The sequence below is a fragment of the Cytobacillus sp. genome, from assembly GCF_032154635.1.
GTDB lineage: Bacteria > Bacillota > Bacilli > Bacillales > Cytobacillaceae > Cytobacillus.
Map to the genome: position 1 here is coordinate 57,672 of NZ_JALDXW010000008.1, position 57,671 is coordinate 115,342.

General features: G+C 36.4%; 62 protein-coding genes, 1 pseudogene, 1 riboswitch and 2 other annotated features (1 of these 66 only partly in view). Of the genes and pseudogenes, 26 read left to right on the plus strand and 37 right to left on the minus strand.

The window, feature by feature from the left end:
- The 3 genes from RUH74_RS07875 to RUH74_RS07885 all read right to left on the minus strand — a co-directional run.
- Window positions 1-120 carry the 5' end (the start) of an anthranilate synthase component II gene (locus tag RUH74_RS07875; RefSeq protein ID WP_313799734.1) on the minus strand. The gene continues 492 nt to the left of window position 1, outside the view, so 120 of the gene's 612 nt are visible here — the first part of the coding sequence; it begins with the start codon at window positions 118-120; its stop codon lies off the left edge, out of view.
- Complete coding sequence (trpE, locus tag RUH74_RS07880; RefSeq protein WP_313799735.1) at window positions 104-1,504, minus strand: anthranilate synthase component I; 1,401 nt, start codon at window positions 1,502-1,504, stop codon at window positions 104-106. Before trpE ends, RUH74_RS07875 begins: the two co-directional genes overlap by 17 nt.
- A 181-nt stretch (window positions 1,505-1,685) precedes the next feature.
- Window positions 1,686-1,948: a binding site (T-box leader), on the minus strand.
- 38 nt (window positions 1,949-1,986) lie between these two features.
- Window positions 1,987-2,234 (minus strand) — a binding site (T-box leader).
- A gap of 62 nt (window positions 2,235-2,296) precedes the next feature.
- Complete coding sequence (locus RUH74_RS07885; RefSeq protein WP_313799736.1) at window positions 2,297-2,935, minus strand: MOSC domain-containing protein; 639 nt, start codon at window positions 2,933-2,935, stop codon at window positions 2,297-2,299.
- Between the two features lie 158 nt (window positions 2,936-3,093).
- Between RUH74_RS07885 and bcbE the strand changes: the two genes are divergently transcribed.
- Window positions 3,094-4,350, plus strand: coding sequence for a bacillibactin exporter BcbE (gene bcbE / locus RUH74_RS07890; protein WP_313799737.1), 1,257 nt, complete (start codon window positions 3,094-3,096; stop codon window positions 4,348-4,350).
- A 36-nt stretch (window positions 4,351-4,386) separates the two neighbouring features.
- On the opposite strand, the gene RUH74_RS07895 is transcribed toward bcbE, so the two are convergent.
- The 5 genes from RUH74_RS07895 to RUH74_RS07915 all read right to left on the minus strand — a co-directional run bounded on the left by RUH74_RS07895 (window position 4,387) and on the right by RUH74_RS07915 (window position 9,209).
- Window positions 4,387-5,184, minus strand: coding sequence for a DUF2935 domain-containing protein (locus tag RUH74_RS07895; RefSeq protein WP_313799738.1), 798 nt, complete (start codon window positions 5,182-5,184; stop codon window positions 4,387-4,389).
- A gap of 128 nt (window positions 5,185-5,312) precedes the next feature.
- Window positions 5,313-6,332 (minus strand): polysaccharide deacetylase family protein, encoded by a 1,020-nt coding sequence (locus tag RUH74_RS07900; protein WP_313799739.1) that lies wholly within the window; start codon window positions 6,330-6,332, stop codon window positions 5,313-5,315.
- 728 nt (window positions 6,333-7,060) lie between these two features.
- The gene (locus RUH74_RS07905) at window positions 7,061-7,657 is read right to left on the minus strand and encodes an AAA family ATPase (RefSeq protein WP_313799740.1); all 597 of its coding nucleotides are present in this window, start codon (window positions 7,655-7,657) and stop codon (window positions 7,061-7,063) included.
- 69 nt (window positions 7,658-7,726) lie between these two features.
- Window positions 7,727-8,203 carry an NUDIX hydrolase gene (locus RUH74_RS07910; protein ID WP_313799741.1) on the minus strand — a complete coding sequence of 159 codons (477 nt, stop codon included), beginning with the start codon at window positions 8,201-8,203 and terminating at the stop codon, window positions 7,727-7,729.
- 73 nt (window positions 8,204-8,276) lie between these two features.
- The gene (locus RUH74_RS07915; RefSeq protein WP_313799742.1) at window positions 8,277-9,209 is read right to left on the minus strand and encodes an MBL fold metallo-hydrolase; all 933 of its coding nucleotides are present in this window, start codon (window positions 9,207-9,209) and stop codon (window positions 8,277-8,279) included.
- Window positions 9,210-9,304: 95 nt separating this feature from the next.
- On the opposite strand from RUH74_RS07915, the gene RUH74_RS07920 reads away from it, so the two are divergent.
- Window positions 9,305-9,493: a YvdQ family spore coat protein gene (locus RUH74_RS07920; protein WP_313799743.1), complete on the plus strand. Its 189-nt coding sequence runs from the start codon at window positions 9,305-9,307 to the stop codon at window positions 9,491-9,493.
- Between the two features lie 98 nt (window positions 9,494-9,591).
- Window positions 9,592-10,020 (plus strand): YugN family protein, encoded by a 429-nt coding sequence (locus tag RUH74_RS07925; protein ID WP_313799744.1) that lies wholly within the window; start codon window positions 9,592-9,594, stop codon window positions 10,018-10,020.
- A gap of 114 nt (window positions 10,021-10,134) precedes the next feature.
- Here RUH74_RS07925 and RUH74_RS07930 read toward each other — a convergent pair whose 3' ends face one another.
- The 3 genes from RUH74_RS07930 to RUH74_RS07940 form a co-directional block, all read right to left on the minus strand.
- Window positions 10,135-10,467 carry a DUF378 domain-containing protein gene (locus tag RUH74_RS07930; protein ID WP_313799745.1) on the minus strand — a complete coding sequence of 111 codons (333 nt, stop codon included), beginning with the start codon at window positions 10,465-10,467 and terminating at the stop codon, window positions 10,135-10,137.
- A 330-nt stretch (window positions 10,468-10,797) separates the two neighbouring features.
- Window positions 10,798-10,971: an asparagine synthase gene (locus tag RUH74_RS07935; protein WP_313799746.1), complete on the minus strand. Its 174-nt coding sequence runs from the start codon at window positions 10,969-10,971 to the stop codon at window positions 10,798-10,800.
- A gap of 104 nt (window positions 10,972-11,075) precedes the next feature.
- On the minus strand, window positions 11,076-11,828 hold the full coding sequence (locus RUH74_RS07940) for a YqcI/YcgG family protein (protein ID WP_313799816.1): 753 nt from the start codon (window positions 11,826-11,828) through the stop codon (window positions 11,076-11,078).
- Window positions 11,829-11,946: 118 nt separating this feature from the next.
- Here RUH74_RS07940 and RUH74_RS07945 point away from each other — a divergent pair, with 118 nt between their 5' ends.
- Entirely contained in the window at window positions 11,947-12,891 is a 945-nt protein-coding gene (locus RUH74_RS07945; protein ID WP_313799747.1) for an AEC family transporter, read from the plus strand.
- A gap of 131 nt (window positions 12,892-13,022) precedes the next feature.
- Here RUH74_RS07945 and splB read toward each other — a convergent pair whose 3' ends face one another.
- Entirely contained in the window at window positions 13,023-14,051 is a 1,029-nt protein-coding gene (gene splB, locus RUH74_RS07950; RefSeq protein ID WP_313799748.1) for a spore photoproduct lyase, read from the minus strand.
- Complete coding sequence (locus RUH74_RS07955; RefSeq protein ID WP_313799749.1) at window positions 14,048-14,293, minus strand: transcriptional regulator SplA domain-containing protein; 246 nt, start codon at window positions 14,291-14,293, stop codon at window positions 14,048-14,050. Before RUH74_RS07955 ends, splB begins: the two co-directional genes overlap by 4 nt.
- A gap of 206 nt (window positions 14,294-14,499) precedes the next feature.
- Here RUH74_RS07955 and RUH74_RS07960 point away from each other — a divergent pair, with 206 nt between their 5' ends.
- Window positions 14,500-14,865, plus strand: a complete 366-nt coding sequence (locus tag RUH74_RS07960; protein ID WP_313799750.1) for a carboxymuconolactone decarboxylase family protein — start codon at window positions 14,500-14,502, stop codon at window positions 14,863-14,865.
- Window positions 14,866-14,999: 134 nt separating this feature from the next.
- On the opposite strand, the gene uvsE is transcribed toward RUH74_RS07960, so the two are convergent.
- On the minus strand, window positions 15,000-15,953 hold the full coding sequence (gene uvsE, locus RUH74_RS07965) for a UV DNA damage repair endonuclease UvsE (protein WP_313799751.1): 954 nt from the start codon (window positions 15,951-15,953) through the stop codon (window positions 15,000-15,002).
- Between the two features lie 88 nt (window positions 15,954-16,041).
- Here uvsE and RUH74_RS07970 point away from each other — a divergent pair, with 88 nt between their 5' ends.
- A complete protein-coding gene (locus RUH74_RS07970; protein WP_313799753.1) occupies window positions 16,042-17,784 on the plus strand; it encodes a methyl-accepting chemotaxis protein in 1,743 nt (580 codons plus the stop codon).
- Between the two features lie 404 nt (window positions 17,785-18,188).
- A complete protein-coding gene (locus RUH74_RS07975; RefSeq protein WP_313799754.1) occupies window positions 18,189-18,383 on the plus strand; it encodes a hypothetical protein in 195 nt (64 codons plus the stop codon).
- A 72-nt stretch (window positions 18,384-18,455) separates the two neighbouring features.
- Here RUH74_RS07975 and RUH74_RS07980 read toward each other — a convergent pair whose 3' ends face one another.
- The 7 genes and pseudogenes from RUH74_RS07980 to RUH74_RS08010 form a co-directional block, all read right to left on the minus strand.
- The gene (locus RUH74_RS07980) at window positions 18,456-19,688 is read right to left on the minus strand and encodes a hypothetical protein (RefSeq protein WP_313799755.1); all 1,233 of its coding nucleotides are present in this window, start codon (window positions 19,686-19,688) and stop codon (window positions 18,456-18,458) included.
- A gap of 6 nt (window positions 19,689-19,694) precedes the next feature.
- Window positions 19,695-19,976, minus strand: coding sequence for a DUF1450 domain-containing protein (locus tag RUH74_RS07985; RefSeq protein WP_313799756.1), 282 nt, complete (start codon window positions 19,974-19,976; stop codon window positions 19,695-19,697).
- 212 nt (window positions 19,977-20,188) lie between these two features.
- Window positions 20,189-20,929 (minus strand): SLC13 family permease, encoded by a 741-nt coding sequence (locus RUH74_RS07990; RefSeq protein WP_313799757.1) that lies wholly within the window; start codon window positions 20,927-20,929, stop codon window positions 20,189-20,191.
- 233 nt (window positions 20,930-21,162) lie between these two features.
- Window positions 21,163-21,480 carry a YciI family protein gene (locus RUH74_RS07995; RefSeq protein WP_313799758.1) on the minus strand — a complete coding sequence of 106 codons (318 nt, stop codon included), beginning with the start codon at window positions 21,478-21,480 and terminating at the stop codon, window positions 21,163-21,165.
- A gap of 47 nt (window positions 21,481-21,527) precedes the next feature.
- Window positions 21,528-21,656 (minus strand): annotated as a pseudogene (locus tag RUH74_RS08000) (4Fe-4S cluster-binding domain-containing protein); the annotation flags it as partial.
- A 262-nt stretch (window positions 21,657-21,918) separates the two neighbouring features.
- Window positions 21,919-23,397, minus strand: coding sequence for a methyl-accepting chemotaxis protein (locus tag RUH74_RS08005; protein ID WP_313799759.1), 1,479 nt, complete (start codon window positions 23,395-23,397; stop codon window positions 21,919-21,921).
- A 139-nt stretch (window positions 23,398-23,536) separates the two neighbouring features.
- Window positions 23,537-24,514 (minus strand): NAD(P)H-quinone oxidoreductase, encoded by a 978-nt coding sequence (locus RUH74_RS08010; RefSeq protein ID WP_313799760.1) that lies wholly within the window; start codon window positions 24,512-24,514, stop codon window positions 23,537-23,539.
- Window positions 24,515-24,779: 265 nt separating this feature from the next.
- Between RUH74_RS08010 and RUH74_RS08015 the strand changes: the two genes are divergently transcribed.
- The 9 genes from RUH74_RS08015 to RUH74_RS08055 all read left to right on the plus strand — a co-directional run bounded on the left by RUH74_RS08015 (window position 24,780) and on the right by RUH74_RS08055 (window position 34,490).
- On the plus strand, window positions 24,780-25,784 hold the full coding sequence (locus tag RUH74_RS08015; protein WP_313799761.1) for a DUF3231 family protein: 1,005 nt from the start codon (window positions 24,780-24,782) through the stop codon (window positions 25,782-25,784).
- A gap of 83 nt (window positions 25,785-25,867) precedes the next feature.
- Window positions 25,868-26,725: an MBL fold metallo-hydrolase gene (locus RUH74_RS08020; RefSeq protein ID WP_313799762.1), complete on the plus strand. Its 858-nt coding sequence runs from the start codon at window positions 25,868-25,870 to the stop codon at window positions 26,723-26,725.
- Between the two features lie 93 nt (window positions 26,726-26,818).
- Window positions 26,819-26,997: riboswitch (cobalamin riboswitch) on the plus strand.
- A gap of 175 nt (window positions 26,998-27,172) precedes the next feature.
- The gene (locus RUH74_RS08025; protein WP_313799763.1) at window positions 27,173-29,461 is read left to right on the plus strand and encodes a ribonucleoside-diphosphate reductase subunit alpha; all 2,289 of its coding nucleotides are present in this window, start codon (window positions 27,173-27,175) and stop codon (window positions 29,459-29,461) included.
- Window positions 29,462-29,483: 22 nt separating this feature from the next.
- Entirely contained in the window at window positions 29,484-30,530 is a 1,047-nt protein-coding gene (locus tag RUH74_RS08030; protein ID WP_313799764.1) for a ribonucleotide-diphosphate reductase subunit beta, read from the plus strand.
- Entirely contained in the window at window positions 30,527-30,973 is a 447-nt protein-coding gene (locus RUH74_RS08035; RefSeq protein WP_313799765.1) for a flavodoxin domain-containing protein, read from the plus strand. Before RUH74_RS08030 ends, RUH74_RS08035 begins: the two co-directional genes overlap by 4 nt.
- 87 nt (window positions 30,974-31,060) lie before the next feature.
- Window positions 31,061-31,213: a hypothetical protein gene (locus tag RUH74_RS08040; RefSeq protein ID WP_313799766.1), complete on the plus strand. Its 153-nt coding sequence runs from the start codon at window positions 31,061-31,063 to the stop codon at window positions 31,211-31,213.
- A 153-nt stretch (window positions 31,214-31,366) separates the two neighbouring features.
- The gene (locus tag RUH74_RS08045) at window positions 31,367-33,046 is read left to right on the plus strand and encodes a DUF6044 family protein (protein WP_313799817.1); all 1,680 of its coding nucleotides are present in this window, start codon (window positions 31,367-31,369) and stop codon (window positions 33,044-33,046) included.
- 18 nt (window positions 33,047-33,064) lie between these two features.
- On the plus strand, window positions 33,065-34,102 hold the full coding sequence (locus tag RUH74_RS08050; protein WP_313799767.1) for a glycosyltransferase family 2 protein: 1,038 nt from the start codon (window positions 33,065-33,067) through the stop codon (window positions 34,100-34,102).
- Entirely contained in the window at window positions 34,056-34,490 is a 435-nt protein-coding gene (locus tag RUH74_RS08055) for a GtrA family protein (RefSeq protein ID WP_313799768.1), read from the plus strand. The genes RUH74_RS08050 and RUH74_RS08055 overlap by 47 nt, the downstream gene beginning before the upstream one ends.
- Window positions 34,491-34,590: 100 nt before the next feature.
- On the opposite strand, the gene RUH74_RS08060 is transcribed toward RUH74_RS08055, so the two are convergent.
- From RUH74_RS08060 to RUH74_RS08070, 3 genes are all read right to left on the minus strand, one after another.
- Window positions 34,591-35,370 carry a TraR/DksA C4-type zinc finger protein gene (locus RUH74_RS08060; RefSeq protein WP_313799769.1) on the minus strand — a complete coding sequence of 260 codons (780 nt, stop codon included), beginning with the start codon at window positions 35,368-35,370 and terminating at the stop codon, window positions 34,591-34,593.
- Between the two features lie 110 nt (window positions 35,371-35,480).
- Complete coding sequence (locus RUH74_RS08065) at window positions 35,481-35,756, minus strand: YqhV family protein (protein WP_313799770.1); 276 nt, start codon at window positions 35,754-35,756, stop codon at window positions 35,481-35,483.
- A 139-nt stretch (window positions 35,757-35,895) separates the two neighbouring features.
- A complete protein-coding gene (locus tag RUH74_RS08070) occupies window positions 35,896-36,348 on the minus strand; it encodes a YndM family protein (RefSeq protein WP_313799771.1) in 453 nt (150 codons plus the stop codon).
- Between the two features lie 140 nt (window positions 36,349-36,488).
- On the opposite strand from RUH74_RS08070, the gene RUH74_RS08075 reads away from it, so the two are divergent.
- The 3 genes from RUH74_RS08075 (at window position 36,489) to RUH74_RS08085 (ending at window position 37,680) form a co-directional block, all read left to right on the plus strand.
- Window positions 36,489-36,692: a hypothetical protein gene (locus RUH74_RS08075; RefSeq protein WP_313799772.1), complete on the plus strand. Its 204-nt coding sequence runs from the start codon at window positions 36,489-36,491 to the stop codon at window positions 36,690-36,692.
- 18 nt (window positions 36,693-36,710) lie between these two features.
- Complete coding sequence (locus tag RUH74_RS08080; protein ID WP_313799773.1) at window positions 36,711-37,004, plus strand: spore coat protein; 294 nt, start codon at window positions 36,711-36,713, stop codon at window positions 37,002-37,004.
- A 163-nt stretch (window positions 37,005-37,167) separates the two neighbouring features.
- Window positions 37,168-37,680 carry a DUF3231 family protein gene (locus RUH74_RS08085; RefSeq protein ID WP_313799774.1) on the plus strand — a complete coding sequence of 171 codons (513 nt, stop codon included), beginning with the start codon at window positions 37,168-37,170 and terminating at the stop codon, window positions 37,678-37,680.
- A gap of 53 nt (window positions 37,681-37,733) precedes the next feature.
- Here the strand turns inward: RUH74_RS08085 and RUH74_RS08090 are convergent, their stop codons facing one another.
- Complete coding sequence (locus tag RUH74_RS08090; protein ID WP_313799775.1) at window positions 37,734-38,453, minus strand: YebC/PmpR family DNA-binding transcriptional regulator; 720 nt, start codon at window positions 38,451-38,453, stop codon at window positions 37,734-37,736.
- A gap of 188 nt (window positions 38,454-38,641) precedes the next feature.
- Entirely contained in the window at window positions 38,642-38,782 is a 141-nt protein-coding gene (locus RUH74_RS08095) for a hypothetical protein (protein ID WP_313799776.1), read from the minus strand.
- Between the two features lie 134 nt (window positions 38,783-38,916).
- On the opposite strand from RUH74_RS08095, the gene RUH74_RS08100 reads away from it, so the two are divergent.
- Window positions 38,917-39,123 carry a hypothetical protein gene (locus RUH74_RS08100; RefSeq protein ID WP_313799777.1) on the plus strand — a complete coding sequence of 69 codons (207 nt, stop codon included), beginning with the start codon at window positions 38,917-38,919 and terminating at the stop codon, window positions 39,121-39,123.
- Window positions 39,124-39,166: 43 nt separating this feature from the next.
- On the opposite strand, the gene RUH74_RS08105 is transcribed toward RUH74_RS08100, so the two are convergent.
- On the minus strand, window positions 39,167-40,369 hold the full coding sequence (locus tag RUH74_RS08105; RefSeq protein WP_313799778.1) for a nitrate/nitrite transporter: 1,203 nt from the start codon (window positions 40,367-40,369) through the stop codon (window positions 39,167-39,169).
- Between the two features lie 184 nt (window positions 40,370-40,553).
- On the opposite strand from RUH74_RS08105, the gene RUH74_RS08110 reads away from it, so the two are divergent.
- The gene (locus RUH74_RS08110; protein ID WP_313799779.1) at window positions 40,554-41,252 is read left to right on the plus strand and encodes a Crp/Fnr family transcriptional regulator; all 699 of its coding nucleotides are present in this window, start codon (window positions 40,554-40,556) and stop codon (window positions 41,250-41,252) included.
- A gap of 115 nt (window positions 41,253-41,367) precedes the next feature.
- On the opposite strand, the gene RUH74_RS08115 is transcribed toward RUH74_RS08110, so the two are convergent.
- Window positions 41,368-41,676 carry a hypothetical protein gene (locus RUH74_RS08115; protein WP_313799780.1) on the minus strand — a complete coding sequence of 103 codons (309 nt, stop codon included), beginning with the start codon at window positions 41,674-41,676 and terminating at the stop codon, window positions 41,368-41,370.
- 175 nt (window positions 41,677-41,851) lie between these two features.
- Here RUH74_RS08115 and RUH74_RS08120 point away from each other — a divergent pair, with 175 nt between their 5' ends.
- Window positions 41,852-42,676: an aldo/keto reductase gene (locus RUH74_RS08120; protein WP_313799781.1), complete on the plus strand. Its 825-nt coding sequence runs from the start codon at window positions 41,852-41,854 to the stop codon at window positions 42,674-42,676.
- A 213-nt stretch (window positions 42,677-42,889) separates the two neighbouring features.
- Window positions 42,890-43,525, plus strand: coding sequence for a LysE family transporter (locus RUH74_RS08125; RefSeq protein ID WP_313799782.1), 636 nt, complete (start codon window positions 42,890-42,892; stop codon window positions 43,523-43,525).
- Window positions 43,526-43,609: 84 nt separating this feature from the next.
- Here RUH74_RS08125 and RUH74_RS08130 read toward each other — a convergent pair whose 3' ends face one another.
- The 3 genes from RUH74_RS08130 to RUH74_RS08140 form a co-directional block, all read right to left on the minus strand.
- Entirely contained in the window at window positions 43,610-45,088 is a 1,479-nt protein-coding gene (locus RUH74_RS08130) for a glutamate synthase subunit beta (protein ID WP_313799783.1), read from the minus strand.
- A gap of 16 nt (window positions 45,089-45,104) precedes the next feature.
- A complete protein-coding gene (gene gltB / locus RUH74_RS08135) occupies window positions 45,105-49,634 on the minus strand; it encodes a glutamate synthase large subunit (protein WP_313799784.1) in 4,530 nt (1,509 codons plus the stop codon).
- 366 nt (window positions 49,635-50,000) lie between these two features.
- Entirely contained in the window at window positions 50,001-50,222 is a 222-nt protein-coding gene (locus RUH74_RS08140; RefSeq protein ID WP_313799818.1) for a hypothetical protein, read from the minus strand.
- A 270-nt stretch (window positions 50,223-50,492) separates the two neighbouring features.
- Between RUH74_RS08140 and RUH74_RS08145 the strand changes: the two genes are divergently transcribed.
- Window positions 50,493-50,999: a DoxX family membrane protein gene (locus RUH74_RS08145; RefSeq protein ID WP_313799785.1), complete on the plus strand. Its 507-nt coding sequence runs from the start codon at window positions 50,493-50,495 to the stop codon at window positions 50,997-50,999.
- A 56-nt stretch (window positions 51,000-51,055) separates the two neighbouring features.
- Here RUH74_RS08145 and RUH74_RS08150 read toward each other — a convergent pair whose 3' ends face one another.
- From RUH74_RS08150 to RUH74_RS08165, 4 genes are all read right to left on the minus strand, one after another.
- Complete coding sequence (locus RUH74_RS08150; protein WP_313799786.1) at window positions 51,056-52,723, minus strand: peptide ABC transporter substrate-binding protein; 1,668 nt, start codon at window positions 52,721-52,723, stop codon at window positions 51,056-51,058.
- Window positions 52,724-53,047: 324 nt separating this feature from the next.
- Window positions 53,048-53,686: a TVP38/TMEM64 family protein gene (locus tag RUH74_RS08155; RefSeq protein ID WP_313799787.1), complete on the minus strand. Its 639-nt coding sequence runs from the start codon at window positions 53,684-53,686 to the stop codon at window positions 53,048-53,050.
- Window positions 53,687-53,826: 140 nt separating this feature from the next.
- Complete coding sequence (locus RUH74_RS08160) at window positions 53,827-54,213, minus strand: hypothetical protein (protein ID WP_313799788.1); 387 nt, start codon at window positions 54,211-54,213, stop codon at window positions 53,827-53,829.
- 106 nt (window positions 54,214-54,319) lie between these two features.
- A complete protein-coding gene (locus RUH74_RS08165; RefSeq protein WP_313799789.1) occupies window positions 54,320-54,490 on the minus strand; it encodes an ATP-binding protein in 171 nt (56 codons plus the stop codon).
- A gap of 209 nt (window positions 54,491-54,699) precedes the next feature.
- Between RUH74_RS08165 and RUH74_RS08170 the strand changes: the two genes are divergently transcribed.
- Complete coding sequence (locus RUH74_RS08170; protein ID WP_313799790.1) at window positions 54,700-55,329, plus strand: LysE family transporter; 630 nt, start codon at window positions 54,700-54,702, stop codon at window positions 55,327-55,329.
- A gap of 36 nt (window positions 55,330-55,365) precedes the next feature.
- On the opposite strand, the gene RUH74_RS08175 is transcribed toward RUH74_RS08170, so the two are convergent.
- The gene (locus RUH74_RS08175; protein WP_313799791.1) at window positions 55,366-56,712 is read right to left on the minus strand and encodes an amino acid permease; all 1,347 of its coding nucleotides are present in this window, start codon (window positions 56,710-56,712) and stop codon (window positions 55,366-55,368) included.
- Between the two features lie 150 nt (window positions 56,713-56,862).
- Here RUH74_RS08175 and RUH74_RS08180 point away from each other — a divergent pair, with 150 nt between their 5' ends.
- Window positions 56,863-57,042, plus strand: a complete 180-nt coding sequence (locus RUH74_RS08180) for an H-type small acid-soluble spore protein (RefSeq protein WP_313799792.1) — start codon at window positions 56,863-56,865, stop codon at window positions 57,040-57,042.
- 65 nt (window positions 57,043-57,107) lie between these two features.
- Here RUH74_RS08180 and RUH74_RS08185 read toward each other — a convergent pair whose 3' ends face one another.
- Window positions 57,108-57,320 carry a cold-shock protein gene (locus RUH74_RS08185; protein ID WP_313799793.1) on the minus strand — a complete coding sequence of 71 codons (213 nt, stop codon included), beginning with the start codon at window positions 57,318-57,320 and terminating at the stop codon, window positions 57,108-57,110.
- Window positions 57,321-57,671 lie beyond the last annotated feature (351 nt).

Below are 57,671 nucleotides of genomic sequence, written 5' to 3' on the forward strand. Positions count from 1 at the left end.
AATAATGTCGTCTATTGTAATTTTGTCATTTCGAACAACTAGCACATCTTCTCCTAATTCACCTAAATACTGATACAGGTTATAAGTAAACGAGTCGTAATTATCAATTAGTAGTATCATATTGATCCTCCAAAAAAGCCCTTAATTTATAAATTGTCTCCTCATATTCCTTCTCCGGGATAGAATCATAGACAATTCCCGCTCCCGCTTGTATATAGGCATTGTCATCTTTAATGACCATTGTTCTAATGGCTAAAGCAAAATCTAAACTCCCGTTCGCAGAAAAATAACCAATCGCTCCCGCATAAAGTCCTCTTTTCACTTCTTCCAGTTCATTGATAATTTCCATGGCTCTGATTTTCGGTGCTCCAGAAACAGTTCCGGCTGGCAGACAGGAAGTCAATGCATCTATTGCTGAGAAGGATTTTTTTATTTTCCCGCTTATTTCAGATGCAAGGTGCATGACATGCTTGAATCGTTCAACCTTCATGTATGTCTCTATCTCTATCGAACCAAATTCACAAACACGTCCAAGATCATTTCTCCCAAGATCCACGAGCATGCGATGCTCAGCAAGTTCCTTCTCATCCCTAAGTAAATCTATTTCAAAATTTAGATCCTCACTATCCGTTTTCCCCCTTGGTTTCGTCCCTGCAATTGGATTAGCAGACACTTTGCTCTCATTCACTTTTATTAAACTTTCTGGCGACGAACCGGCAATTTGATAGGAGCCATAGTCGAGATAATACATATATGGAGATGGATTTTGCACCCGCAGCTTCCGATAGAAGGAGAAAGGGTCACCTTTTATTGCTGCTTGAAGCCGCTGGGAAAGAACTACTTGAAAAATATCACCTCTTTCAATGTACTCCTTCGCTTTTTTTACCTTCTCAACAAATTCTTCTTTTTTCATAGAGGGTATAAAAACAGATAATTCCGCTTGCTCTGTATCCTCACGTGCCGTTCCACAGATTATTTCATTTCTTCTCTTGGCAAGCTGAAGTTCGAGCTTTGATCTATCTGTCTCATTTGAAAGAGGTGTGGCTACTAAAAATACCTTCTGTTCAAAATGATCAAATACCACCACTTCTTCAAAAAACATAAGATGAACATCTGGAATACTCAATTCATCAATCGGGGATCGTCCAATTTGCTCATATTGTGCAATCGCATCATACCCAACATACCCAACCGCACCGCCAAAAAATGGAAATCTATCATGCTGCACGGTCTTTTTCTCCGGCAACACAGCTTTCAAAACTTCTAGTGGTTTATCTTTTATCGTTTCCTCTCCTTTAGCAGTGATAACTATTGTTCGATTACCGACACCCTTTAACTCCATAACTGGATCAGCACCGATGAAGGAGTATCTCCCGGAATCTTCATGCTTTAAAGAGCTTTCCAATAAAAATTTTTTCTTGCCGCTGATTCGCTGATAAATTAAAATTGGCGTTAACAAATCCCCTTCTAATTCTTTTACTACTATTGGCTTTGTCATTTCCATGAAATTTCCTCCTAACATTTTCAAAATTACGTTCAAAAGAATCAGCATGATGACTAGTAGGCAAATGTCGGACGACATGCCTATCTTGTTCCTTACGCCACAAAGTCCTGCTCCGTACGCTGATCAACCATTTACTTAGTAAACAAAAAAAGTCCTCTATACACACAAACTATTTGTGTGTATAGAGGACGATTTGCTGATTCGCGGTGCCACCTCATATTCGGAGCAAAATTATACTCCCTCAATCAAGTACGGATAAAATGCTAGCTAAAACATTTCCATCGATACCCTATCCCTTTAACGGTGGAATTCCGTGCCCCCCTACTGCCATTCAAGAAGCCTCTCGTAAGTCCATTCCAGTTGCTCTCCTCGTACCGGCTTACACCTCTCCCGGCTCTCTGTAACGATTCGAATCAATGTACTACTCTTACTCAGCGATTTCACTTATTAAGTTTTAAAAACACAAAAAGGGCTCCCCGTCATAAAAGGACGAGAAACCCGTGGTGCCACCTTCATTAGCTAAAAATTAGCTCACTTAACAAGCATCTAAAAAATATTTAAATGCCTGCCTCTTATAACGATGAGACTATTCGCCAAAGCCTACTTACTTTCACAAGGTTTCGGTTTGGGGCTCGGAAGTCCATTCACAAATACATCCACACTGATTTACACCAGCCATCAGCTCTCTTAAGTATCCGTATTTGTTACTCCTCTTCGTCAATGCCTTTAAATATATTGTCATTAATATTATTAAAATTTATACGAAGTGTCAAGAGTAATTTCAGAAATATTTCAACCCTTTAAAATCTTTAAAAATTTATCTCTCCATACTTCAGCGAGTTCCTCAACTTGTAAAAATTCTTTAATCGCATCGAAGTTTCTTCGATCATGAAACATTAATTGATTGCCTCTTAAAACTGAAAATTTCTCCTGTTTACGATCGATTAACGAAAGCTGTGAGCCATGAGTTACGAGTCCTTCTTGCAGTACTCGAAAGAAATAACCAGTATAACCCGTTTCAACCATTCGCCCAAGCAATGAATCTACCCGATTATGCTTTGAAATTGTAGAACAAGGAATCCGGCCTTGGGAAACCTGGATAATCGCGTCTCCTACGGAGAATGTGTCTCCAATATAAATCTCTTCTTCAAGCATATTCTTTACACAAATATTCTCACCAAATGCCGGTCTGCGAAATGTCAGGTTAAATTCCTTTTCCCATTGTAGATAATGTTCATACGGATAGAGACATACCGCTCTTTCGGGTCCGCCATGAAATTCACGATTGGCTACATAATCTCCTTTAAAACCATTTTTCGTCAATTGTACTTCTTCTATTCCTTTTTTTTCAATGGCAGAATTTTCTGTCTTCCCTCTCCAAACATGTAAATTCGGTCTGCCAACATTTAATGATAATAATTTCCTTTCCATTAAGATCACCTCTTTTTCCACACATTTTATCCTTTTCTTCCGTTAAAAGCGAGACATTAATTTCCATTTTAACACTTACCAAAAAATGTGTCTTTTACTTTTATGAAAGTAACCAATATTAATAGTAGGTTGATTATGTTCAAGGGAAGGAATCGCAAATGGAGCATGTTGAAAAGTTGCAGAGAAATGGAAAGAATTCAAAAAATGGGAAGAACGGAGGCGATGTTCCCAATAAAAAGGGAGCAATCCTGGCACTTGCATCAATCCCGCTAGTAATGACACTTGGAAATTCCATGCTTATTCCTGTTTTGCCAGCAATGGAGAAGCAATTACACATATCATCATTTCAAACAAGCTTAATTTTAACTGTTTATTCGATCGTTGCGATCCTTCTAATCCCTGTCGCTGGAATTATTTCTGACCATATTGGCAGAAAAAAGGTGATTGTTCCTAGCCTTCTTGTAGCAGGAATTGGGGGGCTTATTTCTGGCTGGGCAGCTTGGAAAATGAATGATGCTTACTGGCTGATATTAGTTGGGCGAGCAATACAAGGAATTGGGGCTGCAGGTGCCGCTCCTATTGTTATGCCTTTAGTTGGGGATATGTTTAAAAATGAAGATGAAATGAGTACATCCCTTGGAATTATTGAAACAGCGAATACATTTGGAAAGGTATTAAGTCCAATACTTGGATCATTGTTAGCTGGATTTATTTGGTTCTTGCCATTCTTTTCATTCCCAGCTTTTTGTTTGATTTCAATTATACTAATGATCTTCCTAGTAAAAACAGCAAGTATGGAATTCGAACCAGTCCCTTTCAAACAATTTTTTGCTAACATTAAGGAGACATTTAAAAATAATGGAAGATGGCTATATGCTATTTTTATTATTGGTGCCATCTTGATGTTTGTTCTTTTTGGTGTACTGTTTTATTTGTCAGATATATTAGAGAAAACGTACGATATCAAACATGTGAAAAAGGGTTTTTTCCTTGCTATCCCGCTTGGTGCTTTATGCACAGCATCTTTTATAACAGGAAAGTTAATCAAGGAAAATAAAATATTTATGAAATGGCTTATTTTTGGCGGCTCCGTGCTTACTGCCATTTCAATAGCCATTCTTAGTTTTTCAAATAGTTTGTGGTACATGATTATCCTTTTTCTTTTCGGAGGAGTAGGGATCGGAATTTGCCTTCCATGCCTAGATACATTAATTACTGAAGGAATTGATAAACAGGAACGAGGGACGATTACCTCTATTTATAGCTCAATGAGATTTGTGGGGGTAGCGGCTGGCCCTCCTGCAATCGCGGTCTTGATGAAGCATGCAGAAAAATCGCTATTTTATATTTTGAGCATACTAGCACTTGTGGCAGCAATTGCTACATTTAAAGCAATTAAACCAGATAAAGAATAACCGCAGTAGGAAGACTATTGCGGTTATATTTGTTTTTTATTCCTTTAATCTTGGCTTTCCTGGATCACAGCTTGGTGCTTCCAATTGTGTTGATTCTGCCAACTTCATTAAATAATAGCATTCTTCTCTATACATATGATCAGCCATTAATGGAGCAAATGTACCTAATGCTTCTTTGCTTAGCTCCAGCTCTTCAATTTCATTAAGGAAATTCATAAATAATTTAATTTCCGCTGAGACTTTATTATTAAAGCGGTCAAGTGCTGGAAAAGAGGTTATGCCAGTACGAAGGAATCCTGCCATTTCTATAGCTTTAAGATAAAAAGCCTCAAACTCTTTTGTATAGCCATCACTAACCTTTTTTATTTTCTTCTCTACTCTATCTATATTATCGGAGATCGCTCCCGAATGACCAGCCGCATCTAATAACCAGACTAAGTGATGGTGTAATTCATGAAAGACTGGTGGCACCTCTCCTTTTTTCAAATACTTTAATAGTAATACGTATTCTTCTAATTCATTTGCCATATGATTAAGAAAGGTTGGACCAAGGTGGATAGTAACTTTCCCCACAAGATGCCTCTCTATAATATTCAATTTATATTCTCTAAGTTTTAATGCTTCCTCTTCTGCCTTAACACTAAGCTCAATTAAATCATCTACTTCAACCCTGCCTAGTAGCTGATCGAATGTTTGGATAAAATAATTTGCTGTATCAATAAGCGCTGTTTCATGAGGTGCTAAAGAATCATGCAAAAATCGGGCATGATCACCAAGGACTTGAAGCCAAAACCTATGTTCAAATTTAGCAGCTTGTTTATAGCTATCAGCCAACTTTCACTCCCCCTTTTTAAATCTACTCATAACAGCTTATCGTTTTTTTTATTTTTTATGACATGAATCTAAAACGCACTGCAGCAGTACAAAAAACCGGCATCACAATAGATGCCGGAAACTCTTATTTAAAAATTATAGGCTGATAGCTTTTCATTTAGTACGTCCATTTCATAGCCATGAGACTGTAAATACTTTAATAGATCTGGCAAATGCTCGGCTGTTGATTTGCGATCATGGAGCAGAATAACAATCGGGCTGCTCTTATATCGATAATTCTCCATCTGTTGAATGACATCTCCGACAAACTCACCATTTTTATACTTCCAATCGTGGCTGTCTATTGTCCAATCCCATAATTGAAATCCCGCAGCTTGAACAGCTTCTTTATAAGATGGCTTCATATATGGAGCAGATCCGTATGGTGTACGAATTAAATGCGTTAACTCTCCAGTAAGGTTTAACAAAGTTTCCTGTCCTTGATTCATTTCATCAACTACCGTTTGTTCCGAACGGTATATTTTTGAAACGTCATGGGATACTCCATGAAGAGCTGGGACATGCCCTTCATTAATGATTTGATTTAATTCATCTGGATATTTCTTCATATTTGGTTCAAGCATAAAAAATGTGGCCTTCATGCCAAATGAATGGAGGGTTTCTAAAATACTAGTCGTATAGGCTGACGGTCCATCATCAAAGGTGAGATAAACTTTATGAAGGTTTACATCCTGATTAGCATGCTCCTTTGTCTTCCCTTCATTGCTAGCATTCTCTGACTCTACCTGATTATTATTCTCTTCTTTTTCATTGGTAACAACTTCTTCTTTGTCATTTTTGTTCGGAACATTATCTTCCTGAGTTCCTTTGTCTTGTTCACTTACTGTCTCTTTTTGCTTCAATTGAAGCAAGCGGTAATAATGATACATGGAGCCGTTCATTTCATCAACTTGGTTAAAATTCCTCTTAGACATTAAAGAGTACATCATATTAATTGGCTGTTTGAAACTGGATACAGCCAATGCTTCATTGTTGCTTCCTGGTTGAAAAATCATTGCTACTAAAGCTATACATACTAAAGCCGAAATGATTACTTTTTCCTTAGTCTTAATTAATTTTCTACTTCTTCCTGCCCTTGTTCTTCTCACGAAAATTCACCTTTCCATTTCTTGTTAATCTTAGAAGCAATCATACACAATAAAGACATCTTTACTGTCAACCAGGTTGTTTTTTAAAATTCCTTGTTGATTATCACTCCTTCTCATTTTAGATGACTTATTTAATTTTTGTTTTTTGTGTAGTTATAAATTAGACGTTACATTTGTAAAAAAAGTTGTCATATTTCTATGTTATTTTACAAAACTATTAAAATTTCGCTACAAATCTACTCTATTAACTCTACATAATATTTACAGCGTTTTCAATTCCTTATGGCAAATTGGGGTGATTTTTTTCACAGTTTTTTTGATGCTATGAATGGAATAAGATAAGAAGTAGTGGGGATGCTAGAGGATTAATCTAACAAAGTGCAAGAATTATGTAAAAATTATGAAATTAACATAAAGTCGTTGCTAATTAATAGTTTGTATGCTAGAATCACATTTAACGACATATAGTATATATATTACACTTCATATACTATATGTCGTTTTATTTCACGAATTTCACTCGATCTATAGTCTCTTTTTTCTTATCCGCTTCATTAAGAAGCGGACTTTTTTGAATTTATAATTTGCGACCATAAAATCTTTGACTATTCACGAGTTAAAAAATAATGACTCATTGATTATTTGAATTGAAGACATTTTTACACTGTTCAATTCGACAATGTTATCGGATAAAGACAACAGTGAACCAACATGGATCATTCATCTGTTTATTTAAATATACTCAGTTCATTTGCCTTCACACTTAGTCTATCAACCATTTTTCTAAATTTCGTCCGATTGTCTGGCTGCAATGCGATACCGCAGCTTTTAGCAATCGTTTCTACAACTTCTCCAATTGACATTGTATCGGTATGGATGTGTTTTTTGAACAGATCCGCTGATAAACTACTCATCCGCTTTTCCATTTGTTGATAAGCCCATGAATTTTTACCTTCTAGCCTTTTTTTCAGTCGTTTTTGTATTGTAGATTTTGAAGCTGCAAGTGTAAAATGTTTCACTTCTACATTATTCTTTTTGAGCTTTCCCACAATTTCCTGGAAATACGTTTCATTTGTTAGTGTCATTGGTACGATAATAATTCCATTAAATTCATCAGACAATTGCTTGAGTAAAGTATAATTTGCCTCACGCCATAAAGGATAGTCCTGAAAATCATCTTTTGCTATATTTTTCGGTACATTCCTCATAAATACATACCCAAATCTCTCTGGATCATACACAAATGAATTCTCAACTCTCCCATGCAATTCATAAGCAGTTGTTGTTTTTCCTGAACCAAAAGTGCCATTAATCCAAATAATCATAAAAATCATTCCTTTATGTTTCAATATAATTCAATTTTAACAAGTTATGATTAGATCCCCCACAAAGAGTTATAAGGAGTCCTGCCTAAAAATAAGATGTTTTGGTGTTAAAGGAAGCTGTTTAAGAGATGTCCTTAAAAATTCAGGAAATAACGGGAGTTGCTTAAGCTCAGTTATTGGAACCCATCTATAAATCAGCCTGTTCCCTTCTTCACCATGAAAAGTTTCAGTTGTAAAATGAGATGAGGCAGTAGCCGATGAAATACTATAATAAAAACCAAGTTCATGAAAATGCTTGCTATTGTATTCAAAAAAATTCTCTGTCACCCAAAGGAGCCTATTTATCTTCACATCAAAACCAAGTTCCTCTTTCATCTCTCTTATAATACATGACTGAGAATTTTCCAAAATTTCTACTCTGCCGCCTGGTAAAGCCCAATGATTATCACTTACTTGCTTATGTATTAGCACATGTCCAGTCTCTATCATGACTCCTGCAGCTCTAACGTTAAAAACAGCATTGTTTAAATGAAAGGTAGCGTCCATCATTTTATCTCCCAGTTATGAATGTTATAGCCCGTTTTTATCTTTATTTTCTATGTTTAATTTTTATTTGCCCCTATTCAGCATCCATCCATAACGTACCGCCAATATCAAGCACACGAAGCTGTTCCTTGCTCATTTTTAACCGTTCCCACTCTTTATATAATCGTTCTAGCGCCTCTGGTCCCGTATCATCAGCTAAACGAAAGGCTCCATAATGCATGGGAATAAATGTGGAGGCATTTAATTCCCTAAATGCTTTAACTGCATCTTCTGGATTAATATGAGAGTTCTTCATGAACCACTCTGGTTCGTATGCTCCAATTGGCATCAGCACATAATTAATAGAATGAAACCTTCCAGAAATTTCCTTAAAACCACAAAAATAACCTGTATCACCCACAAAATAGATTGATTGTCCAGATGATTCTTCTTCAATTATCCACCCTCCCCAATGAGAAGAGTTTGTATCAAACAAGCTGCGCCGTGTCCAGTGTTGAGCAGGAACAAAGGTTATTTTAAGATTATGATTGGCAAATGAATCCCACCAGTTAGCCTCAATCGTATTGTTATAGCCCCTTTTAGCAAAAAGCCTTTTTAACCCATGTGGGACATAAAAGGCAGGATTTCCTTTTAAGCGCCGAATCGAGCGAAAATCCAAATGATCATAATGTCCATGTGAGATGAAAACAATATCAATTTCCGGCAGTTCTTCCATTGCAATTCCGGGATTTGTCAGGCGCTTATCAGTGCCCTGCCTTTTTGCCCAGACAGGATCAGTTAATATATTTTTCCCATCTAACTGGATGAGAAAAGTAGAATGACCTATCCAAGTTATACTTGCCTTGTCACGATTGAGTTGTAGCGCCTCAATTTCTTTGTTTTCTGCCTGTGGAATCTGAATCGTTAAATTCTTAACTTTAGAGCGGCGTTCTTTTCGCCATTGGGATAATGCCTTAAATGAATGATTATTCTCCACTCGGTCCAAGTTTTCGTAGCGTTTTCTCACGTTCATTTCCTCACTAATTAGAATAGTTCCACACTTTCTATGATAGCAAAAAATTGCCAGCTATCCTATCCACAGCATTTGCTAGCTGAAAATGGATGAATTTTCTTAATGAAATGTACGACACGGTTGCTCCTTATTCCGAGAAATTAATGTTTAATCATATTGTCGCACTGATTTCGGCTGCTATAGGTTATTTGGGTGCTGGAGTGTCTGTTTCGAAAAAGAGAGACTTACTTTTGGAATATACTCGTTTGATGGCCGAGAAAAATAGAAATATGAAGTGAATTTCTACTATTCGGTCTAATAGTTAGCCATGATCGGTATTTTATTCATCATTTAGTACAAAATAGTAAAAACCATTTTAACAGGAGTGAATAAAAAAGTGATTCAATTACAATCGGAAATTGAAGGAAAAAGAGCTTATTTTGGCATTGTAAAAGACTTATTTGACCTAAACGGTTGCAGTTTCTGCAGTAATTTTGATTACCATCAAGGGAAATTTGATGCAGTGTTATGGCGCGAGGGCGGTGAAACGATTTATTTGAGAGTTCCTATAAATGTTCTCGAGGGGGCATTGGATCATTCTAATGCTTATATTGAATTTGGAACCCCCTATGTGATTAAGCATGTTGTTAATATTGGACTAGATTATGATGAACACTCATTGCTTACAGGCACGACGGGGCTCACTCAATTTCAAGAACCAATAGATAAAGATGGGTACATACGAGATAAAAGCAAATGGGAATTGGCGGGAGAACAAAAAATTAACCAAATTTTAAATTCGATTGATACACTGTTAAGCTCATAACAGGCTGTCTTTTTAAGTTATCATGTGACCACTAATGGAAAAATAGATCATACGATTAGGATAATCAATTACAAAAAAAAATCGAGTACTAAATTACTCGATTTTTTCTTGCCTTTATGTTAGCTCTTGTCGATCCTTGTCATTTCTTGCCGATATATCTCTTACATCTGTTATATCTGATTCTTCACCAAACTCAGTCCCGTAATTGACTTTTCCATATCCTTGATTGGTTGGTTCCACTGTCTCTCTCTCTTCCCACACTTTAAAAAGAAGAGTCAGGCAAAGGATACCACTTAGTCCAACAAGGCTATAGATAATTCTTGATAAAGCTGCGTCTTGTCCTCCAAATATAGCGGCAACCAAATCAAAATTAAAAAATCCAATTAAACCCCAATTGAGTGCTCCAATAATTGTTAGGGCTAATGCAAATCGCTGAATGGTTCTCATTAACATTTCATCTCCTATTCATAGCATGTTATGAATTACACTTTGTTATTAAGTGAATCTTACCCACCCATTTAAGATTCATTACTATCGTTTGTATTCATTGCACGTTTCATACAAATAAGTTTTGACATTCCCTCTCACTATAGAAAGTACTACTGAATAGTAAGAGGCTGGGACAAAACTAAGTTATCCATTTCTAAATCCGAATAATATACTTTACTAAACACGTGAAAAATAATAAAAACCGAACTACACTGAAGCTCTAAAAGAGAGTTTCAAATAATAGTTCGGTTTTTCCATTTACTGAAAACCTTTTGTCCCATTCTCTTCTTAACGTCGATGTTCGACTAGATCAATAACCCCTAATACTACATGCGCTAAGCCAAATCCAAAAATTGTATTGGCAATCATTTTATTTGAATTACGCTGTTGCTTTATTGCATATCCCGCTGCAGTAACAGCAGACCCTAATGCAGTCGGAATTATGCCTTCACGAATATTCATGGCTATTTCCCTCCACATTACCGGTAGTGGTGTATCACACCAATCTTATTTTTACCATAGCAAGTGGAAATATACTGACTTACTCATTTTTAAAACTGGGGAAGCTATTCTTTATTATCTGTATAAAAAAATGAATAAGGACATTGGGGTGGAGTTGAAAGATCATCACTAAGGAAATACTGTTTCCATTCAAAATTCTCGTTGCTTCCATATAAATTTAAATCAGGATGGATTCCTACATTATCATAATTTACTATTCGGTTTCGAATATTTTTTCGTATCTTATTGGCATAGTTAATCGTTAAATTAAATTCTTCCAATACCCAACGTGGGGTAATGGCAAATATAAAATATCGAAAATGCCTGCTTTTTCTATTTTTGTGGGAAGGGGTTGCACAATACATAAAGTACTGCTCCCCTCCAAAGCAGTATTCCCAAACATGATGTTCTGGATTTCGCGGGATATGACTCGGCCATTCTATTTCGTCTAATGTACTTATCTCACGTAATAAAGTCCAAAATAACAGGCGATAGTCTTCTATTGTATATTTTCTAATTAAATCTTCTGGTGTATTGAAAATAGCAATTAACGATGTATAGTGACCAAAGCTTTTAGATTTTTGACCATAATTCTTAAGCAATCCGGCTAATTCAGCTGGGGTTTCTTTAAGCCTAGGGTCATCTAAAAAGACATATCTAAAATGATTTAGTTTAAAACCTATAGTAGCTGGGATACATGGAAAGGGATCATTGATATCGGATAGTTTTTCTTTAAAACAATTAAATGCTTCATACTGCCATTTCTTTTCTAATATACAGGGAACACTTTCAATTTGTTTTCCATCCAGAAGTTGCATTAGCACCTCAGCCTCCTCCCCTCCATAATATTAACTAAGATACCTAAGAGTGTTTAATTAAAGTGGAAAATAATTTACGTCCTAGATATTTAGTCATATTATAGCAAGGGGGAATATTATGTCTTCAGCAGGAGCATTTTTGCAAGAAATGCTAGTCCTTTACGGAATCGCCTTTCTTGGGTTTATTGTTAGGAAAAAGAACATCTTAAATGAACATGCAAATGACGTTTTGACACAGTTCATCCTATATATCACCTTACCTGCCCTCATCTTATTTTCTTTAGATATTCCATTTTCCGCCAATATAATAAAAGATTTTCTTTGGCTTATTTCCATGTCCATCTATATCCTTGTCTTATCATGCTTTTTAGCAAAATGGATGAAAAAACGAGCAGTTCTTACACACAAACAAAAAAATGTATATGAGGGCTTAATAATTTTTGGGAATCAAGGGTTTATTGGTTATGCTGTTAGTTCCATTCTTTTAGGAGAGCAAGGAATTATTTATTTAACAATCTTTAATTTATGTTATTTGATACTTATATGGACGTACGGACTATTCCTATTTAGTAAAAGCCAGCATACATTCATCTGGAAACAAGTTTTTTGCAATCCTGGAATCTTTTCTACATTCATTGGAATTATTCTTTTTCTGCTTCCATACCATTTGCCTGTGATAGTATCTAGCGTGCTGGAAAGCATGGGTAACATGACCATTCCTCTATCTATGCTGCTAATTGGCAGCATGATCGCTAAAGTTAATTATAAAGAACTGTTTCTATTGATTAAAAATAGCTACTTATGGAAAATGGCATTCGCTAGACTATTATTTATCCCCTTTTTATTACTCCCATTTACTTTTTTAAGCGTCCCATTTTCATTGCTGATTATTGCTATGCTCGTATCTGGAATGCCTGCTGCACCGACTATCACACTGTTCTCTCAGAAATATAGTGCAGATACTTTATTTGCTTCGTTAGGTGTATTAATTACTACACTTCTATGTATTTTCACCATCCCCTTGTTATATTTAATCCTAAATATTATTTATATTCATTTTTAATGAAGGAGTTGATTGAAAATTCGAACATACTCCTTGTCCTTATTCAATATTTTTATCAGCTAACGAGTTTCAGGACCTAAATCACTTTTTAACAATTTCTTCACGCCATTTATCAAATGGTAGATTATGAATCAAGTGAAGTATTCTAGTTTTGCATTCGGAAAGAATTTTTTCATGTAATCAAATAGATGACTTTTCAAATCCTCTTCGTCTTCTTTTTGATAAATATATTTTCCTATCCCGTATTTCCCCCATTTGTACCGTCGTTTCTCTTCATCTAATTCTAATTTTGTCATTGGATAGTTCTTTTCAATGACTCGCTTTGCCGGTTTTGTAAAACGATGCTGTATGAACTCAAAGGTCAAATCTTCTTTCGCTTCTGGAGGCAGTTCCTTATCTAATCGCTCAAACATATAGAAGTAACCTTCCTCCCAGCCTTCATGCAGGTAAATGGGGGCAACGATAAAGCCAAGAGGATACCCAGCTCTAGCAACTTTACCTGCCGCCTCAATTCTTTTTTCTAAAGGAGAAGTCCCCGGTTCAAAGTTCTTTATTACGTAATCAGCATTTACACTGAACCGAAACCTTGTCCTTCCATTATGTTTGGCATCCAGCAGATGATCTACATGATGAAACTTTGTAACAAATCTTAGCTTTCCAAGGTCAGATTTTCCAAAATGTTCAATCGCCTTTTTTAATGAATGAGTTAAATGGTCTATTCCTACAATATCAGATGTACAGGATGCTTCAAACCTTGTTTGCTCTGGTGCACGCTCTTCCATATATTTATCGGCAGCTTCCAGAATTTCATCCACATTTACGTAAGTACGAATGTATGGTTTACTCCCCATCGTCGTTTGTAAATAGCAATAGTGGCAGTGCCCCATACACCCTGTTGCAAATGGAATGGCATATTCTGCTGAAGGCTTTGACGTATCGAACTTTAACGTTTTTCGAATACCAACGACGAGCGTCGACTTTGCCACCCGGTATCTTTGTAGATCATTCTCTCCCGGGAGATTCCTTACTTGGTTATGAGAGGTAGTATAGCGGATTTCCACATCCGTTTTTTCAAACTTTTTCAATAGTTCTTTACCTAACGGATAATCTAGGCTTTGTGGTTCAAAGTATACAAGCCTAGGGGTAAATGGTTTATTCATTCCAGCACCCCTTCAGAAATATCTCCGTAATAATAATGATAAGCAGCATTTGCCTCTTCTTCTGTAGAATAAACAGCCATTTCATTAGATAAGGGATAATATGTCTCATATAAAAACAATGCCAGTTCATTAGGGTTATCAGGATTATTCACTACAGCTGCTGCTTGAATATTTGCCACATCCTGTGTATGGGGATTTCGGTAGAAAACATAAACAACATCGCCTGCTTGAAAATTATTCATTCTATCACCTCATTGATAGGGACAAAATTCCTGCCCCTTTGTCCTATAATCTCTTTATAAAATTTTGCCTTTTACTCTTGAGTTTATGTTTTCTTTTTTATGGAAAGTGTGAATCAAAACAAGTAGAACTTTTTTGTTTAAAGATCTTTAATCAGCTCATAATAACTTTTGATACACCCAAATTTGTAAACGGAGTTGATTGAAAAATGACATTTGAAGCTAGGAGCTCGACTGAAGCTGCACTAATTAAATACAAAGAAGGACTAAGTATGTTTACAGAAAAAATGCCTGAATTTGCAAGTCATTTTCATTCATTTACTGAAGCGTGCTTTCAAGAAGGAGCACTAACTCAAAGGGAAAAGCAATTAATCGCACTTGGGATTAGTCTCCATGCTCAGGATGAGTATTGTATTATTTATCATACGAAAGGCTGCCTTGACCACGGATGTTCCGAACAAGAAATTCTCGAAGCAGTTGGAGTAACAGCTGCATTTGGCGGTGGAGCATCCATGAGTCAAGGAGTAACTCTTGTACAGGAATGTATGGGGGAAATGAACCAAAAAATGCAATGAAGGATCAAAAGTATGTGTGACTTCAATTACTGCTAGAAGTGATTCGGTGCTTAAACAATCATGGAAGCACAACAAAAGAACGGAAATGGTAATGGGATGGGACATCTTTCCTGTCCCTCTGTCCCATTCTTCATTTACCACTCTAAAGTGAATCCTTTTATTCGTTTAACTCCCCGAATTGATGCAATTTCTTCTACAAGCCTTTGCATGGCTAAGTTTTTCATCTTTGCCTCTATCATAATATCTATATCCATATTAATCTCTTTAACCATTTTCAAAAAAGGGAGAACGAACTCTTTCGAAACATAATCTGCATGGGATCGAAATGCACCTTCTGATTTCGGGGATGAAAGATGAACTTTCGGTAAAAGGTTTGTTTGTTCCCAAGTATTAAAAATCCGCTGCAGATAGATTGAAAGATCCACTCCTCCCTTATTTGCTAAATGATGATGGTAGTCCAGGATCATTGGCATATTTTCTTTTTCACAAGTACGAAGGGTTTCTTCTACATTAAACGTTTTATCATCATTTTCGAGTGTCGTTATCTTTTTTATCTCAGTAGGCAGGCTTGTTATATTATCGTGAAATCGTTTTAATGCCATTTCTTTCTCTCCATACGCTCCGCCAATGTGAATATTAATGATCCCCTGCTCTAATATCCCCATTGCTTGAAGCATTTTATAATGATATTCCATATCTTTAATCGAATTCGTTGTAACTTCTTCTTTGTGACTAGTAAACAGTGTGAATTGATTAGGATGAAAACTAGGGCGCAGTTTTATCTGTTTTACGATTTGTCCAAGTTCTTCCCACTCCGTTTTAAAGGGTGTAACGAAATCCCACATTACCTCTGGATGCGTAGCTAATGGAACAAGCGCACTCGAAAATCGGTAAAGTTCTATTTCATTTGCCAGATTATAATACAAAATCCTTTTGGTATGATAAATATTCTGGGCAGTCACTGCCTTAAGCTTTTCTAACCGTTCTTCTTTTGGAAGTGCGGAATACCGAGTAAATGTAAGTGTTTTAGAGGGACTCGCATCCCATAACCCTAAGGCATTCGCGACATACCCAAATCGAATCTTCATTTACATTCCCCTTTTTATAAATAACTTCTTTATTTTGTCGCATTTTGTCGATATAATTAGACAACGATTCAGACAGGAGGAATAAAAATTGCAAAGAAAAAAATCGCTCAAACGCACACTATCATTCATATTATTATTAATCATCATTGGATTATTCATTGTGAACTCGGGATTTCTATACCTTAATTCCAAATCATCAATTAAACAAACATTAAAGGAGACTTCCATTCTTCACGCGGAAAGAATCTCCGCTGCCATTGACCCTGCTATGTATAAAGAGTTCTTAGAGAATCCTGTTCAAAATAGCACCTACAATAAACTTCGATTACAGCTGAATGATTATCGAGAAAAAACAGGTGCACTTTATGTATATACACTCCTGATTGATAAGAATAATGGGACCCATATTATGATCGATGGATACCCAACTGCAGAAGAAGCTGCTGATATCGGTGAAATGACTACATCAACATCAATTGAGGATTTAACCCCAATATTGGATGGAGGAACAAGCAGTACGGATATTGTCGTTGATCCTGAATATGGAGAATACATGTCAGCATTTGCACCAATTAAGGATGAAAAAGGAACTGTCATTGGAATCGTTGGGGTGGATATGGAGGCAAATTTAGTCCATTCAATAACAAAAAAAGTATTAATGGAAACTACCCCCATTTTCTTAGGAATATCAATGCTGCTTTTATGCATCATCATTACTGTTACATATAAACTTTTTGGCAAAAAGCTATCGCCTTTAACCCAGATAAGTAAGGCTGCATCAACGATTGCAACTGGTGATCTTGTAAAGGCAAATAGCCAATTATTGAAAATTAAGAATCAAGCCAATGATGAAATTGGCTTACTGCATAAAGCGATGAGCAGCATGACCAGCACGCTTGAAGAAATTGTAAACCAAATGCAAACATTATCGGTCAATGTAAATAATCAGAGTATTAGTTTATTAAACGGGGCAACTGAACTAAATGATGGTACGATTCAAATAGCTAAGACAATGGATGAAATGGCATCTGGAGCTGAATCTCAAGCCTCACTTGCCATGAACCTTGCTGAAAATATGAGAGAATTTTCATATTCAATTAATCAAACAAACAAAAATGGAAAAAAGCTGCAAGAGGCGCATGAGGAGACTACACAATCCGCATCAACTGGCATTAGCCTTATGAATCATACTATTGAGTCAATGGATGATATCTACAAGAAGATTTCTCTGTCAACCTCTGATGTACAAAAACTAGATTCACATACAAAGGAAGTGTCTAAACTTGTTTCTTTCATAAGAAATATTGCAGAACAAACAAACCTGCTTGCATTAAATGCAGCCATTGAAGCCGCAAGAGCTGGAGAGCATGGAAAGGGATTTGCAGTCGTTGCAGCTGAGGTGAAAAAGTTGGCCGAACAAGTATCCAACTCTGTTGATGGAATTCAATCTATCGTCAAAAAGGTGGAGAGTAACACGAATGATATGGTCATGCACATGAAAGACGGATTAGATGCAGTTGTTGCAGGTCAGAATCGTTTAAGTGAAACAAGTAAGGCATTCAATGAAATCTCAGCCATCATTTTAAATATGAATCACTTAGTTACTGATATGTACAATGAATTACAGTTTATCACAAATAAACAGCAGATGATGGCGAACTCAATTGATGAAATCGCGGCCATTTCAGAAGAAAATGCGGCGGGAATTGAACAAGTGGCAGCATCTTCTCAGCAAATGAACCGCTCAACGACGGAAATTAAATCCTTAGCCAACAGCCTTAGCCACATGTCAACCGATTTAAAAACAATAAATGAGAGATTTAAGGTATAATTTCTAGTCTTTCCATTAGCTATTGCGACCGAGGGCAGTACGCTACCCTCGGTCTTTCTATTATCCAATCAAAATTTTGCGTCTAAATAACACAACATCTACTTTTCCTCTGATATGCGTCCAAACTGCAGCTGCTAAGACGGCAAGAGTTGTTACTTTGATCCATATTCAATAATTTTCTTCAGTTAATACAACGAAAGCTTCACCTAGCTTACTATTCCTATGTTTTTCGAAAAATTAATCAAAATAATTTTACCTTGACAAGAACGAAGTAAGGACATTATGATAAATTCCATGAAATCCAGATGACGAATGGAGTCATTATGCTAAATTCAAAAAAGAAAATAGATTATTAACTTAACAGAATAGGCAAAATTTCAAATCATTATAAAAGGCGGGAAAGCATGAGGAAATCCTCTTGTAGATTTATTGTAAATGCTGTAGGAAAAGGTGGACAAACTTATTTAACCCATTGTCAGGATAAACATGAACTGAAGAAATGGGTAGCCGATCATCAGGATGATTTATTAATGAATGAGTTAAAAATTATTGATAGGAAAATGCATCCATTACTAAAGCTATTTTCTAAAAAAATATAAACATTGCTTACTGTTCATATCATGCCTGTCAAAACGCTATGTTTTGACAGGTTTATTCGTGTTCTTTTTTATTCATCTACAAGAAGATTCGTTATTACTGTTCTGAAAATATGAAAGCCAAAGAATGAGAATCCCCAATAACAGTAAGCTACTTGCTAATAAAAGGCCACCTGTATCAAAGGTCAATCTCGGAAAATCAAGCCATTTAAGAAGTCCTTGACCGAATAACAGCATTTCATTCAGTATGAATCCTGCAATAAATATTGCAAAGCCGAGAACAGATAGGCATTTAGATGTGATTATATTCATCATCTGATATTGGGCTACTATAAAAATACTAACAAAACCTAATAATGTAAAATGTAAATATCCAACAACAATACTTCTCGTATCATATATTACATTTGCTAATGTAGGCGATAGTAATCCTAGCTCCATTGTACTTTTAAAAAACAACAACAAAAAGGTTATGTAAAGACAAGTTATTGTAAATTTTGATACATGACTAGCAAGTTCTTTCCAAATGGCTTTAAAGGCAAGCAGGGTAAAAACAACTCCAATCCATTGTCCTATAACGCCAAAAGCTGCCAGACTCATACTCAATACGCCTAAATCCACCCACAAAATACTTGAAAAATAGCTGGGGAATAGAGAAATAATATAGATCCAAAATCCATAGCTAATGAAAGTGCTTCGGATTAAAATTCCTTTCGAATGGACAAGAATAATAAACATACCGACTAAAAATAAATAAAGCCATCCATTATATTGAAAATGCAAATAAAAATAAATCGCAACATCAAAGAATATCGAATCTTTCATTCCGTTTGCCGAGATATACCCAAGTGAAAAGGGCCCAAAAGATGAGATAACTAAGCTTACTAATGAGGCTTTGATAAATAATAGCCCAGACTTTGGCACTTCATTCTGAATTTTTAATTGCCTTATAATAAATACCGCTGCCCAATACTCTACAAAAATATGGATACTAGACATAACGATAGAAATGATGCCATACCCTTGGTATAAGAATGCGGCAAACATCAATAGGGATGTCAAAAATAACATCATGGTCAGTGCGATTGCCTGATTCCTCTGCCTAATCGTACGCCAATATACAGACAAGAAAATAATATAAGCACCCAAAAATGCCCATCCTAGAATAGCTAAATGGGAATGCCCGTGAAGCACATTTATATACGGAATCGAAGTAGTCGGATTAAATGGAGAAAAACGCATCCATACACCTGACAAAGCTGTTAGCGTAAAAAAGATGAAGGTAAAATGAACGAATAATCTTGGCACTGCTCTCTACTCCTTAATATTGTTACTTGCGATATGTTTAAGCCTTACTAAGAGTTCATCCGAATTTTCCGCTGCAATGAATTCACCGTCTACAATCGCATAGGGGGATTTCTTGCATTGCTCACATTTGCTTTGACAGCTGTATTCCTTATATTGAATATGATTCTGATTCAGGAAACGCTCATAATCAGAGCTATTTTCTTCGGTTAAAAACCGATCTAGATTTTTTTCACAAAAATCAATTTGTACCTTTTTTTGTTTTGAAAATAATTTACTCAATCTTTTCATAGCAGTCACATTCCTTATTAAGTTGGAATCTTTTTATAAACCATATAATTATTAACTTCATTAAATATATCTCTAAAATAATTAAGCAATCAAATATTTCGTTTTTCTAAGACACTTAAATTTACAATAAAGTTCAATAATTTCACATAAAGTTCAGAATTTCAACTTTCCTGTGCAAAAAATGGCGCTTATCCGTTACGGATAGCGCCTGATTAAAATGGAAAAAATAATGGTATAATAAACATCATTACAATGAACATGACTATTTGTAAGGGAATTCCTATCTTTAAAAAGTCACTGAATTTATATCCTCCCGCAGTCATGACCATTGCATTTGTTGGTGAGGCAACAGGAGTTGCAAACGCCATGCTCGCTGCAGCCGCAACCGTTATTAAGAATGGATAGGGGCTAACCCCGATATTCATCGCAATTGGAGCAAATAACACCGCAGTTGCCGTATTACTAATAAATTGGCCGAAAACCATTGTAATTAAATATATACCAGCTAACACACCTAATGGTCCATACCCGCCAGCTACATCTATGATTCCTTCTGAAAGAACCACCATTCCCCCTGTTTTTTCTAATGCCGTTGCTACAGGCAGCATAATGGCTACCGTCCCCGTGTTGCTCATAAAGGCGCCCACTCCAGCAACAATAACTAGCAAGAGAAAAAATAACTTTTTCTCACTATTACCTGTCCAGCGCAATAGCAAATTGCTTGCCTTACGTGCAAGTCCTGTACGAAGAATGCCCGCTCCTACAACAAATAATGCAGCAATCATAATCACAACTGAATTCGAAAAGCCTGCCAGTGCTTCTGCCGGATCTAAGATACCTGTCATAACAAATGCAAGCAATGCAATAAGGCTAACTAAATCTGCACGTACACGATTACTCATAAAAAGAAAGATTGTAAGACCTAAAATGACAAATGTTAATATAAGCTGCATTTAATAAGCAAACCCTTTCTGTTGAAATCATCTGATGATTAGGCTGCTGTACTTCCATTCTCCAATCTATTTCATTATAAATATTGTTCTCAAGAAAATCATTTTGCTACTGTAAAGTTCATAAATTGTATACAAACGTCTTCTAACTATGTATATGGGCAAAGAAAACCATCATTGTAAAGAATGGCCGTTAGTAATGTTACATCAACGGCCATTCTTTTGAAATTCTTTAATTATCCCATACCAAGATGGTTGTTTTCTTCAGAAGAAACTTCCATTGTACGTATTTCATAGCTTTCCAATCCTGATGTGATAAATGGATCGGATTCAGCTATTGCTTTTGCTTCTTCCATTGATTCTGCTCGAATAACAACCATTCCACCTTTATAGTCAAGAAAAGGGCCGCACAGCACTAACTGATTCTTTTCCTCCAGTTTCCTTAAGAATGAAATATGTTTATGGATGACTGGTTCAGTTAGCTTTTTCCCATGATTAATAGTTAATAATATAACATAAAGAACATCACTTTTTTTATAAGTGCTGCTTTCCATACGATTACCTCCTTCTAATTTAAGTTTTATTACATGGGTAAACTACTCTAGTTCAATTTAATAATTCTTTGATCTGAGCTTCCACGGAACGGCAGTGTAATATCTCTTTTCTCTATTATAAAGGGTCCGCACACTAATGCATCACAATATTCCAACAATTCCTCGACATGTTTTGAGTTATCAGCATTTGCAGTTACGGGTACAGCTCTGGCTTCTCACCAGATTCCCTTACCAGCACTTGAAAGAGCACATTATTTACCAGGTTGGCACTATATGTAGTATTTTATCTATAACAAAATACAATTTATCGTATTTTCATCTTAATTATTAAATTGAACTGTCTTTATTTTGACAATAGTTATCTTAAACGTAAGAAAAAAAAGAAGAGTAAGATCAGTACCATACCAATTTTCCTCTTCTCGTTCATCACTTATTCTCTTAATTAAATGATTTCTTAATATTTTCTGCACTCTCTGCTGTTTGTTGGATATATTCTGCAATTAAACGATTATCTGCAGTTATTGTTTCAATTGAGGCATTTACTTGCTGCAAACTTGCTGTTGCTTCCTCGATAATTGCTGCGAAATCATTAGTAGATGATTCAACATTTTCACTGTTTCTTCCTACGTCTTTAGATAGAGCATCAAATTCTTGGAACTTTTTGTTTACTTTTTTCAGCATCATATTTAGTTCAGAAAATTTCTCTTCCACTTCTCTAGTTGATTCCACACTTTGGTTTAAATTCACACTGCTTGCTTTCATATTTCCTTGGGCTAACTCATTAGTCTTGTTAACATCAATAAGGTTTTCAGTAATTTTAATAGTGATTCCTTTCGTTGTATCAGCTAACTTTCTTATTTCTTCTGCTACAACGGAGAATCCTTTCCCAGCTTCACCTGCTCGCGCAGCCTCAATGGAAGCGTTTAATGCTAATAAATTCGTTTGCTCTGTAATTTGCTGAATTTGAAGGGCAAATTGATTTGTTTCTTCAATTTTTTGAGTTAGTGTTATAAAGTTATCATTAAGCTCCCTAATAACAGTTTGCAAATTATCCATCTCATTCATAAGTTGCTTCGCTTTCGTTTGACCTTCTTCAGCCGCATTACTAGATTGAACAGATTCTTCAATAAGTTCCTTTGTTGATCTGTTCATTTCATTTAAAACCATTAAATTATTATGTGCATTGCTAGCAATGCCTGAAATTTGTTCACTTTGTATCTGGCTTCCTGATGAAACTTCACTTATGGCAATCCTTATTTCATCTTGTGAAGCAACACTAAATTGAATTTTTTCATTCACTTTACTTAAACTTTCCGCAATAGTCAGCAGCTCTTTTTCGAGCTTTACTTTTTGTTCTTCCTTGGATTTTGAATTTGCTTCTTCTTGATCCATATATTCTTGAAGCTTTTTGTACTGCTGATCATTTAGATGAATTAATACACTTAAAAGGACCGTTGATAGCAAATATATTAATAGAAATGATGCAAATTCGTCTTTCAAATAAGCGTATGTGTCTTCTGGAAAAAAGCTATTATAGGAAAGGATAATTACCCCGAAAACAAAACCGATTCCAAAGATTTTTTTATTAAATGGAACAGCAGCAAAGATAGTAAAGAAAAATACACTTATAACACCCGCAAGATTGCCATCTGCAAAAAAGGTCGTAATCAACATACATGCGTTCATTCCTATGACTATTACATAGGGAAATAAATACTCTTTCTTACTTTTATTCGTCCAAACATATACTATTGGATAGATAATTACTTGAAGTAGATTAAGTATACTCATTATAGATTTTGGATCTAATGCGAGCATACTGACTAACCCAATACCTGTTGATATCAAGTATATGATTAGCATTAGTTTGTTTTTATTTTTCAAATCCAATAATTTTAATTGTTCGATTGCATTCATATTGTTCCCCCGATAGAAAATTATAACTTTTTTATATTATCGGCTTTTTTAAGAGTTTTTCGACATTAATTTTTAAAATAGATTATTTTATTTAACTAGCTCACCAATACTAAAAACATGGGCTGGGGTAAATCTTAACTTAATTTACATGTATAACTATTTTTCCTATATTCCTATTTGCCTCCATATGTTTATGCGCATGTTGGATGTCTGCAAATGGGAAAATTCGATCTACTATTGGTTTAATTTTATTTTGATTAAATAAAGGGATTGCCCTATTTACAAATTCCTCTGTTAACTTTTTTTTATACTCATCACTTCTAGGTGTTAGTAATGTAGCTTTTAATTGAGCTCTTTTTACAAGCAGCTCCATTAAATTTACTTTTTCTACGACAGTCCCTCCTAATATCCCAATTAATACCCAGCGGCCATCTGTTCTTAAACTTTGTAAATTTTTCTCCCAATAGGAAGCCCCAATGAAATCCAAAATCACATCTACACCCTGGTTGTTTGTTGTTTTTAATACCTCGTCAGCAAATGAATGTTCCTTATAATTGATGCAAATATCTGCCCCAAGAGAACGACAGAAATCTACCTTTTCTTGTGAACCAGCTGTTGTAATAATTTTTGCATTAGTCATTTGTTTAGCAAGCTGAATGGCTGCCGTTCCTACCCCGCTTGCCCCAGCATGAATGAGTACTGTATCTTGGTCAGTTAATTCTCCTAACCAAAATAGTGTTTGATACGCAGTTAAGAAAACTTCTGGAATAGCTGCAGCTTCTTCAAATGAGAGGTGATCAGGAATTCTCATAGCTCTGTCTGCTGGCATAACAACGTATTCCGCATATCCGCCTCCATTAACAAGCCCCATCACACGTGCTCCTATCTCGATTTCTGTGCCGCTTGCAGCATCCACAACTTCTCCAGCCACTTCAATTCCTAAAATCGGATTGCTTAAGTAGCCAGACTTCCCTTCTCTTGAAATAATATCTGTACGATTAATTGCTGATCCCTTAACCTTTATTAAAAGTTCTCCTGATTTTACTCTTGGCATTGTAGTATCCTGAAATTGTAATTGCTCTGCTCCTCCAGGTTGGTTGACAATGACAGCTTTCATTTTTCTATCCCCTTTTTTCATATAATAATTGCTGTATGTTCTAAAACATACTATAAACGTTATTTACATTACATGCAGAATAATAGTTTTAGTACCTGTCTTTATCCATCCTCCACGAAGAATTTTAAGGATGCATAAAAAAGAACACTATATGGCAGCACAGTGTTCTATCTCCATTTTATAAGCTTGAGTTTGGGTAATTATTTATATTTTTTCCTATTAGGGAGATATTATTCCTAGAAGTATGGTATAGGAGGTTGTTGAAATGGAGGATAAATTAAAGATTCGATTAACAGCTGCGGAAATGTCTAGCTTATGGACCCAATTTATAAATGATACACTAGCAGTTTGTGTAAGCACTTTCTTCCTAGAGAAGGTTGAGGATCAGGAAGTACGCCCAATAATTGAAGAGACATTGAATTCAGCCAAAAACAATCTTTCAATAATGAGTGACATTTTTATTAAAGAAAAATTCCCTATACCGATAGGGTTTACGGATCAAGATGTACATCCTCAAGCCCCAAGACTCTTTTCCGATACTTTTGTACTCATGTATTTACGACAAATGTCTATTCTTGCAATGGCCGCAAGCAGTGGGGCACTCGGACTGGCAACTCGCCCCGATGTAGTTAGTTTTCATAAAATGGTATTAAATGAAGGAATTAACTTGCAGGATAAAACACGAGAGTTAATGTTAAAACAAGGTACCTATGTACGACCTCCTTATATTTCAACTCCTGACAAAGTTGATTTTGTAGAAAAGCAACAGTTTTTGACTGGTTTTTTTGGAAAGAAGAGAGCGATTACTTCGGTCGAAGCCACTCATTTATTTTTAAATGTTCAAACGAATGCCGTTGGAAAAGCACTTATAACGGGATTTGCTCAGACTGCAAAGACTGAAGATGTTAAACAATATTTATTAAGAGGGAAAAAGCTCTCGCAAAAATATATAGATACCTTCACAAATTTGTTAATAAAAGAGGACTTGCCTGCCCCAATGAGTTGGGATTCGGCAGTAACAGATAGTACAATAAGTGTTTTTTCGGATAAGTTAATCATGTTTCATATAACAGCGATGATTGCAGCAGGAATCGGGAATTTTGGAATGGCATTGGCAGCAAGTCCAAGAAGAGATATCGGATTGAAATATGCGTCATTAATCCCGGAAATTTCATTGTACGCTGAAGATGGAGCAAATATTATGATTAGACATGGATGGTTGGAGGAACCTCCACAGGCAGATGATCGAGATTATTTGGCAAAGGGTTAAGAGATGAGATGCCGTGCCTTTCGGTTTAAGTCACTAATACTAAGGGAAGCTATCTATGTAGTAAATAAAGGAGGGTACTGTTAATGGATAAAGAAATGAATTATGGAAGTGATTATAAATTTATTCCCGCTACTTCCATCGGAAGCGGGATTAGTATTCAAGTATTGCCTGATTTATTTTGTCATACAGTTCAAATTGTTAATATTTATTTGGTAGGAAACCCAGAAACAAACGATTTTGTGTTAGTAGATGCTGGAATGCCTCATTCAGCAAATGAAATCATTGATGTAACTGAAAAATATTTTGGAGTAAATAGTCGCCCTAAGGCCATTATCTTAACACACGGTCATTTTGACCATGTTGGTGCTATTGTAGAATTGATTGAGCATTGGGAGATGCCTGTTTATGCACATGAATTAGAAATTCCGTTTTTAACCGGACAAAAGAGTTATCCCGAACCAGATCCAACTGTTGAAGGTGGAATGGTTGCAAAAATGTCTCCTATTTTCCCAAATGAACCCATTAATATTGGAAGACATGTAGAAAAACTGCCTTCTAATGGTTCTGTTCCGTCAATGCCAGGTTTTCGTTGGATCCATACGCCTGGACATACTCCTGGACATATTTCATTATTCAGAGAAAAAGACGGAGCCTTGATTGCAGGGGACGCATTTGTAACAGTTAAACAAGATTCACTTTATAAAGTATTAACACAAGAGCAAGAAATAAACGGACCGCCAAGATATCTTACAACTGACTGGAAGGCTTCTAAAGAATCAGTTGAGAAATTAGCTTCTTTAAAACCTGAAGTTGCAGTTACTGGACATGGTTTGCCAATGAGTGGTGAATTATTATCAGAAAGCCTAGCAAAGTTAGTTCGTGACTTTGATAAAATAGCTGTTCCTGACTTTGGGAAATATATTGATAAAAATATCCATTAGTAAGGAAAAATGTTGTCAAAATTTATAGATTGGCTTATAATCATAAAAGTACAAAATGTAGTATTAGATTTCCAACAATACTACAATATACAGTGATAAACCTGTAAATATGGTGTCTGTAAAGACTTAATAGGGAATCTGGTGTAAATCCAGAACTGTTCCCGCAACTGTAAGTGCTGACGAAATAAGAAAGCCACTGTCCATTGGGATGGGAAGGACTTAAAGTAGGGCAAAGCACGAGTCAGGAGACCTGCCATATTTATTACGTGTTATCTTCTTCGGGAGCTGGGAAGATAGAACGAGGGTATTTTGATAGACCTTTTATCTTGTCTATGATCATATCAACGTTTGTTAAACCCATCCTCTTTTTTAGAGCGATGGGTTTTTATTTTCCCCCCTTTTTTACAAAAGTTGAAAACAAATAAACTGAAAGGGGAATAATTTTTTATGAAAACGATGATTTTTACAGAAGTAGATTCTATTTTGGAGGCTTTAGAGAAATCCTCAAAAAAATATACTATCGATATTAAGGAGCTTAAAAATAGATTAGTTGAAAAGGATATGCCTGCATCCGAAGCGAACGAACTGGCACTTCACTATTCGTTGAACAAAATATCAATGGAGCAGCCAAATTGGACCTATCTCGCTGCCCGATTTTATTTAAATCAACTTTATGCACAGGCAGCAGTAAATAGAGGATATAAAAAAGAACAAAAGTATGGAGATTTCTATGAATTGATTATAAAGCTGACAAATATAGGTATATACTCAAGTGATTTACTGGATTTATATACACGAAATGAAATAATCGAAATTGGGAAGGTAATCAATCCAGAAAAAGACTATTTATTTAATTATGTTGGCTTGTTTCTGCTTGCCGATCGGTATTTAGCCAAGGACTATGAGAAAAATATTTACGAATTGCCTCAGGAACGATTCATGATCATCGCAATGACTTTAATGAAGCATGAGTGTCCATCCAAGCGACTTTCGCTTGTAAAGGAAGCTTACTGGGCTCTAAGCAATCTTTATATGACGGTGGCCACCCCTACTCTAGCAAATGCAGGCAAAAGCTATGGTCAACTCTCCTCTTGCTTTATAGACACAGTCGAAGATTCATTGGATAGCATCTATTTAAATAATTGGGATATCGCTAGATTAAGCAAAGACGGCGGTGGAATTGGCGTTTATTATGGGAAGGTTCGTGCCTTAGGTTCTGATATTAAGAGATTTAAAGGGAATTCTTCAGGTGTCATTCCGTGGATTCGACTAATTAACGACACTGCTGTCAGTGTTGATCAATTGGGACAGAGACAGGGTGCTGTTGCTATTTACCTTGATATTTTCCATAAAGATATTATGAACGGATTCTTAGACTTAAAGACAAATAACGGGGATGAACGCCGTAAAGCGCATGATATTTTTACAGGTGTATCCATTCCTGATTTATTTATGAAGAAACTAGAAGAAGTTGATGAAACTGGTCGAAGCATTGGTGAATGGCATACCTTCTGTCCTCATCAAGTGAAACAAGTGATGGGCTGGAAGGATGAAGATGGAACTCCGTTGGGACTTGAAGATTATTACGATGAGACAGACCACAAATATTTTACCCAAAAGTATGAAGAAGCAGTTAATCATCCCCTTCTCCCAAGAAGAACATACCGGGCAATGGATATCATGGCTCGAATAATGGTTTCACAATTAGAATCAGGAACTCCTTATATGTTTTATAGAGATGAGGTAAACCGCCAAAATCCAAATAAACATGTGAAAGGAAGAGGACGCACCTCTATTTATTGCAGTAATCTCTGTACTGAAATTATGCAAAATATGTCTGCAACTGTGATTCAAAAGGAATATCAAGATGAAGAAGGCAATATTGTGATTGTTAGAAAACCTGGAGATTTTGTCGTATGTAATTTATCCTCTATCCACCTTCCTAACACAGTTAGATCAAATGTGTTAGGACGTCTTATCCGAATTCAAATGCGCATGCTTGATAATACAATTGATATTAATCATATTTCAGTTGGACAAGCCAAAAGGACAAACGAGAAGTATCGTGCGGTTGGTTTAGGATCCTTTGGTTGGCATCACCTACTCGCCCACAAGGAAATTCATTGGGAATCAGAAGATGCTGTTGATTATGCAAATAAATTATATGAAGAAATAAGTTACTATACCATTCAATCTTCAATGGAACTAGCGAAAGAAAAAGGTGCATATCAAATGTTTCCTGGTTCCGAATGGCAAACAGGAGAATATTTTACACGAAAAGGCTATACGTCAGAGCGCTGGATTAAGCTTCAAGAGGAAATTCAGGCGCATGGGGTTCGCAATGGATGGATGCTTGCAGTTGCTCCAAATTCTTCAACCGCCAAGATCGGTGGTTCTACAGATGGCATTGATCCTTTATATGCGATTGAGTATGCGGAGGAAAAGAAAAACTTTAAATTTAAAGTGATTGCTCCTGATTTAGATCACCATACGTACAATTATTACCGACGTGTCCGCCATGAACTAAGCCAATTATGGAGTATTAAGCAGAATGCTGCTCGTCAACGACATATTGACCAATCAATTAGCTTTAATATTTATGTTCGCCACGATATTAAAGCACGTGAATTGCTGCAGCTTCATCTGGAAGCATGGAAACACGGTTTAAAAACGACGTATTATGTACGCAGTACATCGCAAACAGAAATTGATGAATGTGAAGCATGCCACAGCTAACATTAAACGAGGAGGAATACTAATGAGCATCAATCAAACCCTTTCTAAAATTAAGCTGCTTAACCCGGAATATCCTAATAAATCAACACGTATCATTAACGGTCAGTCCTCTGGTATATTAAACTGGAACGATATAAAATACCCGCAAATGTACCGAATGTACCAAACCCTATTATCCAACTTTTGGAAGGCTCAAGAAATTAACATGCAGGATGATGTTAAACAATGGGAATTACTAAGCACGACTGAACAAGATATATTTTTACGGATCAATACACAGCTGGCTTCTCTTGATAGTTTGCAGACACCCACGATGACTCAAGTAATGGATTATGTAACTGATCCAAGCTTTAAAGCCATTTTTGCTGTCATATCCCAGCAGGAGGCCGTTCATAATGAATCCTATTCTTATATATTGAGTTCGCTTGTTCCTTTAAGCGAACAAAACGCCCGCTTTAATCAAGCGAAGGATGATCCTATTGTTCGAAAACGCAACCAGCTTATTTTAGATGCATACGAAAATTTCCGAAACGAGCCTACCCCTCAACATTTATTTGAACTATGCATTAATTCAATCAATCTAGAAGGAATTTACTTTTATGCGGGATTTGCCTTTTTCTATCATTTAGCACGTCAGCAAAAAATGCTAAAAACGAGCACAATGATCAGCTATATCCAACGAGATGAGATGCAGCATGCATACTTTATTGCTCAATTTGTTCGGATGCTTCTAACAGAAAATCCTGAGCTACACACCGAAAGAAATGCTCAATTTATTTATGATACCATTCACCAAGCTGTACAGCTTGAAAAAGAATGGGCACATTATATTTTGAAAGATATTAAGGGAATTGATATAGATGAATTTGAAGACTATGTAGAGTATTTAGCAAACAAACGTTTCCGCCAATTAGGATTAGAAAATTATTATGAGGATCGAGATAATCCAATGCCTTGGATTCATGTTTTTAGTGATGAAATGATGAATGAAACAAAGTCTGACTTCTTTGAACAAAAGTCACGTACTTATACGAAGGTCTCACAGGACAATGGCTTTGATGAGTTATGAGAATCGGTATTGTTTACACATCTGTTTCAGGCAATACAGAAGAATTGGCACGATTACTACATGAACTGTTAATGGAACAGAAATTTAGATCTCAACTCATAAACATAACTGACTTCCCAGTTCATGAGTTAGCTGAATACGATGCGTTGGCCATTGGCACTTATACATGGGGAGATGGAGAAATCCCCCTAGAAATGGAAACGATTTATAATAAGTTTAAAGATTTAAGAAGTAAAGAAATGGTTACAGCTATTTTTGGTACGGGTGACCGGTTTTACCCTCATTACTGTGGAGCTGTTGATACGTTTAAAAACGTTTTAAAAATAAATACGAATTTAGCTGTAACCTTAAAGGTAGAATTATTGCCGCAAAAACGAGACCTATCTAAATGTAAAAAGTTTGTTGAACTGTTTACTAAACGGATTCAAACGAGTTTGCAATAACCCAAAATGAAAGCTCATTGGGCTATAAAAAGGAAGTATGAGAGTACACCCCTTGGACAATATACAAAAGAAAGGGGTGTATGAGTGTTGAAGAAGGAAAAAGAAACGAAAGAACCAATTCTTGCTGAAGGAATGAATACCGAGGATGAATTAGATAGAAGTGCAACATCAACCGAGATTTCCAGAGGAGAATTTACGAAAGTAGTTACCTTGTCACTCGATGAAAACGATCCTAGTTAACATTTAGACACCGTTTAACGACGGTGTTTTTCTGATTCTTTCATTTTTCAAATTTAGATTTGCTAAAACAAAAGGAATATTATTCATATGATAGAGCAACCTTAAAACAAGTTCACTTAAAAGAGAAATGTATTTTGAGGTGCGTAAAGATTGCTGTTAAAAAGAAATAATAAAAAAGAGCAAATACTAATTATCTTGTCTTTACTTGCAATTACTTTCTTCGTTTCTCCCCTATTCATATTAGGAGACAATGCTCACATACGCGTCCATGATAACTTGGATTCCAATCTTGCATGGTATAAAGTTCTTGCTGAAAGCGGACAAATTACTGGATCAGTAAATGCTGCTATACCTCAAATAATTAACGGAAATTTGTCACGAAATGCTTTTGGTACTGAATTCAGCCTAATTGTCTGGCTTTATGCAATCTTCCCAACTATGGTTGCCTATGCAATAAGCCAAACAATCACAAGATTTACGGCTTTTTTTGGCATGTATTTACTTTTGAAAACTCATTTTCTTAAAGATAAGGAATGGATAGCCATCAATATCGGTACTGCATTGGCTTTTGCATTTACCCCTTTTTGGCCATCAGGGATGCTAAGCACGCTTGGAATGCCACTCGCATTATGGGCTTTTTTAAATATACGGACTGGGGACAGATCGTGGAAAAACTATTTTGTTTTAACCATTCTCCCTTTCTATTCAAGTATTGTACTTGGTTTCTTCTTTTTTCTTAGTGCAATGGGATTATTCTGGCTTTCTGACTTGATTAGAGGAAAAGGCTGGAATTTTCGCTTTCTTTTATCAATCGCTTATATGACAATCATGTTTTTACTAGTTGAATATCGGCTTATATATTCCCTTTTATTTGATGATGATCCAAACAGTCGGGATGAGTATTTTCATGCTAGATTATCAGTTGCTCGCTCAATCCGGCTTACTTATAAAAACTTTGTTTATGGTCACCATCATGCTGCGACCATACATACTTTTATCATTCTACCAGTCATGCTAATTGCTTTATTTATCATTCTTATGAGAAAACGATGGAAACAGGAAAAGGCGTTTATGTTTTTATTTTTACTAAACTTTTTATTATCTGCTTGGTATGCATTCTGGTTTTACAAAGGATGGCTTCCACTGACAGAACGTTTTCACTTCCTTGATACCTTTAATTTTGCAAGGTATCACTTTTTAAGACCCCTTATTATTTACTTGTTGTTTGCGATGTCATTGAAAATCATCAGTTCTTATTTGAAAAATTGGCGACGTGTCGGGCTTATCCTTGTCATTGCCCAGATTCTGATTGTTTCATTTTGTAATGAAGAAATTTTATTTCGTAATAAGCCTACGGTTAAGGAATTTTATGCTGTAGAACAGTTCAATAATATTAAAGAATACATTGGCATTCCTCAGGATGAGTATAGGGTGGCCAGTATCGGAATACATCCTGCAATCGCCCAGTATAATGGATTCTATACTCTAGATACATATAATAATTTTTATCCTTTAAGCTATAAATATCAGTTTAGAGAAATAATTGAGAAGGAACTGGCGAAAAACAAAACCATCAGGACCTATTTTGATGAATGGGGCGGGCGCTGCTATATCTTCACAGCGGAACTCGGGAAGCATTATATGTTTAAGAAAAATTCAAAAAAAAGGCTGAAAAAGCTTGAACTCAATATTGAGCCCTTTAAAGAAATGGGTGGGAAATATTTATTTTCAGCAGTTCCAATTGATAATGCATCGGAAAATAACCTACGGTTAGAAAAAACCTTTGAATCAAAAAACTCTGCTTGGAAAATCTACCTCTATAAAGCAATATAGCGAATAGGAGGATACAAAATGGAAAATCCGGTACTCACCATCGTCGTACCCTGTTATAACGAGGAGGATGTTCTCCCAGAAACCATTTTGCAGCTAAGCAGCTTTTTAAATGAACAAAAAGAAGAAGGAGTCGTTTCTGATAAAAGTAAAATCCTATTTGTAGATGATGGCAGCAAAGATCAAACTTGGCAGATCATTTACAAAAAAAGTTTACATGACGAGAACATCCGTGGGTTGAAGCTATCAAGAAATGTCGGGCATCAAAATGCTCTTCTTGCTGGTTTATCAGCTGCCAGGAAAGCTTCTGATTGTGTAATTTCCATTGATGCAGATCTGCAGGACGATATAACTGTCATTCGGGAATTTATCCATAAATTTCAAGAGGGTTATGAAATTGTTTATGGTGTAAGGAGAAAACGGGATAGCGATACTTTTTTCAAAAGAAACACTGCTCAGTGCTTTTATACGCTAATGAAAAAAATGGGCGTGAATCTTGTCTATAACCACGCAGATTTCCGTTTAATGAGTAAACGTGCGTTAAATGAACTCCAACATTTTGAAGAGGTGAATCTGTTTCTTCGCGGCATTATCCCCCTTATCGGCTTTAAATCAACGAATGTATATTATGACCGAAAGGAACGGCTTGCCGGTGAGACAAAATATCCATTAAAGAAAATGCTTGCCTTTTCATTTGAAGGGATTACCTCTTTCTCTGTTACACCTATTCGTTTCGTTTTGCTGGCTGGTGTTTTGTCATTCTTTATTAGTCTTTTATTCGGTGCTTATTTTCTCGGTTTAAAGTTTTTTGGGAAGACAGAAGTAGGATGGACATCCTTAATCATTTCCATATGGCTTATTGGCGGGCTTCAGCTTATTGCCATTGGCCTTGTAGGAGAATATATTGGAAAAATATATAAAGAATCCAAGAGAAGACCGAAATATATTATCGACATTGATGCATTTAATATGCCAATGCCCCGCCATCTTTTAAATGATGGAGGAAATGAAAATGAATTCTATCACACTGATCTTGGAAAGCTGTCTGAAACGAACTAATTCCTTTATCCGTTTTTTAATCGTGGGGGCTATTAATACATTGACAGGCCTTAGCACGATGTTTCTCCTTTTTAATACTGTAGAATTTTCCTTTTGGTTTTCTACTTTTTTAGGAAATAGTGTTGGTGCGATTGTCAGTTATAGTTTAAATCGGAACTTTACTTTTCATAGTAAAGTTCCTATCAAAAAAAGTGTCCCCCGCTTTATCGCAGTCATTCTTTTTTGTTACTTTTTTTCATATACAGTTAGTAGTATGGCGGCAGGTATGATTAAAGAACAATTTTCCCTTAATATGCTAAGAGCCGAAAATTTAGCTATGTTCATCGGTACTGCAGTTTATATGATCACGAATTATTTCGGGCAGAAGCTTTTTGTGTTTAAAAAATGAACATTTAGTACCATTATAATCGTTATATTCAAAGAAAAGGGCGATTTCCTATAGAAATCGCCCTTTAAAATAAAACTGAGACTTTTTATAAATTATCTTTTTAATCCCTATTCCTTTCCCTTTCAAGATATTCAGCAGTATATGGATCTTTTTCATAGGCTGGTAAATCTCCATATGAAGTCATAATATCCTCCTCATCTAACTGATCCTCTAGCTCCTCATGCTGAGCATTCGGGTAAATGGTAATATTTCTTCCTTCAATATCGACCCCAACAAAATTTTCAAAATCCTCAACATACCCCACATTTTCTCCTGAATCGGTATATATTTCATTATAATCATCTGGAGGATCGGACATATCAGAAGGAGATTCGCTTGTCCCCCATTTGGCTACCTCTTGCCAGGAATCCTCTGCATCAAATACAACATTTTCATCCCCATCCTCATCTTTAAAGAACTTTTTAAAAGGCGGTCCGATAATTTCTTCTTCAACAGGGCGTTTGTGAGATGTATGCTGATCCTGTGAATGTTCTATACAGAAAGTGGTTGTAGGCAAAGCATCTAATCGTTCAGTTGGGATATCCTTAGAGCAAACCTCACATTTTCCATAGGTTCCATTTTCTATAGCCACTAAAGCTTTATCGATATTTTTCAATTCATCTTCTAAATGTTCATTTAAGGCAATATCTTTCTCTCTTTCAAATAGCTCTGTTCCTGCATCTCCCGGATGGTTATCATAATTTGAAAGCTCGCCCATTGATTCCTTCCAAAATGATTCATTTAAACCAAAATGATCATTTTGCTCGAATCTATTTTGAATGTCCTGCTTTAAATGGTTTAGTCTCTTCTTAAACTGGGATAATTCCTGATTTGAAAGCATACTTAAACAGTCCCTTCATTTACTCTTAAGCATTAAGTATAAGCTTCCCTTGTTTTGACACTCTTATAACAAGATAATCTTCAATGTTTCTTGCCAATCCCATCTATAAATTAATTACTTTTAATCCCATAAAGGATACATGCAACTCCTCCAAATATCCAAATGAGTTTGGTGAGAGAAACCTTCTCAGACATTCCAACAAGACCGATCGTTGTTGTAATGATTAATATAATGGGACCAACTAAAGCGAGAGAACTATTAACTACAAGTGCTTTTTCAATATCATTAAATTTCAATATCAATAAGGCAACAACAATTTCGATGCCACCCGAAAAAATTCTCAATAATGCCATGCCCCAAATTGCCTTTTCAAAAATATGAAACATTCGTATCCTCCCAAACGATTTCTCCCACTAATATATGCATGATCTATATAGAGAAGGACAGGTTATTTTTTATGGGTTACCATAAGTGAAACAAAAAAAACTCGAAGATTGTCCTTCTTCGAGTGTTTTACATAAATACTTATTTATCTTCTTTCTCATTTTTAATTTCTTCTCTATTTGGTGTCAGCTCCTCTGAAGCCTCTGTTTGGTACCGCAGATTTCCAGAATACTTTTTTTCTGTTTGAGAATTATCAATCACATTAGTTGAAATATATTTATGGTAAAAGTATTCAAAAAGTGCGACCCCTAATGATGCAATGAAAGACATTGATAAAATATTCCCTTCATTTGTTAAAACACTGTTCATTAGCCAAATAACCATTAATGCGAGTCCAAAGTCAGCAATTGATGCGACTAAGTTATTTGTTCTCGGCAATATGAGCAAATCACCAATTATATAAGCAACAAGTCCCAAAACTAAAGTGATAAATAATACATTGCCAAAACTCATCCCATAAATTAGCCCAAGTATTACATATAAAAGCGCAAGGCTTGCTACACCTTTAACTGCTAGTGCTATCACATGTTTCATCTTGTCATCTCCTTTTAACAATATTTTGGATCATAAGCTTAATCTTATTCACTAATCAACCCATAATGTCATATGGATAAAAAGGTGATTTTCAATGAATACTAGCAAAGAAAAGGATTATTGTTCCTGGAGGTGAAAAAATGAATGAGCTAACGACAAAAGAACTTTCATACATAGAGGATGAGATCCGGGCAGAGGAAATTACTGCAAAAACGATGAATTGGTGTGCTTCACTATGCGAGGACCAAGAGCTAAGAAAATTTCTTGAACAGCTAGCAGAAAGTCACCAATTAAGAATCGCCGATCTTTCACAATATTTCAACCGTTCAAAAATGATTCAATAAAATAAAGGGGGCAAACAAATGCCAAATAATATGGAGGGGCGCGGGTTAACGGATCGAGAAATGCTGCAGCTTTGCCTAGAATTGGAGAAAGGCAGATGCCGTAGCATTAGTAATACCATGCTAGAAACAAGTCATAAGGATTTGCGGGATATTTATCATCAGTGTTTTAATAATGCCAATACCAATCAATATAAGCTCTATGAAAGAATGGACGAAAAAGGCTGGTATAAAACAGAGATAGCATCAGCAGAAGATGTACACAAGATACAAGAATTCATGCAAAATAATCTACACCCTGACAATCAGTTTTAATGAAAAACCCCTTGCAAAATGGATTTCCCTCCTTTTCAATGGGTTTTTCATGCATTTAATACCAGCCCCAAATGATGTAATGTATCTCCTGTTCTTTTAGCGGCAAGCTAAAATTGTGCATGTTAGAAAGGAGCACAATATGAACATACTCAGGAGGATAAAAATGGGGATATTAAGTGGAAATCCGAAAGAAGAACCAATGCATTACGGTGAGGTTTTTGGTACATGGTCTTTTCTAATGGCGGCAAAAGGACTAATTGTTTGCCACCAAACCCACTTAAATCATGCGGGTGATGAAGACTTACAAAAATTGCTTGAAGAAGCCATTCAGCTTGGGCAACAAGAGGTTAAACAAATTGAAACATTATTAAAAGAAAATGGTGTTGGTTTGCCTCCAACTCCTCCCGAACGTCCAAATGCATGTATAGAGGATATCCCAACTGGAGCACGCTTTCTTGACCAGGAAATAGCTGCTGCCCTTGCATTAGATAATGCAGCAGGATTAGTTTCATGCAGTAAAATCATTGGGGAGTCCATTCGAGAAGACATTGCAGCAATGTTTGGACAAATTCATGTTCAAAAGGCAGTGCTTGGTGCAAAAGTTCTTCGACTTAATAAGGAAAAAGGCTGGTTAATACCGCCTCCTCTTCACCTAAATAAAACTGGCGATTGCTAACAATCATCAAGTTAAAAAAGCAGACCTTTTAGATCAAGGTCTGCTTAACTTTTCTATTCTCCTAAATCTACATTATGATACACTTGTTGAACATCCTCTAAATCTTCTAGTGCATCAATCATTTTTTCGAATTTTGCCTGGGCATCCTCTGAAAGAGTTACATCATTTTGAGCTAGCATTGTTTGTTCTGCTACTGTAAATTCAGTAATTCCTACATTTTTAAACGCTTCTTGTACCGCATGGAATTGATCAGGATCTGCATAAACAATCACTGATTCGTCCTCTTCAACAATATCACGAACGTCTACGTCTGCTTCCATTAAAATTTCAAGCACTTCATCTGCTGTTTTGCCCTCTAGTCCAATAACAGCAGTCGCATCAAACATATAGGCAACAGACCCACTCACGCCCATGTTTCCGCCATTTTTTCCGAATGCTGCGCGTACATCTGCAGCAGTACGGTTGACGTTATTTGTTAATGCATCAACAATGACCATTGATCCATTTGGTCCAAAGCCTTCATAGCGAAGTTCGTCATAGTTTTCCTCTGATCCGCCCTTTGCTTTTTCTATTGCACGGTCGATAATATGTTTAGGCACATTATATGTTTTTGCGCGTTCTAAGGTAAACTTTAAGGCCTGATTGGCTTCAGGATCCGGCTCTCCTTGTCTGGCAACTACATAAATCTCCCGACCAAATTTTGCGTAAATTCGACTTGTATTTGCGTCTTTTGCTGCCTTTTTCTCTTTAATATTATTCCATTTACGACCCATAATGAACACTCACTTTCGAGATTGAATCAAAATTTAATATGAACTGGGTGCTTCGTCAAACCATTCATATTGATTAATAAATTACACCTTGGCATCTACCACTAAATTATTTTATACCTATTTGATTCATTTGTTAAGTTATATATTCAAAAAAAAAGAGCTGCATATGCAACTCCTTTTTTCTTCCCTTATTGCCCTTGTGCACCATTAGAAGTAACTCTTCGAACATGGCCATCTTCAAAGTTGTTTTTTCGAAGAGCATCGACCTTGTCATTTAATAATTTCTTTTGATCAACTTCTGCAGATGGTGTTTGTTTGTTTTTTGACATTATATCTCCCCCTTATTACTTTTGCATGCATTATTATTTTGCTTATTCCTTATAAAATTAATCATCTGTCTGTTAAAAAACGATCTACATAAAATTTAGCGAAATAAGCAACCTAATTGAAAGGAGGTGTCCAAATGTCAGAACCAAGACAACCAGGCAATAAGGATCTTCCCGATTTTAATGAGCTAAATGATCGAATAATAGCCGAACGAAGAACGTCCGGACCAATAGTAGAAATAAAAACTAATTTAGATCCTAAAGATTCAACGATTGATAATCCATACATTCAAAACAAATATAATACCGATTTAAAAGCTTTTAGAGACTTCTTTGAAGAATAAATAAGAAAAAAATCCTCAAAACAATTGAGGATTTTCCTATTTATTACTGAGTTAATTGACCTCTGCCATTAAATGCTTGCCCTTTTTGAACAGCAGAACCCAATTTTTCTTGGTAATACATCCACACCACGATAATTAAACTTGCAAGTGCGACTTGGGATAACGCCATAAAGCCGATAGCATAATGACCAGTTAAGTTAAATAAGAATGACAGCATGAGCGGTGGAAAAAATCCGCCTAAGCCTCCCATTGCAGAAACAATCCCATTGACAATGCCGCCTTGCTTTGAGAAATACATCGGTACCAGTTTAAAAATCGTTCCATTCCCAATGCCAGCACAGAAGGCGATCGTTAAACACCCGATCGAATAAAAAGTCAATGTTGGATTAAAAGCTAATAAGATTCCTGATAAGGTTAATCCCGCAAAAACAACCATTAATATTTTAAATGAATTAAATTTATCTCCTAGCCATCCGCCTAATGGCCGAACAAACGTTGCAATGGCAATAAATCCAGCTGTTCTTAAACCAGCATCTACTTTTTCCAGCTCAAAATGTGCGACGAGGAAGTTTGGCAGGTAAATTGTAAATGCAACAAACGCCCCAAATGTCAAAAAATAGAACAAACTTAAACACCATAGCTTTTCATTTTTATAAACGCTTTTGATTTGATCCTTAAGAGGAGTAACAACTTTTGGCTCCTTTTTATCCCCTAAGAAAAAGTTAACTGCTGCCACAACTAATACGATGATTAGGAAGAGCTGAACAGTTGTTTGCCATCCAAATCGAATGGCTAGTACTGGTGCTGAGAATGTAGTGATCGCAGTTCCAACATTCCCTACTCCGTAAATGCCGTTAACAAATCCATGCCGTTCCTTTGGATAATACTTCGGCAATGAGGTAACCCCCACCGAAAATACTGCACCACTTATTCCTAAGAATAGCCCCCCTACAAGTAAGTCGGTGAACGAGTTTGAAATACTAATGTAATAAATAGGAAACAGCAACAGAATAAAGCTAATAGAAAATAATTTTCTTGCACCAAAACGATTTGTCCAATACCCTATCGGGATCCTTAATACAGAACCAAGGACTACTGGAATTGCTGTTACTAGAGCTAATTGATTGGCTGATAAATGGATATCTTCTTTAATGAAAGGCATTAGGGCAGATAAAATGACCCATACCATAAACCCAGCAACTAAACTAAATGTTTGAAGAGGTAATTGTATCGCTTTCGATTTCATTTGAAAGTTCCCCTTTCGGTTATTTGATTACATCGTAAAAAAATTAGTTGCTATAAGATGTGAAGAACTTCACATCTCTTATGAAGTTCATAAATAATTCACAGCTTAAAACAGACCGTTACCTAACCCATAGTGTTAGAATGTAGTTAACAACATGGATGTTAAAATAAAGGGTGATGAGCATATGGTTCAAACAATGAAACCAACACATTCAATTGAAATAAAAGAATTGCTCCAGCTAGCAGACCGCACGATAAAAACGGTCAAAGGGCAATATTTATTTCAAGAAGGGGAACATGCAGAAGAACTTTACTTAATTATTTCTGGTAAAGTGCAAATCAGCAAAATATCAAAGGACGGACGAGAACTTGCCTTACGGATTTGTGGTGACAATGATATTTGCGGGGAGTTAACCTTATTTACCCATGCACCAAAATACTTACTTAGCGCACTCATACTTGAAGAAGGAGAAGTAGCAGCGATCAAAAAAGAGGTTATTGAAAGGGAAATTTTTCAAAACAGTGCACTCGCCTTCGAATTTATGAAATGGATGAGTGACCATTTCCGTAAAACACAAACCAAATTTCGTGACCTTGTATTAAACGGGAAAAAGGGAGCATTATTCTCCACTCTTATTCGTATGACAAATAGCTATGGAATAAAAAAAAATGATGGCATTCTAATCGATCTTCCATTAACAAATCAAGAGCTTGGTAATTTTTGCGGAACTTCAAGAGAAAGCACGAACCGAATGCTTAATGATTTAAAGCGAGAAGGAATTATTTCTATTAAGAAAAGTAAAATTACCGTTCATAATCTCAAATTCCTCAAAGAAGAAATTGGCTGTGAAAATTGCCCCGCTACTTATTGCAGCATTGAATAGGACATAGTGAAAAAGACTGGCATATAATTGTCAGTCTTCTTGTGTTGGACGTATTCTCTACCTTAAAATCATAATAAAGCAGCACAAAAATTGCGCTGCCTCTTCTTCATACCGTTTATTGCCCTCTCATTGTTCCGCCTGTTCCAGGAATTTGATCATCTCTATTTTCATCATATAATCGGTCATTTTGCTGCACATCCTCTAACAGCCCACGGTTTTCCCTATTATTACCATCATTTCTTGCCGGATTCATATTAGAGTCTCCCGTGTCATATCCATTATTATAGTTCTGAGGATCATAGCGGACCGGCCGATAGTTAACATCCTCCGTATCGTTCATTCTGTCGTTATTAACACCGCAAGCTGACAATAATCCGAATGAAAATACTGCAATTAGCACGGTTAGCAGAAGATTTTTCTTCATATCCATTGCCCTCCTAGTCATTTTTTCACCGAGACAATATTAATTTGCACTTTTTTCTTAATCCTAAACGTAAAATATTTAATCATCTTATCGTTTTAATTATTTGATATTTCTATTTCAAATTGCTATCCTAAAACTACAATTGAAGAGAAATGATAAGTAAAGGAGAATGTTGATGAATTTTGTAACTTTAAATAATGGTTTAAAAATGCCGCAGCTCGGGTTCGGTGTTTGGCAAGTAGAAAACGACCAAGCAGAAGTTGCCGTTAAAAAAGCAATTGAAGTTGGCTATACGTCTATTGATACTGCAATGATTTATCAGAATGAAATTGGCGTCGGGAGAGCGATCCAAGCTTCTTCTGTTCCACGCGAAGAGCTTTTTATAACTACAAAAGTTTGGAATAGCGATCAAGGCTATGAAAATACATTACGTGCATTCGAAGAAAGCTTAGAAAGACTTGGTCTTAACTATGTTGATCTTTATTTGATTCATTGGCCGACACCAGAGTTCGATCAGTATGTCGATACATATAAGGCTTTAGAAAAACTTTACCATGATGGACGTGTGAAAGCGATTGGGGTTTGTAACTTTGACATCGAGCATTTAGAGCGTATTTTGAAAGAATGTGATGTCAAGCCTGTCCTAAACCAAATTGAATGTCATCCATACCTTGATCAAAAAGAGTTGAAAGACTTTTGTGCAAAGCATGAGATTTTTGTCGAAGCATGGAGTCCTTTGCAGCAAGGAGGCGAAGTGCTAAACGAAGAAATCATTCAAAAAATAGCGAAGGACCATGAGAAATCACCAGCACAAGTCGTCTTGCGCTGGCATTTGCAAAATAACACCATCGTCATTCCAAAATCTGTAACACCAGCTAGAATTCAAGAAAACTTCAATGTATTCGATTTTGAACTTTCATCTAATGAAATGGAAGAAATCAATAAGCTAAATCGCAACGAACGCAAAGGGCCAAAACCGAGCGAAATGAATGTGAGATAAGCGTTCCCTGTAATGAGGGACATACCGCCACCAATCTCCAATAAAAAATAAAGTCAGTCCCCAGCTTACTATTAAGAGCCAGGACTGACTTATTTTTTTATCAATCTTCGAAAAGCTTTTTTCGCTGGATTCGGACTAGTAGTCATAACATTCGATTTTCTACATAAAATGTACAAGTTACATAACTTAATTTTAATGTGGAGTGGTGGATGTTTGAATACCAGTATTTTATTAAGCTACATTTTATTAGGTTTTACTTTAGCAGCCCCGATCGGCCCAGTTAATTCTGCCCGTCTGGATAAAGGGATAAAGAATGGATTTTGGCATGCATGGATGGTAGGTGCTGGCTCAATGATAGCGGATGGACTCTTCATGATGATCGTTTATTTAGGAATGGTTCACTTTCTTGAGATTCCTATCATCCAAATTTTTCTGTGGCTATTTGGCGGGTTTATCCTCATCTACACTGGCATTGAAAGTATCATCAAAGCAAGCTCTTTAATTTTAGCGGATAGCAGAGGGAAGGAATCAATCATTAAATGTTTCTTCACTGGATTTATAATGTCCATTACAAGCCCGATGTCTATACTCTTTTGGCTAGGAATTTATGGCTCCGTTTTAGCCAAAACTGCACAAACAAGCGGAACTGCGTCCCTATTAATTTATAGCAGTATGATATTTATTGGTTTAACGCTTTGGGATATTCTTGTGGCTGGTTTGACTACAGGCTTTAGAAGATTCTTAAATAATAGAAGTCTAAAAATGATTTCCTTCATTTCTGGTTATTCCTTAATTGGTTTTGGCTTATATTTCGGATATCAAGGAATAGTCAGTCTAGTAACTGGATAAATTTCATTCTTCTAGAGCTTGCATTTAGTCATAGGATGTTTAATAAATATTTCAGCCTTCCTCACGCCTCTTTTTTATTCTTTTCTATTTAAACTTTCGCATCATATATTTATCACATTCAATCGCCGCTTCCCTTCCTTCCTTGATCGCCCAGACAACTAAACTTTGACCTCTTCTTACATCTCCTGCAATATATAATCCATCTATATTTGTCGCATATTTTCCACTTGTTTCCTCCGTTCCAAACTGTTTTTCTTGATTGAGTGCAAATGTACGAAGCAGCTCTTCTTCAGGACCACTAAATCCAATGGAGATTAGTACAAGATCAGCGGGCCAAATTTTTTCACTGCCAGGAATTTCTTGAATAAAAGTATTTCCATTCAGATCTGAAATTTTCTCTATTTGCACTGTGTGCAGCTCTTTCACATGTCCATTGCCATCGCTAACAAATCGCTTCGTTAAAATTGAATATTCCCTTGGGTCCTGACCTATTTGTACACTTGCTTCTTCATATGCATAATCCATTGAGAAGGTATATGGATATTCAGGCCACGGATTAGATAATGAACGCTTCTTTGGCAACTGTGGGTGCTTACCAAACTGAACAATACTTTTACACTTATGCCGTAATGCAGTTGCGACACAATCTGCTCCTGTATCTCCCCCGCCAATGACGATGACATCCTTTCCTTCTGCTGAAATATAAGAACGGTCAGTCAAATTAGAGTCCAGCAAACTTTTCGTATTTGCGGTTAAAAAATCCATCGCAAAATGAATTCCCTTTAGCTCTCTTCCTTCTATTAATAATTCTCTTGGTTTTTGTGCACCCGTACAAAGAATAACTGCATCAAAATTTACAAGTAATTGATTTGCTTGAATGTCCTTTCCAATTTCCATATTTGTATGGAAATGAATGCCCTCAGCTTCTAATAATTGTACTCTACGTTGAACAATGTCTTTTTCAAGCTTCATATTTGGGATGCCATACATGAGCAATCCCCCGATCCGATCAGAACGTTCATATACAGTCACTGAATGTCCCATTTGGTTCAATTGATCAGCACAGGCAAGCCCCGCTGGACCTGAGCCAACAATTGCTACCCTTTTACCTGTACGATTCGCCGGAGGGTTTGGAGTAATCCACCCTTCGGCGAACCCTTTATCAATAATGGCACGTTCAATGCTTTTTATAGAAACAGCAGAATCATTAATAGCTACAGTGCAGGAACCTTCACACGGTGCTGGGCATACACGACCAGTAAACTCGGGAAAATTATTTGTTTTGACTAACCTTTCAAGTGCTTCTTTCCATCTGCCACGGTAAATGAGATCATTCCATTCCGGAATTAAATTATTTGTTGGGCAGCCTATCATTGATTTTCCTAATTGGATTCCTGTATGACAAAACGGGGTTGCACAATCCATACATCGTGCCCCTTGCTTTTCTAAACGATCTTTCGAAAGGGGCTCCTGATATTCACCCCAGTCATTTAAGCGATCACTTGGTTTTCTTTCCAGCGGAACCTCCCTGTCATATTCAATAAAACCAGTGTGCTTTCCCATTGAGCCACCCCTTTCATTATTTCATTACGGTAACTATCTTTTTTTGGTTCTGTTCAACTTTCTGAACAGCGCGTTTATATTCCTTTGGGATGACCTTCACCCATATCGGCAACAGCTCGTTCCAGCGTTGAAGAATATACTTTGCTCGTGAACTGTTTGTATAATTAAGATATTTTTGAATGAGCTGCTTTAAGTCATTTACTTCTTTCCCCTTATCAAGTGGCTCCAAAAATACTAGATCCCGATTGCAGTTTTTATAAAAGCTTTCATAATCCTCAGCAAAGACATAGGCGATTCCTCCAGACATTCCAGCTGCAAAATTTTTTCCAACTGCTCCAAGGACTGCAACACGCCCCCCTGTCATATACTCACAGCCATGATCGCCAATTCCTTCTACAACAGCATGAACACCACTATTTCTAACACAAAAGCGTTCCCCTGCTAACCCGAGAATATAAGCTTCACCTGATGTCCCTCCATAGAAGGCAACGTTTCCAATAAGCGTATTCTCTTCGGGAACAAATCCTGATTTAGCTGATGGCTTTACAATGATTTTTCCGCCCGATAGCCCTTTGCCTACATAATCGTTTGCTTCCCCTTCAAGAGTCAAAGTAACTCCTCTCGGTAAAAATGACCCAAAACTTTGACCAGCCGCTCCCAAAAAATGCAAGTCAATTGTATCTTCAGGAAGACCAGCTTGCCCATAGTGCTTCGTTATCTCACTTCCTACAATAGTGCCTACCGTCCGGTGAATATTTTGAATTGGAAAACATGCCTTTACTTTCCTGTTTTTTGTCAATGCTGGCTGACAAACTTCCAATAGCATCCTTTGATCGATTGAACGTTCAAGCTTGTGATTTTGTGGCCGTTGATAATAAACTCCTCCGTTATATAAAGCATTTGGCTTATATAAAATTGCTGAAAGATCCAAGTATTTTGTTTTCCAATGTGTTTTGGATTGATCTATTTGCTTTAGTCTGTTTGTCTGGCCAACCATCTCGTTGATCGTTCTAAATCCGAGTTTTGCCATTATTTCACGAACATCCTGGGCAATAAATCGCATAAAATTAACTAAATATTCCACTTCCCCATAGAATTTCTTGCGTAATTCTGGATCTTGGGTTGCAATCCCAACTGGACAAGTATTTAAATGGCATGCACGTACAAGAACACAGCCTAGGACAACGAGGGGAGCTGTGCCGAAACCGAATTCCTCTGCTCCTAAAAGGGTTGCAATGACCACATCTCGGCCAGTCATCATTTTCCCATCCGCTTCTATTGCAATTCGGTCTCTTAATCCATTTAGAATCAAAGTCTGATGCGTTTCTGCAAGTCCTATCTCCCAAGGCATGCCTGTATGTTTAATGCTTGTTTTCGGTGCTGCTCCAGTTCCTCCTTCTGATCCGCTGATTAAAATGACATCCGCCAAACCTTTTGCAACACCTGCAGCAATCGTGCCGACTCCTGCTTTTGCGACTAGCTTCACACTAATTCTTGCTTTTGGATTGACATTTTTCAAATCATGAATCAGCTGTGCGAGGTCTTCAATGGAGTAAATATCATGGTGCGGCGGTGGGGAAATGAGGCCAACTCCCGGAGTTGAGCCTCTCACTTCTGCGATCCATGGATAAACTTTGCTTCCCGGTAAATGCCCACCTTCTCCAGGCTTTGCACCTTGTGCCATCTTAATTTGGATTTCCTCCGCATGAACTAAATAATGGCTTGATACACCAAACCTTCCTGAAGCGACTTGTTTTATCGCACTCCCTCTTCTATCACCATTTTCATCTGGGCTACTTCGCTTTGGATGTTCTCCCCCTTCCCCGCTATTGCTTTTTCCTCCAATCCGATTCATCGCAATTGCGATTGTTTCATGCGCTTCCTGGCTTAGTGAACCATATGACATCGCCCCTGTTTTAAATCGTCTGCAAATCGATTCAATACTTTCAACTTCGTCTATATGAACTGGTGAGGACTTTTTAAATTCAAACATTCCACGCAAAAAAATCAGTTGTTCTTCATTGACCTGTTTCGCATATTTTTTATATAATTGATAATCATTCGTGCGACATGCATGCTGCAGAAGATGGATGGTTTCAGGACGAAATGCATGGGCTTCCCCGCCTTGACGCCATTGAAAGTCACTGCCACTCTCTAATGATTCTTCTTTATCATTGGAAAGGAATGCTTCCGCATGACGAAGCAGTGTTTCTTTCGCAATATCTTCTAGTTTCAATCCGCCTAACCTTGCAGATGTCCCAGTAAAATACTTATCAATAACGAGAGGATCAATTCCAACAGACTCAAAAATCTGTGCTCCTCGATAGCTTTGAATAGTAGATATCCCCATCTTAGAAATGACTTTTACCATTCCGTGAGTGACTGCTTGAATGTAGTTCTCCATTGCTTGTGCATAATCTTTTGTTTGAATTTGCTTGCTATCTATCAAGTCTTTAATCGTTAAAAATACTAGATATGGATTGATGGCATCTGCCCCATACCCGATCAGCATACAAATTTGATGAACATCACGAGCCTCACCTGTTTCTGCGATGATACTTACCTTTGTCCTAGTTCCTTGTCGAACTAAATGATGATGGAGCCCACTAACCGCAAGCAATGCTGGAATACCTGCAGCATTTTCGTTCATATTTCGATCGGACAAAATTATGATGGCTGCCCCTTTTTTTATCGCTTGATCCACCGAAAAAAATAAATGATTTAATACACCTTCTAGATCCTGTCCTTCATTTTTGATATCAAATAATATAGGGAATGTTGCTGTTTTAAATGAAGCAAAAGGATTATGGCGAAGCAGGTTAAGCTGTTCATCCGTACAAATTGGCGTCTCCATTCGAATGCGTCGGCAGCTTTCTGCCGTTGGTTTTAGTAAATTTCCTTCAGCACCAATCAATGTAGCTGTTGATGTAACAAATGCCTCACGTATGGCATCAATCGGGGGATTTGTTACTTGGGCAAACAACTGTCTAAAATAGTTATATAATAGCTGTGAACGTTTAGAGAGAATGGCTAAAGGGGTATCATTTCCCATGGAACCAACAGGCTCTTTTCCTTCCATTGCCATTGGCATAATATGCTTTGTCAGCTCTTCATACGTGTATCCGAATGCACGTTGGAATCGTAATAGATTTATAAATTTATCGTGATGGAACGACTTTTCGGCAGGCAGTTCATTCAAATGGATTTGCTTTTCATTTAACCATTTTCGATAGGGGAAATCTTTTGCTATGTTCTGTTTTATTTCCTTATTCGAGAGGATCTGACCCTTTTGTAAATCTACTAGCAGCATTTCTCCAGGACGCAATCTGCCTTTTTGAATAATTTGATCAGGATTAATATCAATGACGCCTGCCTCAGATGAATATATGATGGTATTATCTGCTGTTATATAGTAACGTGCTGGCCGGAGACCATTGCGATCAAGCATTGCACCGATTTGCCTGCCATCCGTGAATGCTAAAGCAGCAGGTCCATCCCACGGCTCCATCAAATGGCTATTAAATTCATAAAATGCTTTTAATGAATCATCCATTTCTTCGTCTTTTTCCCACGGCTCCGGAACCATCATCATTGCTGCGTGAGATAAAGAGCGGCCAGATAACGTCAAAAACTCTAGACAATTATCAAAAGAGGATGAGTCACTGCCATCTAAATCTATAATGGGTACTATTTCATTTATATCGACTCCAAAAACTGAAGATTCAATGATTTTTTCCCGAGCTTTCATCCAATGAACGTTTCCTTTTAGCGTATTTATTTCGCCATTATGAATTAAATATCGGTTTGGATGCGCTCTTTCCCAACTTGGAAATGTATTCGTGCTAAATCTTGAATGGACAAGCGAAAATGATGATTCAAAAATTTCTTCCTGGAGATCAACAAAATAAGCATCTAGCTGTTCAGGTTTTAGCATTCCTTTGTAAACGATTGTCCTGGAGGAGAGACTGGAAAAATAGAACATTTCATTTCCATTCAAATGTTTTTCGCGAATGGCTTTTTCCGATCTCTTTCGGATAACATAAAGTTTTCGTTCAAATGAATCTTCATCCATTTCTTTTTCTGCTTTCCCAATAAACACTTGGCGAATATACGGCTGACTTTTTTTAGCGGGGGTCCCAAGTGTTGAATCATCAGTAGGAACTGTTCTCCACCCTAGTACTTGTTGTCCCTCTTCCTTGATGATATTTTTTACTACATTTTCACATAGTCGACGCCATTTTGGATTTTGCGGCAAGAATATCATTCCAACTCCATAACTCCCCATTTCCGGTATGTTCATCTTCACACACTTAGCTAAGAAAAAATCATGGGGAATCTGGATCATGATTCCGGCCCCATCCCCAGTGAGTGAGTCAATTCCTTGGCCCCCTCGATGCTCTAATCGATTAAGCATGGATAACCCTTGCTTAATTATCTGATTCGACATGGAACCTTTTACATTGGCAATAAAGCCAATTCCGCATGCATCATGTTCAAAAGCTGGATCATATAGCCCTTGTTTCATTGGAGTTAGTTTCTTTCCCATCATTTCACCCTTTCTTGTAAATGATATAGAACCAATGATTATTTCTCTGTTTAACCTTATTAAATATTTAAAATTTTCTTATTTTTATATTGTATATCCCTGTATTAATCTAATCAATATGTATTTTATATGAAATTAATCTATATTTTAGATTGATTAATGATTTCAAGAGAGAATATTTATTCCTTAGTGCCTTTCATATAAGTCATCTGCATTTATGTGCTCTCCAAAACAACTTTGATTTTAGTTATTAACACATTGATATCTCCCTATATTTATTCATTAGAAAAACTCCTTATTTTTTGCAACTAAAAAAAGACACTAACAATAGTTAGTGCCCTAAAACTAATGATGCTTAAAACAAAATTATTTCGTTATTTTCCGCAACAACATCTTTTCTTGCTCACGTTCCTCGTACCATAACTTCAAATGAGTGAAGATTGTAAATAGAAGAAAAAAGTTCATCGCCCAAATAGAGATAAAAGGCCCAATCCCGCCAAAATCAATTGTTTGGTAGTTTTTTAATAACAACACGATATAAGCTTCAACAAAAACGAGGATAAATCCCCCAACCCCAGCAATAGTCATCCGTACCAAACTTTTCACTCCCGATTTCCTTTTTGTAATTATTGTAATCTATTTCCAACATATTTTATATGATTATGCTCACTAAATTGTCATATTTTTATATAAATTGCTATTGATTTTTGATTCTCATCATTAAACTAAATTGTTGCTAATTTGTTCACAATAATTTTACCAACTTGTGAATTTTATCACAACTCTTCGTTTTTAAATGGTATTTATGATATTTTTTAGATGTAATCATTAAATATTTATTGGAAGGAGCCATTAATTATGTTTATAAAATGGATTAGAGAAAGTCAAATTGCAGCCGGAATTTTAACAATTATTCGATTATATGTCGGCTATTCATGGATAACTGCTGGCTACCATAAAGTAGCAGACGGCTTCGATGCTTCTGGATTCTTACAAGGGGCGGTTGCAAATGCTACTGGTGATCACCCTGCAGTTCAAGCTTGGTGGGCTGCCTTTTTAGAGGGAATTGCCATACCTAATGCTAGTTTATTCAGTTTCCTAGTTGCATGGGGAGAGTTATTAGTTGGACTCGGACTTATACTCGGCTGCTTAACTACTGCTGCTGCCTTCTTTGGGATCGTTATGAACTTTGCTTTCCTTTTCTCTGGAACAGTCAGTACGAATGCTCAAATGGTTTTATTAACGATATTTATCTTAGTTGCAGGTTTCAATGCTGGAAAAATTGGCCTCGATCGATATGTTATCCCTTTTATTCGAAAACAAACGAAAGGGAAGTTCTATCAGGGTGGATCCATTACTTCATAATAAAAAGGCTGTCGAGACAACTCGACAGCCTTTTTTATTTTATTATTTTCCTATGTTTATTCGAAATATGCCCATTTATACTGAACATCACCAAGACCGGAAACAGCAACATCTTTTAAGTTTTCAGCCTGTACCCAGTTATTTGTGTAGAAGTAGATAGGTGCAACTGGCATATCTTCCATAAACACCTTTTCAGCATCTTTTAATAGCTGTTGACGTTTATCATGGTCGCCTTCAGTAGCGGATTTAGCTAATAAATCTTGGAACTCTTTGCTTTCCCAGCCTGTATCGTTGTTACCGCCTTCAGCATCACGGTACATTTCAAGGAAATTGATTGCATCGTTAAAGTCGCCTAACCAGCCCATACGAGCAACTTGGTAATCTAATGCATGTACTTTATCTAAGTATACAGCCCACTCTTGGTTATCTAGTGTTACTTCAATGCCAAGATTGTTCTTCCACATATCTTGGATTGCCTGAGCAATTTTTTGATGTGTTTCACTTGTGTTGTATGAAAGCACGATCGCTGGAAGCTCAGAAGGATCTTTATATCCAAGCTCTTCTAAACCTTTTTGTAAAAATTCTTTCGCACCTTCCACATCATTATCAGGGAAATGTCCTTTTTCGTTTTCAGGGAACATGGATGGTGGCACAATACCCATTGCAGGTAATTGTTCACCTTGAGTAATGTTCTCAATTAATTCCTGACGATTAATGGCATGTGCAAGAGCTTTTCGAATATTTACGTTGGCAGTTGGTCCTTCAGTTGTGTTGAACTTATAGTTGTACACACCAGCAATTGGTTGGGTAATTAAACGCCCATCATCTTTTAGAGCTTGCATCGCATCCGTTGGAAGAGCACCTGTTGGAGCACCTGCCCAATCAAGCTCTCCGTTATCAAACATTGATAATTCAGTATTTGGATCATTAATCATAATCATTTCAATCGTTTCTAATTTTACCGTGTCGGCATCCCAATATGTTTCATTCTTTTCAAGAAGAATCTTATCGCTGTGAGACCATTCAGTCATAACGAAAGGTCCATTAGACGTATAGTTTTCACCAGCATCATTTGCCCAATCAGGGTTTGCTTCGGCAATTTTGCTGTTAATTGGCAGATAAGTATAGAATGCTGTTAACTCTAAAAAGTATGGAGTCGGGTTAGCTAATGTAACTTCAAGTGTTTTGTCATCTTTTGCTACAACGCCTACATCATCAAGCGAACCGCCATTTAAGTTAGCATCTTCCCCGCCTTTAAGATAATAAAGCTGGTATGCATACTCAGATTGGTTATTCGGATCTAATGCCCACTTCCATGCATATTCAAAGTCTTTTGCAATGACAGGGTCTCCATTTGACCATGTAGCATCACGTAAAGTGAAGGTATAAACCGTTTGATCATCAGAAACTTCAATTTTTTCTGCTGCAGCTTCTTCCGGCTTACCATCTTTATTAATTCTAGTTAAGCCCTCGAATGTTTGACGAAGCACTGTACCAGAAGTAGCATCTTTTGCTAATCCAGGGTGTAGTGAAGGTGGTTCTGTATTAATATTTACACGTAAATTTTGCGGTACATCTGGATTTGCTTCAGCAGTTTCTTTGCCGCCTGACTTTTCACCGTCGTTCGAAGCTGGTTCATTGCTTTTCCCGCCACCGTTACAAGCAGCTAGGAACATACTGAGAACGAGCAGCATACTAAAAAAGAAAGATAATCTCTTATTCACAATTTTCCCCCCAATATTTTATCTCAAACGGTGTTTTCGTTTTGTTACACACCTAATATACGACTTTGTACCTTATGTACTTGAATTTTCTCTAGCAATTAAGTCATGTAAATTACTAGCTATAGGCACAAATGCGAATAAATAGTCGGATAGAATTAAGCTTTGTAACATTTTTGTAAAACTCCGTCTGTTAAGATTATTATAAATAGTCGGAAAACTTTATGCAAGTAGTTTTCAAATTTTTGCACCAGCCAGCAATTATCCTTAGTTTTACAGGATAAAAAACCAACACTATGACCTTTGGAATATATGAAACGCTTGAGCCTATTTTTGCTTTTCTCTTACAGCATTCCTATTATGTTTGTGATAGTATTTTTTAATTAAATAAAAGAGTAATATTAAAAAAAATGCAAGAACTCCTAATACGTATTCGTTTATTTCCCCTGAAAATAATCCCGCTGGTATAAGAGACAAAATGAAAAAATAAATAAAATTACCGAGCGAAGTAGCTATAATAAATTTATTTAATCGAATCGCACTTAATCCAGCCGTTATATTAATAAAACTCGTTGGAATAAAGGGAATCACCCTTGCTTGGAGCACATATAAAAAACCATGTTTTTCCCCAATATTTATTATTTCCGGCTTTATTTTCCTCAATAACCAATCTTGAAACCCAACCCTAATTCCAAGAAACACGATTATGCTTGAGATTATGCTCGTTACCCAGCTCCATAAAAAGCCATAATAAAATCCATATAATGCAATATTTAAAGAAATGACTAAGATAAGTGGAATAATAGTAAATGAATTTTGGATAATCATAATAATAAAGGTGATACCGAGAGTATAATATATATTTTCACCGAGTAAGGATGTAATGGTATCGATATCCCCTGATTTTAACACGGGATATAAGCTTGATTTAAAAAAGAAATAAATGGCTACAGTAAGTAATGCCAAAAATATGATTAACCTATGTAAGGTTCTTATAACTCCACCCCCAAATGAATCACAAATGTCTTACCATCATCATATCAAATTTGTATGAAACCATTGTAAAAAAAATAAAGCACTTGGTCATCCAAGTACTTCTCTCTGCACTATTTTTCTTTAGTAAAGGTTAATAAGAAAAAGAATAAAAAGCTAAGTAATAATACGGATCCTCCTGCGATATATAGGATTGTATTTATTGCTGGAGAAAGGAACTCAGGTTTAAAAATAAATAAAGTCATTCCTCCAGTTAATCCTATTGAACCTATAATAGCAGTATATACATGAAGCTTTGCTAGCAGTCCTATTTTTGGTTGAAATATTTTATAATAAACAGCCCATGCAAATATTGTTAACCAGCCAACAACTAATAAATGAGCATGAATGGGTCTAAAAGCATAGCTCCCTGCCCCTGCCATATGTGATCCTAAAAACGCGCCAATTAGTGCAAAAAATGCTGATAATCTTAATAATAGCGTACTGTAATTATGTTTCATCGAACCATTCTCCCTTAATATAAATTTCCCCTATTTTCATAGTGTTAATTTATATTATGAATATGAACGGATGATGAATGGAATATTACAATTCTCTTTGTTTATTCTAACCTTTTCGTAAACTGATCGCACACGTAGTGACCTTGTCTTTTTTATTCTCAACATTTATTTCACCGTGGCGCATTTCAACGATTGAATAAACGATTGATAAGCCGAGACGAGTTCCTTCAACCTTACGGGTTCTTGATGAATCAACCCTATAAAATCGATCGTACATTCGTTAGATTTCTCCTTCATTCATTCCAATAGCAGTATTCTAAAACTCTCTTATTTTAAAGAACTTATTTATTTTACATCAATGGAAATCGCACATTTCGAAATAAGCTGTTTCTTAGTTAATTTCCAAGAAAGAAATAGTTGTCGTACAAGCATCCCATTATGAATAAAATGGGTAAAAATGAGACAGCAATGTAAGGAGATGTACTTATGAGTGTTTTTATTGGATATGTATTTCTTGGCCTCTCACTCGCTGCACCAATTGGACCAGTAAATGCAGCACAATTGGATAAGGGGATTAAAAGCGGATTTCTTCATGCCTGGCTAGTGGGTCTTGGCGCTATGATAGCAGATATTATTTATATGCTAGCTGTTTTTCTTGGCATTGTTCACTTTCTAGAAATTCCTTTTATGAAATCCTTCTTATGGTCTTTTGGATTCTTTATTCTCGTTTATACAGGAATTGAAAGCTTAATCAGTGCTGGAAAAATCTCATCTAATTCAAGGAATATCGAAGAAGCAGCAATGAAATCTTTTTTCTCAGGATTTTTCATGTCCATTTCAAACCCGCTGACCATTCTGTTCTGGCTAGGAATCTACGGTTCTGTTCTTGCAGAAACAGCCGCTAAATACGATCAAACTCAGATTGCCATCTACAGTCTCGCTATCATTTTCGGATTATTGCTATGGGATATCATAATGGCAGGTGTCGCAAGCAGTTTCAGAAGATTTTTATCAATGAAGGTTCTAACTGCTATTTCCATTTTGTCTGGACTGTCCCTAATTGGATTTGGGCTTTACTTTGGATACCAAGCTTTAATCCTATTGTTTTTCAGCTAAAGAAGCACTCCACTTTTTTGAAAGTGGAGTGCTTCTTTAGCTTGCTTTCTTTCTCTTAATGAAATGCATAATAATAAGGACAATTAATACAAGACCGACAAATAATATACTAACAAAAAATCCTGGTCTGCTTGACTTGTGTAATAATGTCCCACTTACTGCTGTTAAGATAAGTGCCATGCCGGCGAATCTTTTAAAGTGATCGAATCCAGCTGAATTAATTAGCCGTGGAAATGAAACAAGAATAAAGAACCAATTATATAAGAGCATTAATCCAGCGGCAGTCGTAATATACTCATAAATACTATCCGGCATAACAAGAGATAGAACAATCGATGTAATAAGCCCGACAATTGTTAAACCCAGAGCAAGAGGGGGGACCTTGAGCTTTCCTTTTTTTGAAAAGATTTTTGGGGCATCCCCATCCTCTGACAATGTGACAACCATGCTCGTTACAGCAAATAAAGATGCTGCCATTGTTGAAAACCCAGCAATTATTATCCCGCCATTAAAAACATGTGGAAAAAAGGCTAAATGATATTTATCTAACGCAATGACAAATGGACTTTCTTTCGCATTAAATTGATCCACCGCTACTAGGCCTGTTGCTAATGCCAACGAAATTAAGTAGATAGTCACTAAGATTATTAACATAATCGTTCCAGATTTCCGTGCATCCTTTTTATTTTTTAACCTTGGTGCCATTATGCCCATTATCTCTATTCCACCAAATGCATAAAACCCATAAATGAGTGAAGACCATAATCCCTTTATACCTTTTGGCAAAAATTCATTCATATCGTTTGGAATCGAAAAGTCTTTGCTGCTTCCGCCAAACAAGCCGAATAAAACGGCTATAGCCAGGATAATAAACATAAAGATGGCAGCAACCTTAATTACAGCAAACACATTTTGAGCACGCTCAAAACCTTTCGTACCAATAACGACTACGATTATACCAAGAACGGCATAGCCTGAGGCAAATATCCATAAGGGAACATTTGAAAACCAAAATCGTGAAAGAATGGAAAGAGCTGTTAACTGACTTCCAGTGATTAGCATTTCCGAAAACCAATAGACCCACCCACTACTGAAACCAGCCCAGGGACCGTATGCTTTTTTTGCATAGGAGCGAAATGACCCCTCTTGAGGATCTTGCGCAGACATTTTCCCTAACGCATCAGCAACAATATAAGTACCAATACCAGCAAGAATAAAGGAGATTAGAATGGAAGGACCAGTCATCTTAACTCCGATGCCTGATCCTAAAAAATAACCCGTTCCAATAATACAGCCCACCCCTATAAGGGAAAGCTGCCACCATGCTAATTTTTTATCTTTTTTGTTATCCTCTTGTCCGCTTGGCCGCACTGGTATCTCCATCGTTTTCCCTCCCATTCAATCCAAATTATTATTGAACGAAGGGCATAAGTTTATGTACCTTATTGTTAAATCGTGCAGATATCTTTTTAACGTATAAAAAATAAGATCTAAATAAAAAATATAATGGATTATTAATGAGGAGTGATATATGTGGATATAAAACGGGTCAAACAAATCTTATCTTCTTCTGCTGAAATTGAAGTAAAATATAATGGTGCATCTGTCTGGATTGACCAGTTAAATGAAGATGGAAAAACAGCCACCGTACATTTACGGGGACCGCTAGAGGAACGTTCAGAGGTTGATATTACTGAATTAAAAGAGGTGTAAAAGGTCATGTCACCCAATTACTAGATGGGTGACAGACCAATTTCATTTTCTAACTACCTTGTATATTAACTGTTCGCATAAATGCTATTATTATTAACAACTTGTAACTCTTTCGTTGTTTCCTTCATCTCACTTTTGCAAATAGGACATGTTGGTGTTTGGCTGCTCTTAAAATTATCTCTTATCCAGCAATTGCACTTCTCTGAAGTACATTCCCACACCTTGACTTCTTCCAATTTCACTTCTTCTGTGTTTTTTCTTCCAAAACCCATTGCCATATTAGGCACCTCCTAATTAGAAATGCGCAAGCGCTGTATTCATCCCTGACAAAACTAGTCAATCATATCGATAAGGTACTGTTTTTACCTTTTTTTGGATGATTGGCTTGTGACACTCGATGTCGACAAAATCGCGAAATCCTGTACGTCAGGCTAGGCGCTGTAGCTGGACAAAACCTTGACTTTTTAATAAAAAATAAAAACACTTGTTAAATAAAGGGACATAAAAATATCAACTCTAAATAACAAGTGAATTATGGGCAACTTATTTTCAATGTTCAGCTCATTAATTAGTATAACATAAATTCCCTACATCGTCAAAATCTTATAGCAGATACTTTATTATATTGA

Excerpts from the sequence above, each read along its gene's own strand:
- trpE (WP_313799735.1), bottom strand. The coding sequence starts at position 1,504 with ATGGAAATGACAAAGCCAATAGTAGTAAAAGAATTAGAAGGGGATTTG.
- RUH74_RS07885 (WP_313799736.1), bottom strand. The coding sequence starts at position 2,935 with ATGGAAAGGAAATTATTATCATTAAATGTTGGCAGACCGAATTTACAT.
- bcbE (WP_313799737.1), top strand. The coding sequence starts at position 3,094 with ATGGAGCATGTTGAAAAGTTGCAGAGAAATGGAAAGAATTCAAAAAAT.
- RUH74_RS07905 (WP_313799740.1), bottom strand. The coding sequence starts at position 7,657 with ATGATTATTTGGATTAATGGCACTTTTGGTTCAGGAAAAACAACAACT.
- RUH74_RS07910 (WP_313799741.1), bottom strand. The coding sequence starts at position 8,203 with ATGGACGCTACCTTTCATTTAAACAATGCTGTTTTTAACGTTAGAGCT.
- RUH74_RS07920 (WP_313799743.1), top strand. The coding sequence starts at position 9,305 with ATGAATTTTCTTAATGAAATGTACGACACGGTTGCTCCTTATTCCGAG.
- RUH74_RS07930 (WP_313799745.1), bottom strand. The coding sequence starts at position 10,467 with ATGAGAACCATTCAGCGATTTGCATTAGCCCTAACAATTATTGGAGCA.
- RUH74_RS07935 (WP_313799746.1), bottom strand. The coding sequence starts at position 10,971 with ATGAATATTCGTGAAGGCATAATTCCGACTGCATTAGGGTCTGCTGTT.
- RUH74_RS07940 (WP_313799816.1), bottom strand. The coding sequence starts at position 11,828 with ATGCAACTTCTGGATGGAAAACAAATTGAAAGTGTTCCCTGTATATTA.
- RUH74_RS07945 (WP_313799747.1), top strand. The coding sequence starts at position 11,947 with ATGTCTTCAGCAGGAGCATTTTTGCAAGAAATGCTAGTCCTTTACGGA.
- splB (WP_313799748.1), bottom strand. The coding sequence starts at position 14,051 with ATGAATAAACCATTTACCCCTAGGCTTGTATACTTTGAACCACAAAGC.
- RUH74_RS07955 (WP_313799749.1), bottom strand. The coding sequence starts at position 14,293 with ATGAATAATTTTCAAGCAGGCGATGTTGTTTATGTTTTCTACCGAAAT.
- RUH74_RS07960 (WP_313799750.1), top strand. The coding sequence starts at position 14,500 with ATGACATTTGAAGCTAGGAGCTCGACTGAAGCTGCACTAATTAAATAC.
- uvsE (WP_313799751.1), bottom strand. The coding sequence starts at position 15,953 with ATGAAGATTCGATTTGGGTATGTCGCGAATGCCTTAGGGTTATGGGAT.
- RUH74_RS07975 (WP_313799754.1), top strand. The coding sequence starts at position 18,189 with ATGAGGAAATCCTCTTGTAGATTTATTGTAAATGCTGTAGGAAAAGGT.
- RUH74_RS07985 (WP_313799756.1), bottom strand. The coding sequence starts at position 19,976 with ATGAAAAGATTGAGTAAATTATTTTCAAAACAAAAAAAGGTACAAATT.
- RUH74_RS07990 (WP_313799757.1), bottom strand. The coding sequence starts at position 20,929 with ATGCAGCTTATATTAACATTTGTCATTTTAGGTCTTACAATCTTTCTT.
- RUH74_RS07995 (WP_313799758.1), bottom strand. The coding sequence starts at position 21,480 with ATGGAAAGCAGCACTTATAAAAAAAGTGATGTTCTTTATGTTATATTA.
- RUH74_RS08005 (WP_313799759.1), bottom strand. The coding sequence starts at position 23,397 with ATGAATGCAATCGAACAATTAAAATTATTGGATTTGAAAAATAAAAAC.
- RUH74_RS08010 (WP_313799760.1), bottom strand. The coding sequence starts at position 24,514 with ATGAAAGCTGTCATTGTCAACCAACCTGGAGGAGCAGAGCAATTACAA.
- RUH74_RS08015 (WP_313799761.1), top strand. The coding sequence starts at position 24,780 with ATGGAGGATAAATTAAAGATTCGATTAACAGCTGCGGAAATGTCTAGC.
- RUH74_RS08020 (WP_313799762.1), top strand. The coding sequence starts at position 25,868 with ATGGATAAAGAAATGAATTATGGAAGTGATTATAAATTTATTCCCGCT.
- RUH74_RS08025 (WP_313799763.1), top strand. The coding sequence starts at position 27,173 with ATGAAAACGATGATTTTTACAGAAGTAGATTCTATTTTGGAGGCTTTA.
- RUH74_RS08030 (WP_313799764.1), top strand. The coding sequence starts at position 29,484 with ATGAGCATCAATCAAACCCTTTCTAAAATTAAGCTGCTTAACCCGGAA.
- RUH74_RS08035 (WP_313799765.1), top strand. The coding sequence starts at position 30,527 with ATGAGAATCGGTATTGTTTACACATCTGTTTCAGGCAATACAGAAGAA.
- RUH74_RS08050 (WP_313799767.1), top strand. The coding sequence starts at position 33,065 with ATGGAAAATCCGGTACTCACCATCGTCGTACCCTGTTATAACGAGGAG.
- RUH74_RS08055 (WP_313799768.1), top strand. The coding sequence starts at position 34,056 with ATGAATTCTATCACACTGATCTTGGAAAGCTGTCTGAAACGAACTAAT.
- RUH74_RS08060 (WP_313799769.1), bottom strand. The coding sequence starts at position 35,370 with ATGCTTTCAAATCAGGAATTATCCCAGTTTAAGAAGAGACTAAACCAT.
- RUH74_RS08065 (WP_313799770.1), bottom strand. The coding sequence starts at position 35,756 with ATGTTTCATATTTTTGAAAAGGCAATTTGGGGCATGGCATTATTGAGA.
- RUH74_RS08070 (WP_313799771.1), bottom strand. The coding sequence starts at position 36,348 with ATGAAACATGTGATAGCACTAGCAGTTAAAGGTGTAGCAAGCCTTGCG.
- RUH74_RS08075 (WP_313799772.1), top strand. The coding sequence starts at position 36,489 with ATGAATGAGCTAACGACAAAAGAACTTTCATACATAGAGGATGAGATC.
- RUH74_RS08080 (WP_313799773.1), top strand. The coding sequence starts at position 36,711 with ATGCCAAATAATATGGAGGGGCGCGGGTTAACGGATCGAGAAATGCTG.
- RUH74_RS08085 (WP_313799774.1), top strand. The coding sequence starts at position 37,168 with ATGGGGATATTAAGTGGAAATCCGAAAGAAGAACCAATGCATTACGGT.
- RUH74_RS08090 (WP_313799775.1), bottom strand. The coding sequence starts at position 38,453 with ATGGGTCGTAAATGGAATAATATTAAAGAGAAAAAGGCAGCAAAAGAC.
- RUH74_RS08095 (WP_313799776.1), bottom strand. The coding sequence starts at position 38,782 with ATGTCAAAAAACAAACAAACACCATCTGCAGAAGTTGATCAAAAGAAA.
- RUH74_RS08100 (WP_313799777.1), top strand. The coding sequence starts at position 38,917 with ATGTCAGAACCAAGACAACCAGGCAATAAGGATCTTCCCGATTTTAAT.
- RUH74_RS08105 (WP_313799778.1), bottom strand. The coding sequence starts at position 40,369 with ATGAAATCGAAAGCGATACAATTACCTCTTCAAACATTTAGTTTAGTT.
- RUH74_RS08110 (WP_313799779.1), top strand. The coding sequence starts at position 40,554 with ATGGTTCAAACAATGAAACCAACACATTCAATTGAAATAAAAGAATTG.
- RUH74_RS08115 (WP_313799780.1), bottom strand. The coding sequence starts at position 41,676 with ATGAAGAAAAATCTTCTGCTAACCGTGCTAATTGCAGTATTTTCATTC.
- RUH74_RS08120 (WP_313799781.1), top strand. The coding sequence starts at position 41,852 with ATGAATTTTGTAACTTTAAATAATGGTTTAAAAATGCCGCAGCTCGGG.
- RUH74_RS08130 (WP_313799783.1), bottom strand. The coding sequence starts at position 45,088 with ATGGGAAAGCACACTGGTTTTATTGAATATGACAGGGAGGTTCCGCTG.
- gltB (WP_313799784.1), bottom strand. The coding sequence starts at position 49,634 with ATGGGAAAGAAACTAACTCCAATGAAACAAGGGCTATATGATCCAGCT.
- RUH74_RS08140 (WP_313799818.1), bottom strand. The coding sequence starts at position 50,222 with ATGACTATTGCTGGGGTTGGGGGATTTATCCTCGTTTTTGTTGAAGCT.
- RUH74_RS08145 (WP_313799785.1), top strand. The coding sequence starts at position 50,493 with ATGTTTATAAAATGGATTAGAGAAAGTCAAATTGCAGCCGGAATTTTA.
- RUH74_RS08160 (WP_313799788.1), bottom strand. The coding sequence starts at position 54,213 with ATGAAACATAATTACAGTACGCTATTATTAAGATTATCAGCATTTTTT.
- RUH74_RS08165 (WP_313799789.1), bottom strand. The coding sequence starts at position 54,490 with ATGTACGATCGATTTTATAGGGTTGATTCATCAAGAACCCGTAAGGTT.
- RUH74_RS08170 (WP_313799790.1), top strand. The coding sequence starts at position 54,700 with ATGAGTGTTTTTATTGGATATGTATTTCTTGGCCTCTCACTCGCTGCA.
- RUH74_RS08175 (WP_313799791.1), bottom strand. The coding sequence starts at position 56,712 with ATGGAGATACCAGTGCGGCCAAGCGGACAAGAGGATAACAAAAAAGAT.
- RUH74_RS08185 (WP_313799793.1), bottom strand. The coding sequence starts at position 57,320 with ATGGCAATGGGTTTTGGAAGAAAAAACACAGAAGAAGTGAAATTGGAA.